The following is a 55460-nucleotide window of genomic DNA, read 5'->3' on the forward strand; positions in this document are numbered from 1 at the left end:
GGAGTATTTGCAAGTTATGAATCATTCTTGCGAGTCGTGGATTCAATGTTAACTCAACATTTCAAATGGATTCGTCAAGCTGCAGACCAAAAATGGCGCCATGATTATCCTTCGCTTAATGTTATTTCGACTTCGACTGTTTTCCAACAAGACCATAACGGTTATACTCACCAAGATCCTGGAATGTTGACTCATTTGGCTGAAAAGAAATCTGATTTTATCAGACAATATTTGCCAGCTGATGGAAATACTTTGCTTGCCGTATTTGACCGTGCTTTTCAAGATAGAAGTAAAATTAATCATATTGTAGCCTCTAAACAACCTCGTCAACAATGGTTTACTAAAGAAGAAGCTGAAAAATTGGCGACTGACGGAATTGCAACAATTGATTGGGCTTCAACGGCTAAAGATGGAGAAGCAGTAGATTTAGTTTTTGCCTCAGCAGGAGCTGAGCCTACAATTGAAACCCTGGCAGCTTTACATCTTATAAACGAAGTTTTCCCACAGGCAAAATTCCGTTATGTGAACGTGGTTGAACTGGGTCGGTTGCAAAAGAAAAAAGGGGCACTCAATCAAGAACGTGAACTCTCAGATGAAGAATTTGAAAAATACTTTGGCCCTTCAGGCACTCCAGTAATTTTTGGATTCCATGGGTATGAAGATTTAATCGAATCCATTTTCTATCAAAGAGGACACGATGGTTTGATTGTTCATGGTTACCGTGAAGATGGTGACATCACGACGACTTATGATATGCGGGTTTACTCTGAGCTTGATCGTTTCCACCAAGCGATTGATGCCATGCAAGTTCTTTATGTCAACCGAAAAGTTAATCAAGGTCTAGCGAAAGCTTTCATTGACCGAATGGAACGGACACTAGTTAAACACTTTGAAGTGACAAGAAATGAAGGAGTTGATATTCCTGAGTTTACTGAATGGGTTTGGTCTGATTTAAAGAAATAGGCTTAAATTTATAAAATAAAAAAAACACGCTGATTTTAATCAATCAAGCGTGTTTTTTTACTGACAGAATGATTAGGTCTGGTCTTGTCAGTAATTAATTTTCTGTCAGTGAATAAGGAAGTTGTTCGTTCGTATATTTAAGTGGATTTGGTACGATTCCTAAATCAAATTTTAGGGTTCCGCCTTTTATCAATTCTTCGTGCTTGATAAAAGTATCATTGACTTTTTTGTCAGTAAATGTGATTTGGTTGACGAAAACTTGTTGCGGAGCATTTGGTTCTGCAAGAATAGTAAGTTGCTGACCAGAGGAAAGGTTGATTCTAGCTTTGTCCCAGAGTGGAATTCCTAATACATATTGATTAGAAGCAGCTGTGACTGGATAGAATCCTAAACTTGAAAAAATATACCAAGCTGCCATTGTTCCATTATCTTCGTCACCAGGATAGCCCTTTGGACTATCATTAAATGTTTCTGTCAGTAAATTTTTGATTAAAGGCGTAGCCATCCAAGGTTTACCAATGTAGCTAAAAAGGTATGGGTAATGGAAACTTGGTTGATTTGAGATAGCCACTTGTCCAAATTCGATAGCAGCCATTTCACTCATTTCGTGAATTTCAAAACCATATCCTTCAACATTGAAATTTGGTCGTTGGTTGCAAAGCTCGATGAGTTTGTTTTCAAAATTTTCTCTTGAGCCATGTAGTTTAATCAATCCAGCAAAATCATGAAGAACTGACCAAGAAGTCTGCCAAGCAGAACCTTCTGCATAATCACGACCCCAACGAATATCTAAAAAGTCAGCTCTGAAATTTCCGTCAGCATCTTTTGCTCGCATAAAACCAGTTTCAGAATCAAAAATATTTTGATAGTTTTTTGCTTGATGGGCATAGAAGTCTGAAATTTCTTTGTCACCGGTTTGTTTCGCCACTTGAGAAATACAATAATCAGAAAATGCGTAATCTAAAGTGTGATTAACTGATTCATGGTGAGTGAGCGGAACATAACCAAGTTTTAGATAATCTTTTGTGCCACGACGGCCGTAATTAGAGTTTTCAGATTGACTTGTGGCTCCTTTTTTCATTGCTTCCAAAAACTCGGGCATCAAATCAGGACGAATGTTTTTGCTTGCAGCATCAGCAATGACAGCGTCTATCAAGGTACCGGGCATTAGACCACGTTCATCAGGAGAAAGCCATTTTGGAAGAAAACCAGTCGCACGATAAGAATTTAGGAAACCTTCGAGCATATCACCGTACTCGTCAACGGCTATTAGACTATAAAGCGGATAAACTGTTCGGAAAGTATCCCAGAAGCCATTGTTTGTATAGAGCGGGCCTTTCTTGACAGTTTTAGAGCTTGTATCGTAATGGATTTTTTGATGCTCTTGGTCAAATTCATAAAAAGTTTGTGGAAAGAGAAATGAGCGATAAAGATTGTGATAGAAAGTGGAAACTTCTTGTTGATTATGATGCTCAATTTCGATACGTGAAAAAAGGTTATTCCAAGCTGATTCAGCATTTTCCAAATATGTTTCTGCTGAATTATCTTGTTCACGCTCCAGATTAAGAGCGGCTTGTTCCTTGGAAATAAAAGAGGTAGCAAAATGTATTTGAACTTGCTTGGCTGCTTTGAAATCTAAGCGAACAGAAGAATCTTCATCAGATAAATTTCCACTTAAAACAAAAGGTTGGTCAGCAGTAAATTTGAGATAAAAAGTAAAATCTTCATCTTCGCAACCCGCAAAATTAATAATTGAAAGCTCTAAGCTGTAATCGTCAAGTTGTTGAAGTTCATAAGAACCGGGGAGATGAAGCATCAAGCCATTATCTTTGAGGCCTAAATTTTGATAATTCATTGATAGAATTCCACCATACATTGATGGAATTAACTGAGATGTAATCTGATAACGTAATTGAGTAATTTTGAGTTGCGTTGGATTAAAAGTTGATTCTTCTGGACGGTATGAACTCACTGTGTGCCATAAGGAAGTTTCAGGCAAAGGACCTGCAACAGGAGTCATTGTCAAATGTGAGAAATCTCCCATCCAAGGACTGGGTTGGTGAGTGATTCGGTAGCCTTCAAAGGTACGGTCTTCTGGATGAAACCACCAAGCTCCACGAGCAGCACCGGTTGAAGGGGCAAAATAATTCATTCCCCAAGGAAAACCAGTGTAAGGAAGGCAATTTCCATGTGAAAAAGTGGATTGGTTAGCAGTACCATGACGGGTATCAATTTTGTTTATCTTCATTTCAACTCCTCAGTTGTTTTTCTTTTAATTAAATTGATTGGAACTTTGACATCTTTGGGGGTTTGACCACTTTTAATCCAGTCTAAAAGCAGTTCGCCAGCGATTCTTCCCATGCCAATAAAATCTTGAGCAATGGTTGTTAATGGCGGATTTGATAGGCTTGCCGCTTGAATATCATCAAAACCAATAATTGATATATCATTTGGAACAGAAAAATGGCTATCTTGCAAAGTCTTCATAGTTTGAAGAGCGACTAAGTCATTTTCACAGATAAGTCCTGTGACTTTTTCATTATGAATAAGTTCCAAAACAGAACTTTCGGTGTAAAGTGAGTCATCAAGAGTAGTGTGAAACTTTATCCCTTGTTCTTTTAGAACTTTGACATATCCTAAGTATCGATTTCTTGTTGTTTGGGGATGGTGGGTATCATTACTAGCCACAAAAGCAATTCGTTTATGCCCTAAATTTAAGAGCGCTTGAGCAGCTTGCTCACCACCATTAAAGTTATCTGAGGAAACACAAGGAAATCCGAGGTCGTAAATTTGTTTATCTAAAAGAACGACAGGAAAGTTTTGTAGTGAAAGTTCTAATAAGATATCTAGATAATCTTCTGTATACATTGGATAGTAAATTAATCCATCAAAATTTTCTTTAATATCATCCGCTGTATTTTCTTTAAGGTAACTTGCGTAAGTGATAAATATGGTTGTGTTTTCAACTTTTAAAGCAGGAACCAAACCTTGTGTGAAATCTCCAAATGACATTCCTTCAAAAGGAATAATAAAGAGCACTCTTTTTAATAGTTTGGTATGGTTTTTATTTAATTCTTGAACAAAAGTTCCTTTTCCTCGTGTTCTACTGACAAGACCAAGCTGTTCTAATTCAGTAAGAGCTCTTTTTGCAGTAATGCGGCTAACTGAATAAGTCTCTGAGAGTTCTTTTTCAGTGGGAAGCTGGTCTCCTGATTTAAATGTTTTAGTGACAATTTTTTGCTTTAAATCATCGGAAATCTGCTGGTAGAGTGGTAAGCTCATAGAAGTATCCCTTTGTATTTTATTTGATATATCATATTTTACTCTTTTTTTATAAAAAAACAAGTCTTTTACAAGTGAAAATGATAAAAATAGGCTTTTTACCTCTATAAAATTCAGAAAAAATAAAAATAGATAACATAATTAATCTTATTTTAATAAAAAAGCGCTTGCAAAATATAGAAATTTATATTAAAATAACCTTAAATGATATATCAAATGAATTTTAAAAGGAGATGCAGTGAAAGCAAATATTCCAAAATCTGTTAAAAAGTTTATGAATGACATAACAATTCTTTGTGGAGAAGAACATAAAGAGTGGGCTGTAAACTTTAATCATTCTTTCTCAAACACACTTGAAACTACTTTAAGAGTGCATGATGACAGGACTACCTTTCTTTTAACAGGTGATATTCCAGCAATGTGGTTACGAGATTCGACAGCTCAAATGAGACCTTATTTGGTACTTGCACGTGAAGATGAAGAAATTCGTGATTTGATTGTTGGTTTAGTAAAAAAACAAATGATATATATTAATCTAGATCCTTATGCTAATGCTTTCAACGAAAGTGAAAACTTTGCTGGGCATCAGACAGACCATACCAACTTTAATGAACACAAAGGCTGGATTTGGGAAAGGAAGTATGAGATTGACTCCCTTTGTTATCCTATTCAACTCGCTTACTTAGTCTATAAAAACACAGGTTATACCAAACATTTTGATGAAGAATTTATCAAAGCTGTCAAAAACACCTTGAATGTTTTTAAAACAGAACAAAATCATGAGGATTCTCCCTACCATTTTGTTCGAGATACTGAGCGACATGAAGATACTTTAATAAGAGATGGAAAAGGAGCCAAGACAGCCTACACTGGAATGACTTGGTCAGGATTTAGACCAAGTGATGATGCTTGTGAGTATGGTTATTTGGTTCCGTCAAATATGTTTGCTGTCGTTATTTTGGATTATATCAAGGAAATTTTTACTGAGCTTCTATCTAATGAAGAAATTGCAAATGAAGCAAAGATTCTTAGAGATGAAATTCAAGAGGGACTTGAGAAATTTGCCAAAACTAAAAATCAACAAGGCGAAGAAGTTTGGGCTTATGATGTTGATGGACTTGGGAACAAAACTTTAATGGATGATAGCAATGTTCCCAATCTGATTGCAGCTCCATATTTGGGATTTTGTCAGGCTGAAGATGAAGTTTATTTGAAAACACGACAAACTTTATTGAGTAAAGAAAATCCTTATTACTATGAAGGAAAATATGCACGAGGAATTGGTTCTAGTCATACACCAGAAAATTATGTCTGGCCAATTGCTTTAGCAATGGAAGGAATGACTACAAATGATAAGAGCGAAAAAGAACGAATCTTAAATCATTTGGTCGAAACAGACGCTGGAACACATTTGATGCATGAAGGATTTGATGTCAATAATCCACAAAATTACACTAGAGAATGGTTTAGCTGGGCTAATATGATGTTTTGTGAGTTAGTCATGGATTATTTTGATATCCGAATTGAAAAATAAGTTAATGAGATTAGTTTTAGAAAGATAGAGCTTTATGAAAAAGAAAACGGTACATATCATCTCTCACAGTCATTGGGATCGAGAATGGTATATGGCTTATGAAGAACATCATATGCGTTTAGTCAATTTAGTGGATGATTTACTTGATTTATTCAAGGAAGATCCTGAGTTTGATAGCTTTCATTTGGATGGACAAACGATTATTTTAGATGACTATTTGCAAGTACGTCCCGATCGTCGTGAGGAAGTACAAGCAGCAATTTCAGCTGGAAAATTGAAAATTGGTCCATTTTATATCTTACAAGATGATTTCCTCATTAGTTCTGAATCAAACGTTCGTAATATGCTTGTTGGGCGTAAAGAATCGGAGCGTTGGGGGGCTCCAGTTGAGTTGGGGTATTTCCCTGATACTTTTGGGAATATGGGCCAAACGCCACAAATGATGAAAGCGGCAGGACTTAGCGCTGCAGCTTTTGGTCGAGGAGTGAAGCCAATCGGGTTTGATAATCAAGTTTTGGAACAATCAGAGGAAGCCTATAGTTCGCAATTTTCAGAAATGTGGTGGGAAGGTCCTGATGGGACAAAAATTCTTGGAATTCTATTTGCCAATTGGTATTCAAATGGAAATGAAATTCCTGCTGAAAAAGCAGCAGCACTTGACTTTTGGAATCAAAAATTAGCAGATGTTGAAAAATTTGCTTCGACATCACATCTCTTAATGATGAATGGCGTGGATCATCAACCAGTTCAGAAAGATTTGAGCAAAGCGATTCGCTTGGCAAATGAACTTTTCCCAGATTATGAGTTTGTTCATTCTAATTGGCCAACTTATTTAGAAGCTGTAAGGTCAGATTTGCCTGAAAACTTATCTACGGTAACAGGGGAACTAACCTCACAGGAAACTGATGGCTGGTACACTTTAGCAAATACGGCTTCGAGTCGAGTTTATCTCAAACAATGGAATACAAAAGTTGAGCGTCAGTTAGAAAATGTTACAGAACCTCTCGCCAGTTTAGCTTATCGGGTGACAGGAGAGTATCCGCACGACAAATTGACTTATGCTTGGAAAACTTTGATGCAAAATCATCCACATGATAGTATCTGTGGTTGCTCTGTTGACGAAGTTCATCGTGAAATGATGACACGTTTTGAAAAAGCGAATGAAGTAGGAAAATATCTTGCTGATGATGCATTATTTGAACTCGCTAAAGTGATCGACTTTGAAGGCCAACATCCTTTTGTAGTTTTTAATACAGCTGGACATTCTAAAACAGGTGAGGCTGAAGTTGAAGTAGTTCTTGAGCGTAAATTATTTAAAGAAGGAATTCCTGAAAAACTTTATGATGAACTAAAGGCACAGCCCAAGGCAACTTATAAAGTAATCAATCGTGAAGGTCAAGAAGTCCCAGCTGAAATCAGTGAAGAAGAAGTCTTATTTGATTATGATTTACCGAAAGATCGTTTCCGAGTTCCTTACATGAAACGATTTGTGAAAGTGAAATTATTTTTAAATGAAATGAGTGCTTTTTCTTGGGAAAGTTTTGATTTGGTACTTACTGACGATGCTGACAGTTCTGTCAATAATAATGAAAGTATGATTTCTGGTCAAACTATTGAAAATGAAAGTTTGAAACTGACAGTTAATCATAATGGAACATTGAGTATTTTTGATAAGTCGCTCAATAAAGTTTTTAAAGATTTGCTTGTCTTTGAAGACACTGGTGATATTGGAAATGAATATATCTATTTCCAACCTAAAAATACCAAACCAATTCTTTCTACTGACAGTCCTGTTGAGTTTTCAATTATTACTGACAGAGCAGAAATTGCGGAAGTTCAGCTTAAACAAGTGCTGATGATTCCTGAATCTGCTGACGAATTATTGGATGAGGAACAAAAAAAGGTTTTGGAATTCCGTTATCGTAATGCTGGTCGTTCTGATAAACTTTTGCCTTTAGAGGTAACAAGCAAAATCACTGTACGTAAAAATTCAAAAAAAGTTGATTTTGAAACAAGCATTGATAACCAAATGAAAGATCACAGACTTCGTGTACTATTCCCAGCGGGATTAACAAGCGAAAATCACGAAGCTGACAGTATTTATGAAGTAGTGACAAGACCTAATGTTATGCCTGAAACTTGGGAAAATCCAACAAATCCACAGCATCAGCAAGCTTTCGTTAATCTTCATAATGAAGAATATGGTTTAACTGTTGGTAATTTTGGCTTAAATGAATACGAAATTACTGACAGTGCAAATATTGCATTAACTTTACTTAGAGGAGTTGGCGAACTTGGTGATTGGGGTTACTTCCCAACACCAGAGGCTCAAACTTTAGGACGTCATACTTTTAACTATAGTTTAGAATTTCATGGACCGGCTTACGAACGTTATGAAACTTATCAACATGCTTATGTTGCACAAGTTCCATTTTCAACGGTAGAACTGACAAATCCGTCAGCAGAAAAAAATTTACCGTCAGCTGGGAAAATATTAGAAATTGATACTGATAAATTTGCTATCACGGCATTGAAACGTCGCGAATCAGATAATGGTCTAGTTTTACGAGGCTACAATATGTCTGGTCAGTCATTAAGTTTAGCGCTCGAAGAAGAAGCGAAATTACTTAATTTACTCGAAGAGGAAATTGAAGCAGACTCACAAACACAAATTGCAGCTCACGAAATCCGGACTTTGTTGATTAAGGAGAAAAATCAATGAAAAAATTTTTTCGGAATATTTGGCGCTATAAAGCACTGATAATTATGGCTCTGCCAGGTGCAATTTGGATGATATTCTTCTTTTATATTCCAGTATTTGCAAATGTGGTGGCTTTTAAAGATTTTCATATTGACCCAGATGGATTTTTGGCCAGTTTGACCAATAGTCCTTGGGTAGGATTTAAAAACTTTGAATTCCTCTTTTCTTCCGGTGCTGCTTTTGATATCACAAGAAATACGGTTCTTTATAATGTTGGGTTTATTACACTGAACTTGATTATTTCTATTGCGTTTGCAATTATCATGAGTGAATTAAGAAATAAAAAGTTGGTAAAAGTGTATCAAACGATGTCACTTCTTCCTTATTTCCTTTCATGGGTTGTTATTTCTTACTTTGTTTATGCCTTCTTGGCACCAGGAAACAAAGGGATTTTCAACCAAATGATTATGCATAATGGTGGGGTGCCAGTCAATTGGTATCAAGAACCAAAATATTGGGTCTTCATCATCCTCTTCATTGGTGTTTGGAAGGGAATTGGTTATAATTCGATTATTTACTTTGCAACAGTAATGGGAATTAACCCAACCTACTATGAAGCAGCAATGGTTGATGGAGCAACAAAATGGCAACAGATTAAAAATATTACCATTCCTCAAGTTGTTCCACTGATGACGATTTTGACAATCTTAGCCGTTGGAAATATTTTCCGTGCTGACTTTGGTCTTTTCTATAATGTTCCACGACAATCAGGTGCTTTGACACCAGTAACGCAGGTCCTTGATACCTATATCTATAATGGATTAGCTAACACTGGTGACTTAGGAATGGCGACGGCAGCAGCGCTTTATCAATCGGTAGTAGGATTCATTCTTCTAATGATTACAAACTTCTTTGCCCGCAGACTTGATAGTGATTCAGCATTATTCTAAGAAAGGAGGAAGCTAGTAGGTCAAGCCTTTTATCAAACTTGAAAGCTAATAATATATGAAAAAGAAAAAAATAGCCTCATTATCTGTTCGAGGATTTAATCGTCCAGTTAACTTTGTTTTTAATATCGTCATTGCACTTTTTGCAATCTCTTGTGTCTTACCTTTCCTCTTTGTCTTAGCCATTTCGCTGACAAAAGAATCGGCTTTGCAACAATTCGGTTATAGCTTTTGGCCACGAGAATGGAGCTTTTATGCTTATACATTCTTATTTGACCAAATGAAAGATAAAATGTTGCAATCATTGTTTGTCACAGTACTTGTTACGGTTCTAGGGACTGCAATTAATTCTACAGCAACTTCACTTTATGCTTATGCGATTTCTAGAAATAACTTTCCTTTCCGTCGATTCTTTACAATCTTTTGTTTGATCACTATGTTGTTCTCACCTGGGATGATTGCGAATTACTTGGTAATGACTAATCTTCTACAATTGAAAGATACAATTTGGGCTTTGATTTTGCCAATGGCTGTCTCGCCATTTAACATCATTGTTATGAGAACTTTCTTTAAACGTTCAGTTCCAGATTCAATTATTGAATCTGCCCGAATTGACGGAGCAAGTGAACTTAGAATTTTCACTCAAATTGTTCTTCCTTTAGCAGTACCTGGGATTGCAACCATTTCCCTCTTTGCGGCCTTAGGATATTGGAATGACTGGTTTAATGCTCTTCTTTATATCTCAAACGATAAATTGATTCCATTGCAATATTTGCTGATGAAAGTTCAAAACAACTTACAATTCTTAACACAAAATGCAGGAGCAGGCTCACAGATTGCCGGAGGTTTAGCGGCTCTCCCTGGTGAATCAGCACGTATGGCAATTGTTATCATTTCAACTTTACCAATTGCGATTAGTTATCCATTCTTCCAACGTTATTTTGTCAAAGGTTTAACCATTGGTGGCGTTAAAGAATAAGAAGACTCTGCTTATTTAGCAGAGTAAATTTAGACGCTTAAAGAAAGCGCAAACATTAATAAAGTTAAAAAAATTGGGGAAACCCTAAAGGAGCATACTCTAATGAAAAATTATCAAAAAGTTGCACTCGGTACCGTATCAGTGCTTGCAGCCTTTACACTTGTGGCTTGTGGTTCATCTGCGAAGTCAAAAAGTAGTTCTGGTAAAACAACTTTACACATGTACCAGATTGGTGATAAGCCAGACAATTACAAAGAATTGATGGCTAACGCTAATAAAATTCTTGAGAAAAAAGCTGGTGTGAAATTGGACATTAGCTATATTGGTTGGGGGGATTACGCTCAAAAAATGAACGTCATCGTTTCATCTGGTGAAGCTTATGACATTGCTTTTGCCCAAGATTATGCAACAAATGCCGCTAAAGGTGCCTTTGCTGATTTAACTGATTTAGCCCCTAAATATGCCAAGACAGCTTATAATGAACTTAATCCTGCTTATATTGAGGGAAATAAAATCAATGGAAAACTTTATGGATATCCTGTAAATGGTAATATTTATGCTCAACAGGTGATTACTTTTAACAAACAATATTTGGATAAATATAATTTATCAATTGACGGCGTTGATTCATTTGCTTCTGCTGAAAAAGTGATTGAAGAATTCCATAAAAAAGATCCTAATGTTGCAGCTTTTGCCATTGGTCAAGGTTTCAAAACACCAGGTAATGTTGACTATGTCCTTGGAAATGGTTTGCCATTTGCTGTAGATACAACAGGGGATGGTAAAAAAATCCAAAATGTTTATGACATTCCTGCCTATATTGATAATTTGAAGAAAATGCATGATTACTATACTAAAGGTTTAATTCCGGCCGATGCAGCTACTTCAAATACTGCATTTGACTTGAATTCAAATAACTGGTTCACTCGTGTCGAAACACAAGGTCCTTACGATTACGGCGATACTATTTTGACTCAAGCAGCAGGACAAACACTTGTATCTAAAGCAGTAACTAATCCATTGATTACAACTGACCAAGCTCGTATGGCTAACTTCGTTGTTTCAAATACCTCTAAACATAAAGAAGAAGCGATTAAAGCACTTGGAATCATCAATAGTGACGCTGAACTTTTAAATGGTTTAGTTTATGGTGTTGAAGGACAACAATGGGAAAAAACTGGTGATAAGAAAATTAAATTACTTCCTTCATACAGTGAAGGGGTAAAACATATGGCTGCTTGGAATACAGGAAATAATGCCATTCTTTATACAACTGATGCGGTTACCAATGAAATGATTACTAAACGTGACCAATCAATTAAAGATGCAAAAGTTTCACCATTGCTTGGCTTTACTTTTGACCAATCAAAAGTGAAATCTGAAATTTCAAACTTATCAAATGTCATGAGTCAATATTTGGATCAATTGAACACAGGATCTGTTGACCCAGTTCAAACTTTACCAAAACTCAAAGCTGAATTGAAAAAAGCAGGTTATGATAAAGTTCAAAAAGAAATGCAAAGTCAATATGATACTTATCTAAAAAATAAATAAGAGGTAAACAAATCCAAGATCTCCTTTCTAAATTCATTTTGAAACTAGTTTGGAGGTCTTATTTTATTGGAATTATTATGGAAAAAGGATTATTAGTCGATATTGGACGAAAATATTGGTCAATAGCAGAGTTAAAAAGATTAGTTCTTTTACTTCAAGAGCATAAGCTGACCCATTTACAACTTCATCTCAATGAAAATGAAGGATTTGCGCTAAATTTTACTGACAGCCCTGTCAGTAAAAAATATTCAGAAAATATGCTCAAAGAATTGAAAGAATTTGCAAAAACACACGAAATCACTTTGATTCCTGATTTTGATAGTCCAGGTCACATGGGCTCCTTGTTAGAGCAAAATCCTGAATTTGCACTACCTGACAGCAATCAACAAGCGGTAGATGTTACTAATCCAGCAGTCATTGATTGGATTATCGGAATAATTGATAAGATAGTCGATATTTTCCCAGATTCAGATACTTTTCATATCGGGGCTGATGAATTTATTGATTTTCGGCAAATTGAAAAATATCCTTATTTAGTGGAGAAAACTCGGGAAAAATATGGAAATAAGGCAAGTGGTTTAGAGTTTTATTATGACTATGTTAATCAATTGACCGAGCATTTGCAGAAAAAAGGAAAACAAGTTCGTATTTGGAATGATGGATTTTTACGAAAAGACCTTCAGTCATTGGTTCCTTTGAATAAAAATGTGGAGATTTGTTATTGGACAAACTGGGACAAAGGGATGGCAGAAGTCAAAGAATGGTTAACTAAGGGTTATACCTTAATAAATTTTTGTGATAATGACCTTTATTATGTTTTAGGTGAAGAAGCAGGCTATTCTTATCCAACGGCTGAAAAACTGGAAAGGGAAGGAAAAATTCAAAAATTTTCTGGTCAGCAATATTTAAATCAAGAAGAGATGAAAGCTGTCAGAGGAACTTACTTTTCGATTTGGGCTGACAATGCTGCAGCTAAGTCTGTCAGTGAAATTTTAGACGATCTTAGCAAGGTACTTCCGGTATTTATGAAAATTTATGGAGGAAATGATGAATAATTGGTGGAAAAAAGCAGTCATTTATCAAATTTATCCCCGGTCATTTAAGGATTCAAATGATGACGGAATTGGTGACATCAATGGAATAATAGAGAAATTAACTTATCTTGAAAAACTAGGAGTGGATGGTATTTGGCTATCTCCGATTTATCAATCCCCGATGGTTGATAATGGTTATGACATTAGTGATTACTATAAAGTTGACCCACTTTTTGGCACAATGGCTGATTTTGAAGCGCTCATAGAAAAAGCAAAGCAACTTAATATTCGTGTCATTATGGACTTGGTTGTCAATCATACTTCTGACCAACATTTGTGGTTTAAAGAATCCAAAAAATCTAAAAATAATCCGAGAAGAGATTTTTATATTTGGCGGGATCAACCGATTGGAGAATTTAAAAATTGGACTTATGACTCAAGCACTCAACAATATTATTTTCATCTTTTTAGTCCACAGCAGCCTGACTTGGATTGGGAAAATGAAGAAGTGCGTAAGGAAATTCATAAGATGATGAATTTTTGGTTGGCTAAGGGAATTTCTGGTTTTAGATTAGATGTCATTGATTTGATTGGAAAAAAACCAGATCAAGAAATCACGGTTAATGGTCCAAAACTGCATGATTATCTAAAAGAGATGAATTTAGCAACTTTTGGTAAAAAGGACTATCTCACTGTTGGTGAAGCTTGGTCAAGTTCACCAGAATTAGCAAAGTTATATAGTGGCCCCACTCGTCATGAACTTTCAATGATTTTTGGTTTCTGGCATCTATTGACATCAGCAGGAAACGGGGACAAATGGAAAAAACTCCCCTTAAATGTTCCAAAGCTAAAAGAAGCAATGACCGCTTGGCAGAAATTGACGCCAAATGAAGCATGGAATTCTCTTTTTCTAGGCAATCACGATTTGCCACGCATTGTCTCTTTTTGGGGAGATGAGAGAACATATAGAGAAAAATCAGCCAAAGCTTTTGCAATTCTCTTTCATTTGATGCGTGGCACTCCTTTTATTTATCAAGGCGAAGAATTAGGAATGACCAATTTTCCTTTTGAAAATCTGTCAGCAATAAATGACGTAGAATCACATGAATATTTTACTGACAGAAAAAAAGAAGGACATTCAGAAGAAGAAATTATCAAAGTTTTGCGAGAAATGAGTCGTGATAATGCTAGGACGCCAATGCAATGGACCAGTGATGAGAAAGCTGGTTTTACAAAAGGGAAACCTTGGCTTTCTATCAATCCTAATACTAAGATAATAAATGCTGACCAAGCTGTCAGTGATTCTAACTCTGTATTTTATACTTATCAAAAGTTAATCAAACTTCGTCACCAAGAAAATTGGCTGATAGAAGCAGATTTTGAATTACTTGAAAGTGCTGACGAAATCTTCGCATACTTGAGAAAAACGACAACAAGAACTTTTCTGGTGGTCGCCAATTTATCAAATTTAGTCCAACGTTTTGAAAGTTCTTTTGTCAAAAAAAATGAAATCATCAGTAATGACAGCTTTCCAGATTTACTGACAGACATAGAAATTCAACCTTGGCAAGCTTTTGCTTTAGAAATAAAAAATCTTGATTAATAAATTTTATTGGAGGATTTTATGAAAAAATCGAAAAAATTTTTTATTAGAATATGCCTTTCTACAGGAATTTTGGCATCTGCAACTTTACTGACAGCTTGTTTTGGAACTTCAGCAAAACATGTGAAAGCTAATTATAAAGTGACAGCAGAAGCAATTCCAGATTACCAAAGTAAGAATGCTCCCATTTCATCTTATTGGATGCCTGATAAATTTCTAGAATGGTCAGCGGAAAATGACAAAGATTTAGTTTACAATCAATCCCGAGTGCCACTTACCAAAAGAATTTCTCCTGATAAACTAAGTCCATCCAATCAAAATCAGAACAAAAAGACAAAAATTGTCGCCTTGTCGATGATGAACTCACAAACTTCTGGAAATCCTTCGCGGGGCACGACAAAATTTGAGAGCTATACTTTTGATTATTGGCAATACATTGACACACTGGTTTATTGGGGTGGCTCATCTGGTGAAGGAATAATTGTAACTCCATCAGCAGATGTTATTGATGAAGCACACAGCAATGGTGTTCCGGTACTTGGAACAATTTTCTTACCGCCTAAAGAATACGGTGGAAAAGTAGATTGGGTCAAAACAATGCTCAAAAAAGATGAGCAAGGACAATATCCATTTGCCAGTCAAATGGTTAAGGTTGCCAAGACTTATGGATTTGAGGGATGGTTTATCAATGAAGAAACCCAAGGGCTAAATGCTGACGATGCAGCTAACATGAAAGCCTTGATTCAACAGGTGAAAAAAGAAGATTCTAGTCTTCAAATCATGTGGTATGATGCCATGACTAAAGATGGAAAAGTGGATTGGCAAAATCAGTTAAATGACCAAAATGCGACATTTGTACAAGATAAAGCAGCAGACGCGATGTTTTTAAATTTCTGGTGGACTCAAAATAATTTGGCCGACCAAAAATTACTTGAAAAATCGAATCTCTATGCTAAAAATCACAATATTGACCCTTATAATACTTATGCCGGAATAGATGTGCAAGCGAAAGACGTCCAAACTCCAGTTAAATGGAACATTTTAGAAAAAGGAAATCAAGCCACTCAAACATCAATTGGACTCTATGCAGCAAGCGCTACCTATACTAACGCAAGTAATTGGGATGATTTTCAAAATCGTGAATCAGCATTCTGGGTCAATCAAAAAGCAGACCCTCGTCAAGTTGATCACTCTGTTAATGAATCATGGACAGGACTTTCCAAATATGTTCTGGAAAAATCAGCAATAAGCGGTAATGAATTTAATACTAATTTTAATTTAGGAAATGGTTATAACTATTTTAAAGCTGGTCAAAAAATCTCAGAAATGGATTGGAACGACCGCAGTTTAGCAGGTATTTTACCATCTTACCGCTGGATTATTGACAACGAAGGAAAAAATAAAATAAGTCCAAGCTTCGACTTTGCAAATGCTTATAACGGTGGAAATTCACTGAAATTTATGGCTGAACATTTAGATGCAGGGAAAAGCTCAAACATCACATTGTTTGCTAGTGATTTGAAAATTGCTAAAGGAGCAAAATTCTCTGTTAGTATGCGCTCAGACCAAGCGCTTAAAGTTTCTGCAATCTTAGAACTAGCAAATGGTCAAAAAGTTAGCATTACAGGAGATAAAAGCCTGACTGAGAATTGGTCAGAAATAAGTTTTGATGTTAAGAAATTTGAAGGTCAAACAATCAAAAAAATCGGTTTAAGCATAAAATCTGATCAAGCAATGGATTTTAAAGGCATTAATCTAGGAGAAATGACTTTGACCAATGGTCAAAAAGTCGCTCCAATCGTACTTTCGGATGCAAAAGTAACTGATGAAGCTTTTGAAGAAGAAGGAACAGTAGGCGGTTTTAGACTTTCTTGGAAATCAGATGCAAATAAAAATAATTTTTCTACTTATGAAATCTATCAGTTGAATGATGATGGAAGTAAAGAATTTTTAGGAGCAAGCAATATCAATGCCTTCTTTGTTAATGCCTTAAAACGCGGCAAAAATATCAATTCAACAAAATTTGAAATTGTCCCAATTAATAATGCTGGAGAATCTGGACATTCAGTTACGACCTCTGTGAAATGGCCAGATAATTCATTAGCTAAAGCGGCATTTGTAGCAGATAAAACCCTAGTTACGATTGGTGAAAAAGTAACTTTAATGAATCAATCTAATCTAGCTTCCGTCAAATATAAATGGGAAATTGATGGTGCAAGTCCCGCTACTTCTACAGAAAAGAATCCTCAAGTAAGTTTTGATAAAGCAGGGAGTTATTCCGTCAAATTAACGGCCATCAATGAAAAAGGACAAGAAGATTCAGTCACTCAAACTGAACTGATTACTGTAATTGATCAACCAGTAGAATTAACAAATTTTGCATTAAATCAATCCGTTCAAGTAGACAGTTTCACTAATGAATCTGAATCAGGACCAAAAGCAGTTGATGGAAAATTAAATACCAAATGGTGTGCCGTTGGCACAGGTAAACACAATATTACAATTGACCTTGGGAAATCAGAAAAAATCAATCAAGTCCTGATTGACCATGCGCAAAAAGGAGGAGAATCGCCTGACATGAATACTTCTGATTACACCATTGAGATTTCAAAGGATAATCAAAATTGGACAGAAGTTGTCAACGTTAAGAAAAATAAATTGGGGGAAACCAAAGACTCTTTCAAACAGACAGAAACGCGTTACGTTAGAATCACAGCCATTAAACCAACACAAGGAGCAGATACCGCTGTTCGTTTATATGAAATACAAGTATTAGGACAAAAAAATAGCTAACAAAGGGCTGTAAAAACTTGCCATAAAAGCAAAGAAAAGGCTATCATGAAAACCCTAACATTTCATTGGAAAAGTGTTATAATGAAGTAATAAAAGTTAGAAAGTTATAGAAAAATGATTGGAAAAGCACTAGAAGAATTCTTTATTCGAATTTGGGTCGTTGTTAAATTGACCTTGATATTTTGGCTCTTAGCGCTCACAGGGCTGTTTGTTTTAGGACTTGGTCCTGCCTTTAAAGTGGTAACAGAGTTGTATTTGGAACATGGTTTTGACTATAAGTCAATCTCAGTGAAACAGGCTTATCAAATTTTCAAGCGAGACTTTTTAAGAGCAAATATCATTTTTTGGCTCTATACGTCTTTGAGTCTTTTACTCGCTTATAATTTATATCTTTCAGTACAAATCCAAGGTTTACTTTTCTTGGTGATTGATTTCATTCTATTCTTTGGTTTAACTTATCTTATGACCGCTTTTGAATATACAATGATTTTTGATAGTCAATTTGAAATTAGTTTTGGAAACTTATTAAAAATGAGCTTTATTTCAAATTTTATTAGTTTTAAAACCTATCTAAAACTTTTATTTGGGATTGTCCTTATCTTTGTTTTGACTTGGCAATTTAAAGGCATGATTCTCTTTGGTTTGATTGGCCTTTTACAAGTTTATTCTTTAAGTGTGACAAAAACTTGGCGTTTGAAAGTCGAAGAACAGTTAGCAGAGTAAAAAAGAAGAGTTACTGAGAGGGGTGGAAAATGGAATTAAAATTCCAAGAAAATTTTTTGTGGGGAGCAGCAACGAGTGGCCCACAAACTGAAGGGCGTTTTAAAAAGCAGCATGACAATGTTTTTGATTATGATTTTGACCATTATCAAGAACGTTTTTGGGGCGGAATTGGACCTGATACAGCCAGTAATTTTTTCAATGACTTTCGAGAAGACATAAAATTAATGAAGGCTGCTGGTCTAAAATCAATAAGGACAAGTATTCAATGGTCGCGTTTGATAGATGATTTAGAAAAGAATACGGTAAATGAAAAAGCGGTTGATTTCTATAACGCTGTAATTAATGAATTTATAGCGCAAGGGATTCGTCCGATGATTAATTTAAATCATTTTGATTTACCAGTTGAACTTTTAAAAACATATGGAGGCTGGGAAAGTCGTCATGTTGTTGATTTATATGCAGGTTTTGCAGCAAAATGTTTTGCTGAATTCAGCGACCGAGTGAGTGATTGGTTTACTTTTAATGAGCCTATGGTTGTCGTTGAGTGTGCTTATCTATTAGGTTTCCATTATCCTGATATTGTTGATGGAAAAAAAGCTGTTCAAGTGGCTTATCATTTGCAACTCGCCTCATCTCTTGCGATTGAACAATACCGAAAAATCAATAAAAATCCTGAAGGACGAATTGGAATCATTTTAAATTTAACTCCGTCCTATCCAGCAACTGAAAAAATAGAAGATTTAAAAGCAGCAGAAATGGCAGACCTTTGGCAAAATCGCCTCTTTTTAGATGCATCAATAAAGGGAGAATTTCCAGAAGAATTAGTCAGCCTTTTACAAGAAGAAAATGTCTTGTGGCAGTCGGAAGCAGAAGATTTGAAACGGATTAAGGAAAACAAAGTGGACCTTTTGGGAGTAAATTACTACCATCCGAGTCGAGTACAAGAACCTGAATATTCTAGTGATAGTTTGGCTCAAGATTGGCGTCCCGACAAATATTACGCATCGTTCAATAAACGTGGGGTGCGGATGAATGCTGACAGAGGTTGGGAGATACATCCACAAACCATTTACGAAATTGCCAAGCGAATTCAAGAAGATTATGGGAATATTCCTTGGTTTATTTCTGAAAATGGGATGGGCGTAGAAAATGAAGAACGTTTCAAAGATGAAGAGGGACAAATCCAAGATGATTATCGAATTATTTTTACAACAGAACATCTTTTTTGGCTCCATAAAGCGATTCAAGAAGGCTCAAATTGTTTTGGTTACCATGTTTGGACACCAATTGATTGCTGGAGTTGGCGTAATTCATACAAAAATCGTTATGGTTTGATTAGTTTGAATATCCATACCCAAGTGAAAACTTTAAAAAAATCAGCTTATTGGTATAAAAATTTAACAGACACATCACTTTTACAAGTTCCAGATTCGATTTTAGAAAAATACAATCAATGATTTCTGTTAAAATATAAGAAAATTTGGAGGAGAAATATGTCATTATTAACAATAGATATTGGTGGAACAAGCATTAAATATGCAAGATTTGCTGACGGAAAATTAGGAGAAGAAGGTGCTTTCGGAACTCCTGATAATCTGGATCAATTTTATCAATCACTGACAGCAGTCGTTGAACAATTTAAGGAAAATTCTGATGTTTGTGGTGTTGCTATTAGTTCCCCAGGAGCAGTAAATAAAGCGACTGGTGTCATTGAAGGAGCAAGTGCTCTCCCTTATATTCATGATTTTGATATTCATGCTGAACTAGAAAAACGATTTGGATTACCTGTTTCTATCGAAAATGATGCCAATTGTGCAGCGCTTGCCGAAGTGAAATTTGGTGCGGCAAAAGGTTTGTCAGATGTTTTGCTTCTTGTGCTTGGAACAGGTGTTGGTGGTTCTGTAGTTATGAATGGGAAAGTTCATCATGGGAAACATCTTTTTGGCGGTGAATTTGGCTTTATGCTCATGGATGATGAACATTCGTTTTCAACATTAGGAACAACGATTAGAATGGCTGAGCGCTATAATAAACGCACAGGAGAAGCTCTTGATGCCATCGAAATCTTTGAAAAAGCCTTTAATGGTGATGAAATAGCTAATGAAGAAAAAGATATTTTTCTATACAATGTCGCAAAAGGAATTTTTAATCTGACTTATTCTTTTGATCCAGAATTAGTGATTATTGGCGGAGGGGTTTCCCAAGCTGAATGGTTAATTCCAGAACTACAAAAACAACTTCAAAAAATTATGGGAATTATTGAAGTAGCGACTTTTATGCCAGAAATTGTAACTTGTGAATTCAGAAATTCTGCCAACTTAATTGGTGCAGCGGTAGATTTTTCACAAACTTACGCAAATAAGACTGACAAATAAGCTAGAAGTTTTCTGTCAGTAATATTTTTTACTGACAGAAAATTCCTTCACTAATACTATACGAAATAGAACATAAAAAGTAACAAATTATAGGAAAAAATTATGACAAATCATTATGGCTCAATCGAAGCAGGCGGAACAAAATTTGTACTTGCGATTGGTGATGAGCAGTTTAATATTTTAAAAACAAATCAAATTCCAACGACAAGTCCCGAAGAAACAATTACTAGAACCATTGAATTTTTTAAGGAGAATCCTGTTAAATCATTGTCAGTTGGTTCTTTTGGACCTATTGACATCAAGCCTGAAAGTGCAACTTATGGCTATATAACAACCACGCCAAAAGCTGGTTGGGCAAATGTTGATTTATTAGGAAAACTCAAAGCCGCACTTGATATTCCGATGGTTTTCACTACCGATGTCAATAGCTCGGCTTACGGTGAAATGATTGTGACTGGCGGAAAATCATTGGTTTATTTCACAATTGGAACAGGAATTGGTGGAGGAGCCGTACAAGATGGGAAATTTATTGGAGGATTTTCTCATGCAGAAATGGGTCATCAATATGTTAAACGCCATCCAGACGATCTTAATTTTGCAGGCGTTTGTCCATTTCATGGTGATTGTCTAGAAGGAGTGGCAGCCGGCCCTTCCCTTGAAGCCCGCTTAGGAATTCGTGGAGAAGATATTCCAGCTGACAGCAAAGTTTGGGATATTCAAGCTTTCTACATTGCACAAATCGCCGTTAATACAACCTTAGCACTTGCACCTGAGAAAATTGTTTTTGGTGGTGGCGTTATGACCCAAACGCACATGATTGAGCGCGTGCGCAAAGAATTCACAAAATTACTGGCAGGTTATGTCCACGTTCCCTATTTACTGACAGATTATATTATGACTCCGTCAGTCGCAAATAATGGTTCGGCAACGATTGGAAATTTTGCTTTGGCAAAAGATTTAGATGAAAAAAATTACTGACAGCTTTGTCAGTAGTTTTTCATTTTCGTCAGTAAAAATAAATGTAATCACTATCATACGATTTTTCTAAAATTTATTTTATTTATTCACAAATATCTCTGCAAAAAACAATAAATTATGATAGAATAAATCTAATAAAATAATTGAACAAAAGTTCGAACTTTCCAACAGGAATTCGGACTTTTGCACCTTATTAGAGGAGGGTCCCTTGTCCGACACTACACTTGAAAAAATCATTGTACTCGACTATGGTTCACAATACAATCAACTTATTGCGCGTCGTATCCGAGAAATCGGTGTTTTCTCAGAACTCATGAGTCACAAAGTTACAGCCAAAGAAATTCGTGAGATTAATCCAATCGGTATTATTCTTTCAGGCGGTCCAAATTCAGTTTATGATGAAGGTTCATTCGATATTGATCCTGAAATCTTTGAACTTGGTTTGCCAGTTCTTGGTATTTGCTACGGAATGCAATTGATGAGCTACAAGCTCGGCGGTATGGTAGAAGCAGCAGGCGAACGCGAATACGGTGTTGCCCCACTTCAACTCACTGAAAAATCAGCATTGTTTGCAGGAACTCCCGAAGTTCAAGATGTTTTGATGAGCCACGGTGACCGTGTAACAGCTATTCCTGAAGGTTTCCACGTTGTCGGAACTTCACCAAACAGTCCATTTGCTGCTGTTGAAAATACAGAACGCAACTTGTACGGTATCCAATTCCACCCAGAAGTTCGTCATTCAGTTCATGGGACAGAGATGCTCAGAAACTTTGCGCTTAACATTTGTGGAGCAAAAGGGAACTGGTCAATGGAAAACTTCATTGATATGCAAATCAAAGATATTCGTGAAAAAGTTGGCGATAAAAAAGTTCTTCTTGGACTTTCAGGTGGTGTTGATTCATCAGTTGTAGGTGTACTTTTACAACGTGCCATCGGTGACCAATTGACATCAATCTTTGTTGACCACGGTTTCCTTCGTAAAGGCGAAGCTGACCAAGTCATGGAAACATTAGGCGGGAAATTCGGTCTTAATATTATCAAAGTAGATGCTCAAAAACGTTTCATGGACAAGCTTGTTGGCCTTTCAGACCCAGAAACAAAACGTAAAATTATCGGTAACGAATTTGTTTATGTTTTTGATGATGAAGCAAACAAATTAGAAGGTGTTGACTTCCTTGCCCAAGGAACACTCTACACCGACGTCATTGAATCAGGAACAGATACAGCTCAAACAATCAAATCACACCATAACGTTGGTGGACTTCCTGAAGATATGCAATTCCAATTGATTGAACCATTGAACACACTATTTAAAGATGAAGTTCGTGCGCTTGGAACACAACTTGGAATGCCTGATGAAATCGTTTGGCGTCAACCTTTCCCTGGACCAGGACTTGCCATTCGTGTCCTTGGTGATTTAACAGAAGAAAAACTAGAAACTGTTCGTGAATCAGATGCAATTCTTCGTGAAGAAATTGCTGCTGCAGGCCTTGAACGTGATGTTTGGCAATATTTCACAGTAAATACAGACGTGAAATCAGTCGGTGTCATGGGAGACCAACGAACATATGACTATACACTAGCTATTCGTGCCATCACTTCAATCGATGGAATGACAGCTGACTTTGCCCAACTTCCTTGGGATCTTCTCCAAAAAATCTCAAAACGTATCGTTAATGAAGTGGACCACGTCAACCGTATCGTCTACGATATTACGAGCAAACCACCAGCAACTGTTGAGTGGCAATAGAATAAAAAACTGATAACAGTATCTGTTATCAGTTTTTTTATTTTAATAATAAATTTTAAAACTAGCACTCATTGTTCAATAGCATTATTTCCTAAAAGATTACGTAATATTAATCAATTTCATCGCTTTGAAAGCGTTATACTTGATTTGCTTGAAATTAATTAGGTGTAACTATGTTTTGCAATATTTAAGAGTAAAAAGTCTTTAATTTGCAACCTAATATACTTGTAACTTTTTACTTCAAGAAATATATTTAAATTTGGAGAAAGTTATGGTTGGCAATGAAAAAATAAATTTTTTTAGGGAATTTTTTAGTTTCAAAACAAACAAAGCAGAAGGAATAATTGGGTTTCATCGAGCTTTAGGAATTGGTTCATGGGATATGTTTAATGGAGGAACTGGTGGCCTTATTGGTTCGTGGCTCTTATATTTTCTGACCTCTTTTGGTGGGGTTAATCCTGGATTAGCTGCACTTTTAATTTCAGCTCGACTCGTTATAGATATGTTCTGGGCTCCTGCTGTTGCTGTTATTTCAGATAATTTTTATCACTTTGCACTCGTCCGAAAATATGGGCGTAGACGATTCTTTTTGATTTTTGCAATTCCAACTTCGATTGCTTTTGCAGCGATGTGGATTCCAATGGCAGGTGGCCTTTCTTGGCTTTATTATCTTGTGTCATTTATACTTTTTGATTTTTGTTTGGATTTAGTTCTCATTCCTTGGGAAGCTATCCCTGCAGAAATTACCTCTACCTATACACAACGTAATAAAATGGGGTCAATCAGAATGTGGGCTTCAGGTTTAGCCCAACCCTTAATAGCTTTTGTCCCGACTCTCTTTATGAAACTTTTACCTGCTGAACATGGAATGCAAACTTCCGCCTGGGCCTTATTTGCAACAGCTTGTGTTTGGGGTGTGATTGGAATTATATTTACACTCTTTGTTTACTTTTCTTCTTGGGACCCTATTCTGATTTCTAAAGAAAAGACAGAACTTATGTTGCGGCATTTAGATTAAGAAAGAAAACGAGCTAAAACTCCTGCTAGGTTATTCTTGGAAAATATTGCTAATTTACTTTTAACCTTAAGGATTAAAACTTTTCGTAAACATCTAGTTCTTTATTTCTCTACTTTTGGGATTATTGATTCTTTTACAGCTATTTTTGTTATCTTTGCGACGATTTCGTTTTTGCCAACTCTAACACTTGATCCAGCGCAAGCAGCTCTTATTTTAGCGACACCCTTATTGATTATGACAATTGCATATACACCATTTGGAGCATGGCTTTTTAATCACCCCAAAATTGGACCACGCCTGCTTTACCTAATTGGTTTTGGCATTGGTATTTTATCATGTATCACTTATGGTATTGTTTATTTCACAAGAGGAAGTTTATCAGAAGCTCAGATTACGGGACTCATCATTTTTACAACTTGTGTTTTCACTGTGGGTCGTAACATCATTGGGGGCCTTCCTTGGGTCGTCTTTCCTTTAATTCCTGATATTGATATGATCATTCATAAAGAACAGCGGGCAGGAGTTTTTGCTGGAGCTATGACTTTTGTACGTAAATTCACTAATATTGTCTTTAATGTTGTCATTGGAGCGGTTATGGGAGCTGCTGGATATAACCAACATGTTTCTAATGTGGCAGACAAAATGTCAAATTATGTACAAGTGCACCATGTGACGACCAGACAAGCTTTTCACCATTTGGTAACAAGTTCTACTTTAGAACATCAGATTCAAAGTGCGGGCTTTGGAATTGCTATGCTGATGACGTTTTTAGTTGGAGGCTTGATGCTGATTGCTTTATGGAATGCTTTTACTTTTAAACTTAATTCAAAAACACATGCTATTTTGGTTGAAGAAATTTCACGTCTACAAAAGGCTGATTCGATTGGGGGAGAAGTGGCAGTAAAAAATGCTAAAGAGTCAGCTGACCTCAAAACAAAACAAATAATTGAAGCTTTATCAGGATTAAATTATGATAAATACGTCTGGACTGGAAAATAATATATAAAAAACGAGGCCATAAATTTCCTCGTTTTTAATATATTATTCAGCAACGGCTAATTCAGTTTGATTTTCCATAAGTTTACCATTGTTTAATTTTAATAAATAAGGGATAAGCATGATGAGGCCTGCTACAAAGGCAATTCCTTCTGTTAGGGTCATTGACCAGATGAGGCCAGTTAATCCGTAAAAATGATGTAAGATAATGACGATTGGGATATAAAGAATCCCTTGGATAGTAGACATTACCCCAGTTTGTGCACCTAGACCAGAAGCTTCAAAAATTCCAGTAAATAATCCCGAAAAACCATTGAAGACAGATGAAACCAGTTGTGCGGCTAGTACGATTAAGCCCACTTTGATTACTGCACTATCATCAGTAAAGAGTTGCATGACAGGAACTCTAAAAAGATAGACAATTAAAGCAAAGAGAATAGAAATTCCGCCAATCCAAAGAGTTAACTCTTTAAGTGCTTCTTTTAATCGTTGAGTATTATTTGAAGCAAAACTATAGGCAAAGAGTGGAATGGCCCCCAAAAAGAGTCCCATGGTCAAAAATTCAGGCAGTTGAGTGATTCTAAGGGCAATCCCAAAGCTAGCAAGAACATTATCACCATATTGAACAGAAAAGTGATTTAACAAAAGTGTTGTGACAATCATAAATGCTGATTTGAAAACTTCTGCAATCCCAATTTTATAGATTTCAAATTGGTCTTTTAAACTGATTTTAAAATGTTTTAAAAATCCTTTAAGCGATTCACTTTTATTTTCTAAAAACCAGACATAATAAGCTGTAGAAGCTAGATTTGCAATCACCATTGAAAGTCCAGCCCCAATAACATGAAGATTTAAAACTAGGATAAAGAGGGCATCTAAGACAATACTAGTCGCAACCCCAACGAACATGCCATACATTGATTCTTTTGAGGCACCTTCTGCACGAACTAATTGTTCCAGTCCATAGTTTAAAATCATACTAAAACCACCACCTAATAAAACTCCAGCATATTCTTTAGTATAAGTAATAGTTGCGGCGTCTGCTCCTAAAATATGAGCGATTGGACTTAAAAAGAAAAGAGAAACAAGCCCAATAAGTAAACCAATGATTAAACTCATATAGAAAGAATAACCAGCGATTTTCTTTCCTTTTTCTTTATCGCCAGAACCTAGCAGGCGAGTGATAAAGGTTCCACCTCCGACACCAAAAAGGTTTCCGATGGCCATAAAAACAATGGTTATTGTTAAACCTAGAGTGATTGTTGACATCATATTTGTGTCATGGACAAGGCCGATAAAGTAGGCATTGATTAAGTTATAGATTGTTGTTGCGGAAATTCCAATCATCATGGGAATTGATAAGTGAGCAATTGCTTTTCTGATGGGCGCTTCCTTAAGATAATAAGAGTTGGATTTTTTACTCATTTTTATTGTTCTTCTTTCTGAATCGAAATGATAGATATTCTAATAGTTAGATATCTAACTATTAGAATATCATAATACTTATTTTTTATTTTGTCAACCCAAAACTATCGTTTAGAAAAATAATCTTTTTTGACGAAGAAGAGAGTCAGTAAAACTGACAAGAGAAGGGCAAGTAAACAAATGATTTCCCAAGATATTTTTGGGAGATTAGTCAAGGGCAGAGGAACATTCATACCATAAAAACTAAAAATGATGGTAGGAATAGTCAGAATAATTGAATAAGAGGTCAAAAATTTCATGACACTATTTGTATTATTGTTAATGATTGAATCATAAGAATCAGTCATCTCATTCAAAATCCTATTTGAAATATTAGACATATCAAAAGCTTGGTCAACTTCAATCATTAAATCATCAAGAAGTTCCTTTTCATCATCATAAAGTTTTAAATATTTACCACTTTTAATTTTAGAAATGACTAAAGAATTTGATTTCAAGGACATAATGAAATAAATTAAACTTCGCTCAATTTTCATCAAATTAATCAAGTCTTCATTTTTCGGTGCCTTACCCAAAGTTTGTTCGATTAATATTCTTTTACGATTGAGAATTCTAATTTTATCGACATAAATTTTGGCAATAGCTAGCATGAAATGAAGGACAAAAGAAGTCTTATGTTTTGGATTTAACTGATGAAGCAGTTTTGAATTTTTCAAGATTGTTGCCATCTTTTTATCCGCTACATTTGTGATGATGACCTCTTTTGTTACAATAAAACTCATAGGTCCCGATGAATAATAAGCCACATCTGTTTGATCTTCAAATGGCATATCAAAAATAATGAGTAGACTTTTAGTTTCATCGTCAATCTCTATTCGAGCACTCTCGTCCTTATCTGTTGCATAAGATAAGAACTCTTCCGGAATGTGATATGTTTTTGAGAGATAACTTTTATCAAACAGTTTTTGGTCTGAGAAATTAATCCATTCTCTTGTTAAATTTTCAGACATTTGATTCTCCTTTTTTAAAAAATAGTTAGAGTTCTAACTAACAAGAATTATCATAAATCAAATAAATGAAAATGTCAAGAACTAACTGTTAGATATCTAATTGTTATAAATTGACAAATGAATAAAAGACCATTATACTAAGAAATAAGAAACAGCAAATCAAATAAGAGGAGTCCTCCAAATGGCTAATACAATCTATTCAAATTTATTTCGTTCTATTTCACAAAAATCAATGATGACCTCTAGTCAAATGATGAAAGATTTAGAAGTGAATCATCAACAAGCTAGAGTAATCGCATATATTGCAGAAAATCAAGATAAAGGTCTCATCCAAAAAGATTTAGCAGAAGTATTTAATAGACGAGGAGCAAGTATAACAAGTATGCTCCAAGGTTTGGAAAAAAAAGGATATATCGAAAGACGAATTCCTAAAGAGAATGAACGTCAAAAAAATATCTATATTTTGCCCAAAGGGCTAAAAATTATTAATCAGATTAATCAAATATTTGAAGCATCTGAAAAGAAATTGATTGAACCCTTGACCGAGAAAGAACAAGCTGAATTCTTGAGACTCTTAGAAAAAATAGATGACAATTTATAAGATAATAGGAAAAAGACTAATAATTACGTTAGTCTTTTTTTATTTCAGTCCAATGCATTTCTCAAAATAATATTATAGACTTTCTTTAAAAAAGATGACAGATTTCTTGACAAGTAAAATATAAAAAAGTATAATTTCTTTATCGTTTACAAACGTAAACGTTAATGTTATATTACCTTATTAAACTTAAATAATATTAAATTTTACTCGCAGCTTTATAATCTAAATAGAACTAGGAAGAAAAAATTATGACAGTATTAGACAAAGTAAATGACCCCAAAGACATCAAGGCTCTTACAGCGCTAGAACTAGAAGAGCTCGCTACAAATGTACGCGATGCAATTCTTAATCGTGTCAGTCAATATCCAGGGGACCATCTCGGACCAAATCTTGGTGTGGTAGAAATGACTGTTGCTTTACATAAAGTCTTTAACTCACCTGTTGATAAATTAATTTGGGACGTTAGTCATCAAAGCTATCCGCATAAAGTTTTAACAGGACGTAAAGAATTTTTTACTGACAAAGACAAATTTTCTGGAACAACAGGCTATACAGACCCTGAAGAAAATGAACATGACTTTATACGAGTCGGTCATACATCTACATCTATTGCAACAGCTATGGGATATGCCTTGGCTCGAGATATGCAAGGAAAAAAAGAAAATATTGTAGCCATCATTGGTGATGGCGCGCTCTCAGGAGGACTTGCATTTGAGGGACTTGATGGCGCAGGTACACTTAACGGGAATCTTATTATTATTGTAAATGATAATGAAATGGCCATCACCGAAAATCATGGAGGAATCTATCAACATCTTGCAGATCTGCGAGCAAGTAAAGGAACCTCAGCAAATAATCTTTTTAAATCATTTGGGCTTGATTACCGTTACCTTGAGGAGGGAAATGATATCCAAAGTTTGATTGCCCTTTTTGAATCAGTAAAAGATATCAATCGGCCAATTGTTCTTCATATCCACACAGAGAAAGGACATGGCTATAAACCAGCAGTTGAAAATAAAGAAGGAATGCACCAAGTCTTTGCACCCTTTGATATTGCTACAGGTCAACCAGTCAATAGCTCAACCAATATCGTTCGTAGCTATAATAATGTATTTCTTGACTTTATGGAAGAAAAGTTAGCCAAAGGTGACAATCTTATCGCCATTAATACCGCAATTCCAATGTTCTTTGGCCTGTCACAATTTGCTAAGAATCATCCAAAAAATTATGTTGATGGAGGAATTGCTGAACAATATACAGTGACACTTGGTGGAGCAATCGCAGCAGCAGGAACTCGAGCTATTATTTTCCAAAATGCAACTTTCTTACAACGTGCCTATGACCAACTTAACCATGATTTGGCACTGAATAAAGAACCAGCAATTGTTATTATCAGTAACAGCCAAATTGGCGGAACAAACGATACTCACCAAGGAAGTTTTGTTTATAGTCAAACATCAAATATTCCCAATGTAATTGACCTTGCAGCAACAAGTGAAGAAGACCTTTTTGCAATGCTTAATTGGGCATATAATCAACATGAACGTCCAGTATTTATACACTTGCCAGAGCATACTTTGGAAAATCGCCCAACAAAAATTACTGATTTTAGTAAACCTCAGTATGAAGTTGTTAAGTCTGGCGAAAAAGTTGCAATCTTAGGACTTGGTGCAATGCTTGAGAAAGCTGAAAATGTCGCAGAAGAACTTGAAAAATCAGGATTTAATCCAACGGTTGTAAATCCATTCTTTGCAAATCTTTTGGATGTAGCTGCTTTAGACAAATTATCTGAAACTCATGGACTCTTTGTTACGATTGAAGATGGCACTAAAGATGGGGGATTTGGTCAAAAAGTGGCGACCTATTTGGCAAGTAAAGGGATAAAAACACTTGTATATGGTGCAGATACTGAGTTTATTGATGCTGTTCCAAAAGAAGAACTTTACAATCGTTATCACATAAGACCAGAACTTATGGCAACTGATATTATTGAAGCAACCAAAGAATCTAAAGGACCTAATTTTTTTAAGAAAATATTTTCTAAATAAAAGTTTTTGGAGGCAGAGCTTATCTCCTAGATAAAATATGAAATAAATAGCTAAAAAGATACTAGCGATTAACTAGTATCTTTTTAGCTAAGATATTAAATATTAAGCATTTTGATTGGTTGCAGCAATATCAATTTCTCTGATGTTGACCGTTTGAGGCATATCATAAATGAATTTCACGGTTTGCGCCACTCTTTCAGGAGCAAGTGTTGTACCACCCATTGATTCTTTCCAAAGATTATAATCATTTAGGGCACTTTCGTCAGTAACATGTGTCAATAATTCTGTTTCGGCAGCACCAGGTGCAACAAGTGAAATTCGAACATTTTTACCAGAAACTTCCTCTCTGACAGTCTCACTTAAACCATGGACACCAAATTTTGAAGCGACATAAGCGGCGTGGTTGGTAAAAGTTTTTTTACCAGCAAGAGAAGACATGTTAATTACTGTTCCTCATTGGCGTTCAACCATTTGTGGAAGAACAATTTGCATTCCATTAAGGACACCCAAAACATTAGTATCCATCATTTGTTTCCATTCTGCTGGATTTTGATTAAGAACATTTCCTAATAACATGACACCTGCATTATTGACTAGAAGATCAGTTTTGCCATATTTTTCTTCAGCTTTAGTAATTGCATTTTCAAATGATGTTTTGTCTGTGACATCTACAGATTCCACAAGGACATTCGTAAAATCAATGGGCAAGGCTTTGATTTTATCTGTACGACGACCTAAAAGCAACATTGGGAATCCATCAGCATTAAATAATTTTGCAATTTCAGCACCAAATCCTGAACTTGCTCCTGTTATAACAATAAGTGGTTTAGACATTTTATTTCTCCTTAAGAGTATTTTTTTGATATACTGATTATACAACATGGAGTTAACTCCATGTCAAGGAGAAAGAATGACAAAATATACAATTGGCGATATTTCACGTAAATTAAACGTTTCTAACGATGCTGTACGTTATTATGATAAGGAAGGTTTGCTCCCTTTTGCTAAAAGAAATAAAGCTGGTCGAAGAGAATTTACAGATGACGATCTTGGCTATATTGAAGTCATTGATTGTTTAAAAAAATCAGGCATACCCATAAAAGATATTGCTCAATTTATTGATTGGTGTATGGAGGGCGATTCAACACTTGATGAACGTTTAGATTTTATGAAAACACACGAAGAGCAATTAGAAGAAAAAATTAAAGTTTTAGAAATGAATTTGGCCTTTTTAAGATGGAAAATTTGGTACTATCAAACAGCATCAGAAGCAGGCACTGAAAGTATCCACTTTATTCCTGGAACAACACAAGTTAAACCAGAGATAAGAGATATTTTCAAATAATATAAAAAAAACAAAACGTATTTTTTACGTTTTGTTTTTTTATTTTTTCTTAGTTGGAAAATTTATGAGAAATAGCGACAGAAAGACGACAAAAATACCTAACTGTTGGAATCCTAAAAATGAAACGCCTAGGAATAAAGTAGAAATTAAAATAGCGGTGACAGGTTCAAGCATTCCAAGCATACCAACAATATGAGGTTCTGTATATTTTAGACTATTGATATAAAGAGAGTAAGCTAAGAGCGTTCCAACAACAACGATGAGGCTGACCAAAAGTAAATCAGTCTGATCAAAATTTTTAGGTAAATTTGTGACTGGATGTAAGAAATTAGAAATGACACCACCAATTAATAAGGCCCAAGCAACAAGGCTTAAAGGAGAGTGTTCTTTGATAAGTGGACATGGAATAAGAGTGTAAGCACAAACACCAAGGGCGGATAAAAGCCCCCAAACAAGAGCAGAAGCTGAAAAACTAAGTTCTCCAATATTTCCATTGGTCACAAGCAGAAAAACACCAATTAAAGAAAGAAAAATGGCAATAATATCAAGACGACGTGGAATTGCTTTACTTTTGATAGCTAAAATAATAATAATGATGGAGGGACCTAGGGATTGTAAAATAGTTGCAATAGCTGCATTTCCGTAATAAACAGATAATAGAAAAGAAGATTGTGCAAAAAGTACTCCGAAAATTCCAAAAGCTACAATTCTTAGACTTGATTTTACAGAAGACCAGACACTAAAGATGTTGTGTTTAGTAATTGCTAACCAAGCAAGTAACAACAAGCCTGAAAAGAGCATGCGCGTGGTAACTAGCCAACCTGGCTCAATAGAACAACGATTAAAGAGGAGTCCAGCAATAATACTACTAATCCCAAAAAACGCGGCTCCCAAAGAAGCGTAAATAATTCCTTTAAATTTAGTCATATATGTACCATGTGTTGAGTTTTTTTGTTTTTGACATTTTTATCCTCAATTTCTAAATATATTATCTTCCTATAATCATTATATATAAATTACAGGGCATAGTAAAATATTCACTGGAAATGGTATAAAAGAATAAAAAAAGCACTAATTAATTGGATTAGTACATTTTAATCTTCAACTCCATAAATTTCAACTTTGTAACCAGTAATATTAAGACCACTAGCTTTTCGAGCGGCCTCCATTAGGGGACGAAAATCAAAATTATCTACATTCATAATCTCACCTGTCGTTTTATTGACAACATGATAATGAGGCTCTCCGTAGTAGTCATATCTTCTTTTACTACCGTCATTTATAGCAATCACTAACTCACTATCAACCAATTTATCAAGGGTATTATAGACCGTTGCTAAGCTAATATTTTCCAAATCTTCGTGAATTTGCTCTGCCGTTGGGTGAGTTTGATGTTTTATCAGGTATTCTAAGACAATGAGACGCTGTGGTGTGGCTTTTAAACCATGTGATTGTAATAGTTCTTTTAAGTCTTGTTCCAAAATCAGCACTCCTATCTTTATTATTTATTTTATTATATCATCAACAGAAAATCATTTCAATGACTTGACATTTGTTTAGAATCATTCTAAAATATAGTTTAGAATGATTCTAAAAGGGTGAGATAATGAAAGAAAAAAATAACTTAATTCAAAGGAATAATATTGTCAGGGCAAGTATTATGGGAGCAAATGACGGGATTATTTCGATTGCAGGGATTGTCATTGGCGTCTCTGGCGCAACCTCTCATATTGGGACAATTTTGCTGGCAGGTTTTGCCGGAACTTTAGCAGGTACAGTCAGTATGGCAATGGGAGAATATGTTTCGGTCAGTTCGCAACGTGATGCTCAGGAAAAAATTATCCAAGAACAAAAAGTAGCACTTGCTACTAATTATCAAAATGAATTTGATTTTGTTTATCAAAAATATAGAGCAGATGGGATTTCTAATGAACTAGCTCATAAAGCAACGGATGAGATGATGAAAAAGGATGCTTTAGCAACAACGGTTCGTGAAAGACACGGTTTTACAATTGGACAAGAATTGAGTGCTAAAGGAGCGGCAATTGCCTCAATGCTCTCATTTCCAACTGGAGCGCTTTTGCCTATGCTAGCCATTTCTTTAATTCCTAAAAGTTGGAGTGCTTTGGCAACATTTATTTCCGTACTAATCGCTCTAGGATTTACAGGTTATGCCGCCGCTTATTTAAATGGTGCTGATAAAAAACATGCAACTTTTAGAAATATTATTGCTGGGATTCTAACGATGCTTGTTACTTATGTAGTGGGTTTGCTCTTTAAACAAGGAGGTTTGTGATGAAAAAACAAACAATGACAATAGATGAAAAATTAAATAGTGTCCGTGCGGGAGTCTTGGGTTCAAATGATGGAATTCTTACAGTTGTTGGTGTGCTCTTTTCGGTTTCCGCAGCTTCTGGAAGTAGCTTTGCTTTACTAATTGCTAGTTTGGCAAATTTGATTTCTGGTGCTTTTTCAATGGCTTCTGGTGAGTATGCAAGTGTCAGTTCTCAATCTGATAGTGAGAAAGTTGTGGTTCAAGAAGAAAAAATATTACTGAAAAAAGATTTTAAAAATCAAAAAGTAGCAGTGAAAGATTTTTATATTGAAAAAGGAATCAGTCCGGAAACTTCAGCAGAAATTGCTAATGAATTACTTGCTCGAAAACCTTTGGAAACTGTTCTGTCAGTAAAATATGATATTGCTTTAGGACATTATATGAATCCTTGGCAAGCAGCAGGTTCATCATTAATTTCATTTACGATTGGTGGACTTTTTCCTTTACTAACCATGATTTTAGTTAAGGGTGCTTGGCAATTTCCAGCAACAATTTTTGCAACAATGCTTGCAATGGCCTTAACTGGAATGATTAGTGCTAAGCTTTCTGATGGCTTGGTAATTAAAGCAATTCTTAGAAATATTATTATTGGTTTACTAACAATTTTTATTCATTATTTTATTGGTCGGATTTTAGGTTAATGAATTTAGGCTTAGTTAAAAGCTTTTGTTATAATTATAGATAGGACTGATAATTATTGAGAAAGAGGCTGACAAATGGATGATAATACTAAAGAATTAGAACAATATTGGGATGAGTTTTCTCAAGAATATGAAGAAATTCAAAATGAAAGCTTGGTTGATATTGGTCAGCAATTAAAGGAATTTTTGGTGGCTGAAAAACTTTTACCAACAAGTCAATTTTTAGATTTAGCTGGTGGGACAGGCAAATATATTCCACACTTTTCAAATTTTACTGACAGCTATCATCTTGTTGATCTGTCAGCAAAAATGTTAGAATTTGCCAAGAATAAGTCAGCTGATTCAAATAAAATCACTTTTACGCATCAAGAACAAAATAAATTTTTAAAGAATACAAAAGAAAATACTTATGATTTTGTATTTTCAGCCATGAATCCTGCATTGGAGTCAAAAGAAGCCTTAGTAGAATTAAATCGGATTGCCAATGGAAATGTTGGAATTTTACGTTTGATTTTTGATGAGGATAATCTCTTTAGTCAGGTCGAACAATTGTATTTGCCTAATCAAGAACAGAATAAAGAAGCGCAGATGTTGCTTTATAAGGTATGGTTAGAGGAATTAGGCTGGGAATTTAAAAGTAAGAAATTTAGATTCTTTTTATCAGAAAAAGTAAGTTCACAGTTTTTCTCTGATTATTTCTCTGATGAGCTTTCAAATACAGAATTAGCGGCTTTGACGCAATTATTTTTTAGTGAAACAGAAATTCGAGAAATGGAAAGATTAGTGATATTTGAGTTGTTATATTGGGAAAAATGCTAGGCTGAATCCTAGTTTTTTTATTTCTCAATTCTTTTAGTTGTAATTTATTTATTTTAATACTATAATTGACTAATCAATGATTGACCAATCAATTAAGAAAGGAGAAATAAATTATGAAGCTTGAAAAAGTCAGCCAGTTACTCTATCAGCTCAAAATTGTAAATCAAGAAATGACGGCAAAATTTGAGAAGTCAACGGGTTATAGTATTACTCGTTATCAACTGATGATGATTTTAAAATGTAAAGGTCGTTGCTCTCAAAGTCAATTACAAAATGAATTAAAAATTGATAGTGCTGCTGTAACAAGACATTTAAAATTACTTGAAGAAAAAAATCTTGTCAAAAGAGAGCGCAATAAAGAAAATAATCGAGAAGTATTTGTCGAAATTACCGATAAAGCTAAAAATGATTTAGCACTTTGTGCAAAAAAACATGATGATTCTCTAGATGCAAGTCAACAAATATTAAATATTGGGCTCAGTGCTTTAGAAGAAGAACAACTTTTAGAACTACTCACAAAATTAACACAATGAAAGAAGAAAAAATGAATAAGAACTTTAAAAATAACGATTTCTCAGATATTACTTTTGGTAGAAAATCTGTCAGACTTTATGATGAAAACTACAAAATTTCTCACGAAGAAATGCTTGAAATGATTCAAGAAGCAACAGCTGCACCTTCATCAGTAAATATGCAACCTTGGCGTTTTATCATTGCTGAAACCGAAGAATCAAAAGCAAAATTGAAACCTTTAATTCGCTTTAACACCCGGCAAAATGATACTTCATCAGCCATGATTTTAATTTTTGGTGACATGCTTAATTATGAATTAGGTGAAGAAATCTATGACCAAGCAGTTGCTGAAGGAAAAATGCCTCAGGAAGTCAGAGATCAACAAATTGGAGCAATTATTCCTTATTACAAGAGTTTTTCTAAACAAGAAATGAATGATGTTGTCAAAATTGACTCAAGTTTGGCAGCAATGCAATTGATGTTGGTGGCAAGAGCTCATGGTTACGAAACAAATCCAATTGGTGGTTTTGAAAAAGATCAATTAGCAGAAGCTTTCGATTTAGACAAAGAACGTTTTGTCCCAGTTATGATTTTGTCAATTGGTAAAGCCGTTGAAGAAGGTTATGAATCTGTCCGCATGAATGCTGATAAAATCACTACTTTTAAATAAAAAGGAGAAGTAATTTGACCATTTTAACAATTATTCTGTCGCTTTTGGTTGCTTTGGAATTTTTCTACATTATGTATTTAGAGACCTTTGCTACAAGCTCAAAAACAACCAGTCGTGTGTTTAATATGGGAAAAGAGGAGCTAGAACGTTCTTCAGTTCAAACGCTTTTTAAAAATCAAGGGATTTATAACGGTTTGATTGGTTTAGGATTAATTTATGCAATATTCTTTTCGTCAGCGCCACTTGAAATTGTTAGATTACTGCTTATTTATATTATTTTAGTGGCTTTGTATGGCTCTTTGACCAGTAATAAAAAGATTATTTTGACCCAAGGTGGTTTAGCCATTTTAGCTCTAATTTCTTCATTTTTTTAAAAAAATATTTTTAAATCCTTGACAAGTCTCATAAAAAGTTTTACAATTATTTTCAACATCAGAAAAGTAACTCTATATCAGAATTTTTTCAGGAAGTCTGCGGTTGTGCGAGCAGATAAATTCATCAGAGCGAATGGGCTGATTTGAAAGTCGAGAACGATTTGTTTTTCGCAATTTGATTTGAAACAATAAAAATCACGGATGCTCCCGATACCAAGCAACTTGTTGTTAGACGAGGAAAAGAAGAGTTTTTCTAGTATTTTTGTAATATTTTTAGGGACTCTTAAATTACGGTGGCACCGCGTGACATACGCCCGTAGAGTATTTGATACTCTACGGGCTTTTTTGTATTTTTTTGAAAGGATTTCTAAAATGAACCAACGATGGCGAAGCTTAAATTTTAACTAATCAGTATCAATGGAAAAGACTTCCTCAAACCTATAGATAGAGAGAAAACATGAGAAAAATTAAAGAGATTTCAGCAGACACCATGACCCCAATTTCGGTTTATCTTCGCCTGAAAGGGAAGAATAAAGTAATTTTAGAATCCATTCCCAGAGAAAATGACCAATCACGTTTTTCAATTATTGCGTTAAATCCTGTGAACCACATCAAATTTACTGACGGAATTTTAAGCGTAAATGACGAAATCATTAGCGATGAAAATCCAATGGAATTTCTGGAAAAATTAGTTTGTCAGCCAGAAAGTACTGACGAAAATTTAGACTTGCCTTTTACAAGTGGAGCGATTGGATATGCTGGATTTGATACCTATGGTATTTTTGAAGGCATTCAACCTGAACTGAAAGATTCGATTGGAACGCCAGATATGTATTTTATGTTATACGAATCAGCCCTAATTTTTGACCACAAACGAGAAAAACTGATTTTTATTGAAGACAATACTTACAGTCAGCGTTCAGAAAAAGAGTTACAAAACGCGCTGTCAGCAAATATTGAGTCATTATCTTTACTGACAGAAGCAGAAAATGAACTGACAGAATTAAGTAAACTGAATTTCGTCAGCAATATGTCTCAAGAACTTTTTGAAGAAAAAGTTACTAAAGCAAAGGAACTTATCAGAAATGGTGACATGTTCCAAGTTGTTTTATCACAACGTTTAACAGCCGATTTTACTGACAACCCCTTTAATTATTACAGAAAGCTTCGGGTTGAAAATCCTTCATCGTATATGTACTTTATGGAATTCGATAATTTTCATGTCATTGGCAGCTCACCAGAGCGTTTGGTTGCTGTTCATGGAAATCAAGTTTCAACCAATCCAATTGCCGGAACAAGAAAACGCGGGCAAACTGAATTTGAAGACCAAGCTCTTATTGAAGATTTAGAAAGTGATCCCAAAGAAGTCGCTGAACACAAAATGCTTGTTGATTTAGGACGAAATGATATTGGTAAAATTTCCAAATATGGTTCAATCGAAGTTCCTGTTTTCATGAAAGTTGAGAAATATCGCTACGTCATGCATATTACAAGTGAAGTGACCGGCGAGCTTCGTCCTGAATTTACAGCTATGGATGCCTTACGCGCCACATTGCCAGCGGGGACGCTATCAGGATCACCGAAGCATCGAGCCTACCAAAGAATTTATGAATTTGAAACGCAAAAACGAGGAATTTATGGAGGAGCTATCGGTTATCTAACGAAAAATGGAAATTGCGATTTTGCAATTGCCATTCGGACAATGGTCTTGAAAGACAAGAAAGCACATGTTCAAGCAGGAGCCGGAATTGTTTACGATTCAGTATCCGAACATGAATATCAAGAAACCTTAAACAAAGCCCAAGGATTATTGAAAGTTGGTCAATAAATAGACCCAAAAAGATGTAGAGATAAAAAATTTAACATCATCAGATAATTTTGTCAGTAATTTTTTACTGACAGAAAATAAAAAATTACTGACAGGCCTTGTCGTTAAAAATAGGAGACAAAATTGATTTTAATAATAGATAATTACGATAGTTTCACTTACAACTTAGTGCAGTATGTAGGTGCTTTGACTGATGTAGCAGTTGTGAAAAATGACGATGATTCTTTGGAAAATATGGCAGAAAAAGCAGATGCCTTAATATTCTCACCAGGTCCTGGTTGGCCTGCGGATGCTGGAAAAATGGAAACACTTATTCAGCAATTTGCAGGTCAAAAACCAATTTTAGGAATATGTCTAGGTTTTCAAGCTATCGTTGAAGTTTTTGGTGGCAAACTTCGATTGGCACATCAAGTCATGCATGGCAAGAATTCACAAGTCCGTCAGACCTCAGGAAATTTACTTTTCAATCATCTTCCCTCAAAATTTCTAGTTATGCGCTATCATTCAATTGTCATGGATGAGGCAGTCGCTTTACCAGATTTTGCAATCACAGCAGTCGCGACAGATGATGGTGAAATTATGGCTATTGAAAATGAAAAAGAACAGATTTATGGATTACAATTTCACCCAGAATCCATTGGCACATTGGATGGTATGACCATGATTGAAAATTTTGTCAACCAAGTAAATGAAAACAAGGAGTCATCAAATGAAAAATGAACTTGAAAAAGTGATGTCAGGTCGTGACATGACCGAAAATGAAATGAATATGCTTGCTAATTCAATTATCCAAGGTGAATTAAGCGAGGTCCAACTTGCCAGCTTTTTAGTAGCATTAAAAATGAAAGGTGAAGCAGCAAGCGAATTGACTGGTTTGGCTCGAGCTTTACAAAAAGCAGCGATTCCCATTCCAACAAATTTGACAAATGCGATGGACAATTGTGGAACAGGAGGCGACCGCTCATTCAGTTTTAATATTTCAACCACAGCCGCTTTTGTTTTAGCAGCTGGTGGAGTCAATATGGCAAAACACGGAAATCGCTCCATTACCAGTAAATCTGGCTCGGCAGACGTTCTTGAGACCTTAGGAATCAATCTTTATTTACCAGCAGAAAAGTTAGCTCAAGTTTTTGACAAAGTTGGTTTAGTTTTCCTTTTTGCTCAAAATCTCCACCCAGCGATGAAATACTTCACGCCAGTCCGCAGACAACTCGAAATTCCAACAATTATGAACTTGACTGGGCCACTAATCAATCCAATTTCACTTGAAACACAGTTGCTCGGGACTTCACGTCCTGATTTGCTTGAATTAACAGCAAATGTTTTGAAAGGCTTGGGCCGTAAGCGAGCATTAGTCATCACAGGTGAAGGCGGAATGGACGAAGCAACTCCCTTTGGACTTAATCATTACGCACTTTTAGAAAATGACAAAGTGACTTTGCATGAATTTAGAGCCTCAGACGTTGGTATTTCAGAAGTTCAACTCAATGATATTCGTGGAGGTGAAGCCCCAGAAAATGCTGAAATTTTAAAAAATGTCCTTGAAAATCAACCGTCAGCCTTTTTAGAAACGACCGTTTTAAATGCCGGACTTGGATTTTATGCCAATGGAAAAGTTGATTCCATTAAATCCGGAGTTGACCTTGCAAGAGAAGTAATTAGTACAGGAGCAGCTCTTACCAAGTTGCATGAATTACAAGCAGAACAAATTGGTTAAAAATCTTGATGGCAAATTTTGAAATAGCAGAAAATGAGAGAAAAATATGAACATAAAAAAAGGAAAATTTCTAGAAACAATCCTAGCAGAAAAACGACTTGAAATTGCTAAAATGCCAGAAGAACAAGTAGGAAAAGTTCGTCAAACATACAATTTTTATGATTACTTAAAAGAACATTCCGACCAGCTTCAAGTGATTGCCGAAGTCAAAAAAGCTTCGCCCAGTCTAGGTGATATTAACTTAGAAGTGGATATCGTTGACCAAGCCAAAAATTACGAACAAGCCGGTGCCGCTATGATTTCCGTCTTAACTGACCCTGTATTTTTTAAAGGAAATATTGAATATCTCCGTGAAATTTCAGAAAATGTCCAAATCCCCACCTTGAACAAGGATTTTATCATCGATAAAAAACAAATCAATCGGGCAGTTAATGCGGGAGCAACAGTTATTTTACTCATTGTCGCAGTTTTTGAAAATCAATACCCCAAACTCCAAAACCTCTACAACTACGCAATTTCACTAGGACTTGAAGTTCTTGTTGAAACACATAATAAAGCAGAACTTGAGATTGCTCATCAGCTTGGAACTAAAATTATTGGAGTTAATAATCGTAATTTAAAAACCTTTGAAGTGAGCTTACAAAATTCAGTAGATTTGACACCCTACTTTAAAGAAGACAGTATCTACATTTCCGAATCAGGCATTTTTAGCGCAAACGAAGCCCAAAAAGTTTCCGATACTTTCAATGGAATATTGGTTGGAACAGCACTCATGCAATCAGAAAATCTAGAAAAATCTTTGAAAGATTTAAAAGTCAAGAGGAAAACGAATGAAAATTAAAATCTGTGGCTTATCTACAAAAGAAGCTGTTGATACAGCTGTAGAATCTGGTGTCACACATCTCGGTTTTATTCTTAGTCCCTCAAAACGCCAAGTTGCACCAGAAAAAATTCTTCAAATCACAAACGATGTCCCAAAAACAGTCAAAAAAGTAGGAGTTTTTGTTGATGAACCTATTGATTTTGTAAAAAAAGCCATTCAAGTTGCTCAACTCGATCTGGTTCAGCTTCACGGAAATGAAGATATGAATTACATTAATCAACTAGATATTTCGGTTATTAAAGCAATAAGACCAGACCAAGAATTTAAAGAATACGAAGATGTAATTTTATTATTTGATAGTCCACAAGCTGGAAGTGGTCAAGCATTTGATTGGGACTCTTTGGTGACCAGCGGTCTGAAAAATAAATTTTTCATCGCTGGTGGACTTAATCCAGAAAATGTAGCAGCTGCTATTCAACATTTTCCAAATGCCTACGGTGTGGATGTTTCTTCTGGAGTAGAAACTGACGGAATTAAAAACCTTACAAAAATAAAAAACTTTGTTCAAAATGCAAGCCTTTCCTCATCAAAGCAATTATTTATAGAATTTTTAAGAATCACAAAATAGCTAAATGAAAATAAGATTATCCCTTATTTAATGGGAAGTTTAGCAGTTGAGCAAATAATCAATTTTCCAACAAATCCTGATGACATTGATATTCAACTCAAAAAGCCTGATTTTGAAAATTTTGAGCAATTAACAAGTTTAATGGAAGAATTAGGTTATCAGCTCATTGACTTACATGAGCATAAATTTGAAAAAGCTAGCATTCATGTTGGCTTTGCAAGTGTGGAGACCCTTAAAAACTATGCCGGGGTTGACTATTTGACCATTCAACAAGAAAGAATGGAAAATGGCGAAAAATATTATCTTCCAAATGTTGAACAATCCCTTAAAAGCTATCAGGCAGCAAAACGAGATGAGTGGCGAGGAGGGAAGCAAAAAGATTCCTTTATTTTAGATAAGTTAATAAAGGAACAGAAGAGGAATGACAATGAATGATAATCTTATTGAAGAGGGTGTAGAGATTCGAAATGGTCTCATTATTAAGTCAATTCAAAAAGAAGATATATTAGAGCTTTGGCAAATTAGTTATGGACCTAAATCTGATTTACATTGGATGTCTTTCAACGCTCCCTATTTTGAGGAGCCAATCCTGAGTTGGGAAGAATTTTCAAGAAAAATATCTCTTAAAATAAATCAACCAAATGTTGCACTTATTATCTTTCAAAATCGAATCATTGGAATGCTGTCAGCTTATTGGGAAGACGGTAAATTACAAAAATGGCTTGAGTTTGGTATAGTGATTTATGATAGTAAATTGTGGGGACGTGGAATTGGACAGGATGCCTTATCTTTTTGGTTGAAGCACCTTTTTGAAACTTATCCGAAGATTCAGCACATAGGATTTACAACTTGGTCAGGAAATCAAGGAATGATGAGACTAGGAGAAAAAAGTGGTCTAAAACTTGAAGGGCAAATCAGAAAAGTTAGATATTGGCAAGAAACTTGGTATGATTCAATAAAATATGGAATTTTAAGAGAAGAACTAAAAAAATAAATAAAAAAAATCAAAGGAGCAACAACATGACCTACAACCAACCTAACAACAAAGGATTTTACGGCCAATTCGGGGGCCAATTCGTACCTGAGACACTAATGACAGCAGTAAAACAATTAGAAGAAGCCTATGAAGATAGTAAAAAAGACCCTCTCTTTCAAGCAGAACTTAAAGAATTACTTAAAGACTATGTTGGACGAGAAAACCCACTCTATTATGCAAAACGCTTAACAGAATATGCGGGCGGAGCAAAAATTTATCTTAAAAGAGAAGACCTAAACCATACAGGAGCACACAAAATTAACAATGCCCTCGGACAAGTCCTCCTTGCCAAAAAAATGGGAAAAAATAAAGTCATTGCTGAAACAGGGGCAGGCCAACACGGTGTCGCAACCGCAACCGCTGCTGCCCTCTTTGGCATGGAATGTACGATTTATATGGGTGAAGAAGACGTTAAAAGACAATCTCTCAATGTCTTTCGCATGGAATTACTCGGGGCAAAAGTTCATTCAGTAACTGATGGTTCACGCGTACTTAAAGATGCGGTTAATGCAGCACTTAGAGCATGGGTTGCTCAAGTTGAAGATACGCATTATGTAATGGGCTCAGTTCTTGGACCACATCCATTTCCACAAATTGTGCGTGATTATCAAGCTGTTATTGGACAAGAAGCGCGTGCCCAATTTTTAGAAAAAGAAAATAAACTTCCAGATGCTTTAGTAGCTTGTGTCGGTGGAGGTTCAAATTCGATGGGACTTTTTTATCCCTTCGTTAATGATGAATCAGTTGCCATGTATGGTGTCGAAGCTGCTGGTCTTGGTATTGATACGCCACATCATGCGGCAACAATTACTAAAGGCCGCCCCGGTGTTCTTCACGGAACGCTCATGGATGTCCTTCAAGATGAAAATGGTCAAATCTTAGAAGCCTTTAGTATTTCAGCCGGTTTAGACTATCCAGGAATCGGACCAGAACACTCTTATTTCAATGCTGTTGGACGAGCAAAATATGTTGATATTACAGATGAAGAAGCACTTGAAGGTTTTAAAATCTTATCTCGAACTGAAGGAATTATTCCAGCACTAGAAAGCTCTCATGCTATCGCCTATGCAGTCAAACTAGCAAAAGAATTAGGAGCAGATAAATCAATGATTGTTTGTCTTTCAGGACGTGGGGATAAGGATGTGGTTCAAGTTAAAGAACGACTTGAAGCAGAAAAAGAGGTGAAAAAATGAAAACTTTACAAATGACTTTAAGCAATAAAAAAAATAATTTTATTCCTTATATCATGGCTGGCGACCATGAAAAAGGCTTAGAAGGTCTTAAAGAAACCATTCAACTTCTTGAACAAGCCGGGAGCTCCGCTATTGAAATTGGCGTTCCATTTTCAGATCCGGTTGCTGATGGTCCAGTCATCGAACAAGCAGGTTTGCGTGCTTTAGCAAGAAATGTATCACTTTTAAGTATTCTTGAAACCTTAAAAACAATTGATACAAAAGTTCCTCTAGTAATTATGACCTATTTCAATCCCGTTTATCAGTTTGGAATTGAAAAGTTTGTTGCAGCTCTTGAAGAAACACCAGTTAAAGGCCTTATCATTCCAGATTTACCTAAAGAGCATGAGGACTATATCAAACCATTTATCAATGATAAAGATATCTGTTTAGTTCCTCTGGTCTCATTAACCACGCCACTTTCTCGGCAAAAAGAACTTGTAGCCGATGCTGAAGGATTTATCTATGCCGTTGCAATAAATGGAGTAACTGGGAAAGAAAATGCTTATAGTAACCAGCTTGACCAACATTTAAAAGCGTTGTCTTCATTAACGGATGTTCCTGTTTTGACAGGATTTGGAATTTTTACATTATCTGATGTGGACCGTTTTAATAAAGTGTCCTCAGGAGTTATTGTTGGTTCAAAAATTGTTCGTGATTTACATGAAGGTAAAGAAAACGAAGTTATTAAATTTATTGAAAACGCAATCAATTTTTAAGATAATTGAAAAATTAATAAAACCATATATCCTTGACAGTCCACTTTACAAATGGTATACTTTTATTAAATAAAACGGTTACAAAAATTGGATAGTGATTATTAAGTTAAGCTAGACCTTATCAAACCTATAATCATAGGGGGATAAGGTCTATTTTTGTGAAATGGAGAAGAATGTGAAAATCAAAAAAGTTCTGAACAATAATGTAGTCATTGCTCAAAATGATAATGAAGAAACCATTCTTATGGGTTTAGGCTTAGGATTTGGGAAAAAAGCAGGTGAAGTTGTTGAAGACAAAAAAATTGAAAAAATTTTTGCATTGAAAGTAACTTCTGAGCAACAGAATTTTTCAGAATTACTTTCGGAAATTCCAAGTGGAATCGTAGAACTTTCGATTTTAACTTTAGCAAAAGCAAAAACAAAATTTGATAAAACAATTTCTGATACCGTATTGGTTGCTTTCGCTGACCATTTAAATGCAGCAATTATTCGTGAAAAAGACAATATAACTATTAAAAATTTTCTTTTGTGGGATATTAAGAGATTTTTTCCAGAAGAATTTGCACTTTGTCTTGAAACACTTCAAAAAGTTCAAGAAAAACTTAATATCTCACTTCCAGAAGATGAAGCAGGTTTTCTGGCCATGCACATTGTTAATGGAACCCTGGGAAGTGGTCATGAATATGCAACGGAATTAACAAAATTAATGGAAGAAATATTAACAACTCTAAAGTATACTTTACAAGTAAACTTTAATGAGCAAGATATTTATTTTCAAAGGTTTATTACTCACCTTAAATTTTTCACTGAAAGAATACTTTCTAATACAAAAAGTGATGAAAGCACCGATGAAGACTTATTCCTTCTAATAACCAGAAAATACCCAAGAGCATACATAGGAACAAAAAAAGTCAGTGAGTTTCTTAAACAGACAAGGTCGTACGAAGTTTCTCAAAATGAACAAATATATATGACCGTTCATCTAGCACGTATTTTAGAAAAAATACAAGATTAATTTTTAAGATGACTTTAGTCATCATCAACTATGGTAACAATTGGATCGTGACATTAAGTTGGCGAAACCTCTAAAAAATATATTATTTTGGAGGTTTGTAATGGGCAAATATGAAGCTCTTGCAAAAGACATTGTAGCAAATGTAGGTGGCAAAGAAAATGTCATCTCAGTGATTAACTGTATTACACGGTTACGTTTTAAACTCAGAGATGAGAAAAAAGCAAATACCGATGTCCTGAAAAATATGGATGGTGTAGTTACAGTAATGCAATCTGGCGGCCAATACCAAGTCGTTATTGGGAATCATGTACCAGAAGTGCGTGCAGATGTAGATGCTGTCCTTGGGGTACTTGATACCTCACCAGCAGACTCTGCACAAAAAGGAAACCTTTTCGATCAATTTGTGGAATTGATCTCAGGAATTTTCCAACCAATATTAGCTCCATTAGCAGCAGCGGGTATGATTAAAGGGGTTAATGCAATTTTATCCTTTGCCTTGGGACAAAGTTTTCAAGCGTCTGCAACCTATGCTGTTTTTAATGCAATGGGTGATGGTCTATTTCTCTTCCTACCAATTTTCATTGGATATACTTCAATGAAAAAATTTAATGGTTCACCATTTGTTGGAATGATGATTGCCGCAGCACTTGTTTACCCAGGTTTCGTAGACGGAACAGTTGCAAAAACATTTGCAGAAAGTGGTGGATTAAGCCTCTTTGGAATTCCTTTTTCAGTACCAACTGCTGGCTATGGGTCTTCTGTAATGCCAATTATTGCCATTACAGCATTTGCAGCATTTTTAGAACACCAGTTAAAGAAAATTATTCCTGATGTAGTAAAGCTTTTCTTGACACCATTCTTTACGGCAATCATCTCAATTCCTCTAGGCTTCCTAGTTATTGGACCAGTAATGAATCTTGCTTCAGATGCTTTAGGCAAAGGTTTACTAGCGTTACAAGGATTTAATCCTATTATATTTGGTTTAGTGCTAGGATTTGCTTGGCAAGTCTTAGTCATGTTTGGACTACATTGGGCAATTGTTCCATTTGCCATTATCGCATTAGCAAAAGGAGAACCAACCGCGCTTTTAATTGCCGCAAGTGTTGCATCGTTTGCGCAAACTGGAGCTGTTGGAGCAGTGATGCTAAAAACAAAAGATAAACGACTTCGTGAATTAGCAATACCAGCCTTTATTTCTGGTTGGTTTGGTGTTACAGAACCAGCAATTTACGGAATTACCCTCCCTAAGAAACGTCCATTTTGGGTTTCATGTATCGTAAGTGGAATTTTATCAGCTGTTGCCATGGCCTTGGGAATTAAAGCCTATACAATGGGAGCTTTGGGAATCTTCAGTTTTACATCTAATATTACCCTTACAGGTGAAGTTTCAGGCGCGATTAAAATGATGATTGTTTCAGCTGTAGCAGTTATAGCTGGCTTCGTAGTAACTTATCTTGTGGGATTTGAAGATGATGTTATTGAAAATCCAAGCCCTGACAAAAAATTTAATAAACAAAAAACGAATAAAGAAACAATTGGAAGCCCTCTTGAAGGAAAAGTTATTCCACTATCACAAGTTAAAGATGCAGCCTTTTCTGCAGGTGTAATGGGCAAAGGAGCAGCGATTGAACCAACACTAGGTGAGGTTCGTGCTCCATTTGATGGAATGGTTATGATTTTGTTCCCAACTAAACATGCAGTAGGTTTAATTTCAAATGAGGGAACTGAACTTCTCATTCATATCGGAATAGATACTGTCCAACTTGAAGGGAAATACTTTGAAACTTTTGTAAAACAAGGACAGAGTGTAAAAAAAGGTGACTTACTCCTCAAGTTTGATATTGAGCGTATTCAAAATGCGGGATACAGTACTCAAGTTCCAATCATTGTAACAAATACTCAAGATTATATGGACATTCTAGTTACAAATCAATCGACGATTCATCAAAATGAAGTGTTACTAACTGCAGTTAATGCACAATCAACTGAATTAGTGGCAAATCCAGTTTAAAATAGCATTGATGAAAAACTTTAAAAATTAGATAGGAAAATTATAAAATGACATTTAAAACAGACTTTTTATGGGGTGGAGCAACGGCAGCAAATCAATTAGAAGGTGCTTATGATATAGATGGTAAAGGGCTCTCAGTAGCAGATGCAATGCCAGGAGGTAAAGAAAGATTGGCAATTCTTGCAAGTCCGGAATTTGATTGGACGATTGACACTGAACATTTCACTTATCCAAATCATGATGGAATTGATCATTATCATCAGTTTAAAGAAGACATTGCATTATTTGCAGAAATGGGATTTAAAGCTTACCGTTTTTCGGTAGCTTGGTCAAGAATTTTTCCAATGGGAGATGAAACAACTCCAAATGAAAAAGGTTTGCTTTTTTATGATCAACTAATTGATGAGTGTTTGAAATATGGAATTGAACCAGTGGTTACAATTTCCCACTATGAAATGCCACTTAATTTAGCTAAAACATATGGAGGATGGAAAAATCGCGAACTAATCGAATTTTATGTCCGTTTTGCAAAAGTTTTGTTAGAACGTTATCAAGACAAAGTGAAATATTGGATGACTTTTAATGAAATCAATTCAGCAACATTCTTTTCAGGTTTAAGTCAAGGACTTGTTCCATCTAATGGTGGAGTTGACAAAACTAATGTTTTCAAAGCTTGGCATAATCAATTTGTTGCAAGTGCTCAAGCTGTAAAATTTGGGCATGACTTGAATAAGAGTTTACAAATTGGTTGTATGAGTATTTATTCAACAACTTATTCGTTCGATGCAAACCCAGTAAATCAATTAGCAACACAAGAAAGTATTCAAGAGTTTAATTATTTCTGTAATGATGTACAAGTTCGAGGAGCCTATCCCGCATTTACGAATCGACTTCACCGTAAACACGGAGTAAATGTAGATGCACTTGAAATTTCCGAAGAAGATCTAAAGATAATAAAAGAAGGAACAGTTGATTATATAGGATTTAGTTATTATATGTCGACTGTAGAATCAAAAACAGGGGAAGGCGTTCAAGCTTCAGGAAATATGGTTCTTGGAGGAGTTAAAAATCCCTTTTTAAAAGAAAGCGAATGGGGTTGGGCAGTTGACCCTGACGGACTTCGTTACGCCCTTAATGATTTATACGGTCGCTATCAAGTCCCGCTCTTCATTGTCGAAAATGGCTTAGGTGCAATTGATAAAGTAGAAGAAGACGGAACGATACAAGATGATTATCGTATTGATTATCTCAAAAAACACATTCAATCAATGAATGAAGCAGTTGAAGATGGTGTCGACCTAATGGGTTACACACCTTGGGGCTGTATTGATTTAGTTTCAGCATCTACAGGAGAAATGAGTAAGCGTTATGGATTCATCTACGTTGACTTAGATGACGAAGGAAATGGAACAAAAAAACGTTCTAAGAAAAAATCATTTGATTGGTATAAAGAAGTAATTGCTTCAAACGGTACTAACATGTAAAAGATAGAAACCTCATCAATATGATGAGGTTTTTTTAATTGTTAACTCAAAAGATAATTAAATGAAAGGTAAAATCAAAATGTATTCTACGAAATACTATGTTTATTTAAAATAAAAACAAAAAAATCTAAAAGAAATATATTGAAATAAAAGAAAGAAAGTTGTATAATTTATCAAAAGGAATCTGTACATATTCCTGATAAGGTTTTCATTCTTTCATAAAGGCTGAAAATACATCATTTTACATTTATTCATGGAAATAATCATTGAACTAAGTCAAAAGAAAAGAGGCGTGAAGATGAGAATAAGTAATGTTACCATTAGGGCTTCCCTGTTTATTGAAAGAAGTCACAATGACTTTTAGTAGTTTTAGTTGAAACTTATCATATGTTAAATTATTGGAATATTCACTAGTCATAATAAAAATATTTACTCTAAAAAATATTATGACGGACAAAGGAGAACTGATGAAAAACAATCAATTCAAAATTCCTGAAAATGCCCAAGTTCATGAAAATTTTAGAACTTGGAAATCAGGAAAACAATGGCTCTATGCCTCGTCTATCCTTGCTTTAGTAGTTTCAGGTGGAGCAATTGCTTCCTCTTCCCATGGCGTTTTTGCTGACCAAGTTCTTTCAACTTCAACAGGTAAAACAACTGGAGCAGAAAACACTGCAACTGGTGGACTTGGATCAAATGCTACAGCTGGGGCTGATAATGCTTCTGTAGCAAATTCAGCTAATACAGTGGCAAAATCTTCAGCAAATCCGAGTAGTTATACTGATGCACAAGTAAATTCTTCAAGTGCTGTACTTAAGCAAGATAATAATTCTGGAAATCCAATTGGCGCACCAGAAACGAGTAACTCACAAAACACAAACGGTACTGGCGGAGCAACAACAATTGGTATCAATAGTTCATCTACTGCTTCAAGTGGAGGAACGATTAATACAACCTCTTCGACAAACTTGAATTCAAATGGAGCAGTAACAGCTGGTTCTGGAGCAGCTTCACAAACAACAGTTGATATTAAAGCAACTCAGTCAATTTCAAATTCAGGTTCTACGCTTTCTGATGGTTCTTATTCATGGACTGTTTCGCCATCGACTGACCAAACACAAGCAGGTTATTCTGTAGCTGCTGTAACAATTACAACTCCTGGTACGGATTCTGGTCAGTCCTCTGCAGGAGGAGCGACAGCTCAACTTGCTGGTGGGACATACACAAAACTTACAAGCGGTCAGCCATCTTCCGGAAGTTTTACAGCAACTTCAACAGCAAATACAATTACAGCTTCTTCAGTAGCGGCAAATAATTCAATGATTGATGCACTTCGTAAATCAAATGCTTCTATCGAATCTGCATATTACTCAGAAACAGCAGTATTAATTTCTGATGGTGCCACTACAGTATTATCTTCTTTAGCTAGTAATGTTTCATCAGCTTTTGCGCTGGTTTCAGCTGTAGCGACATCTGATAATTTATTAACCTACAGCTCTGCTTATTCTCTACTGAGTGCAACCCTGACATCTATCCAAGCCAGCTATACAGCAAGTTCACTGCTTGCACTACAAAATATGTCATCTGCAGGTTCTTATGCGATAGCTGCATCAAATGCTACAACAACGATTTCTTCTGCAAGTTCAGTAGTTTCATCAGCAACCTCAACAGCATCAGTAGCTTCTTCAAATGCCATTTCGAATTCATCTGAAATGAATAAACAATCTGCTTTTTCAGTAGCAGCAATTGGGGCTAACTCTGCTGGCTTATCAAGCTATACTTCATCAGCTACTAGCACTTTTACTTCTCAAGTAGCCGCAGGTCAATCGGCAGCAAATCTTGCAACAACGAGTAATTATATTTGGGAAAGTTTGGCTTCAAGCTATACATCAAGCGTAGCTTCATCATACGCCCAAAGTGCCTATGATTCTGCTTATAAAGCAGCAGGGGGGACCATTGTTGCTGGTGTATATCTTCCTCCGATTACAGACATCGGTGGAGCAAAAACCTCTACAGCTGCCCAATCAGCTGCTGATTCTGATCCAAACAATATTTCATATGCCTCACTTGCAAGTTCTTATGGTTTGATAGCTAATTCATATAGTACAGCCGCGGTTAATGCCTCTGGAGCCTATGTACAAGCTTCAAATGCATATTCTTCAGCTAATGTCACAATGACAACCATGAGTTCTATAGTTTCATCTGCAACTTCAGTAGCAACTTCGGCAAGTTCACTATTGAATTCAGCTTCGGCAGCACAATCGGCTTTTAATAGTATTGCTAACTCTTATATTACTGTTATTCATTCAGAGTCAGTTTTACTTGATGGAGCACAGTCTGCTTATATCTCAATCGCTACTTCAATTACAGATTCCATTGCAACTAATAATTCAGGTACAGCAATTGCGTCATCTGTAGCGGCATATAATGATTTACAAAAATCACAAGCAGATGATTTTGCTAACGCTTCTACATTTGCATCTAATGCGTCTACTGCAAATACTACTTTTGATGAACAGAGTGAGATACTTTCCTCAGCTTCGGTTGTAGCAGCTTCTGCAAGTGCTGGAATTGCAATGCAAAATTCTTTAGCAACTTCTTATTCAATAATTGCATCCTCATATCAAACACAATCGAATACAAGCTTAGCTTCATCATATGCTAATATTGCTAACTCTTATAGTACAATTGCTTCAAGTTTGGCTACAGTTCAACAAACTGCGCAATCTTTATATGATATGGCATCAACAGCGGCAGCTACCGCGTCAACTGCAGTTTTCACTAATAACACGAATTTAACAAGTCTTTCAGCTTTAATTACTGCTCAAACAGGGTCAACCCTTGAATTTCTTGAATTAGGGAATATTCTTGCGCTATCCTCAGCTGTAGTTGTAAACAATCAAACAATTGCTTCGCTTGGTTCTAACAATGCTTTGACAACAACTTATGGAAATTATCAAACGACTCAAGATTCGCAAGCCTTAGTTTCTGTTCAGTTTACAGGTAATTCATCAGCAACATCACTTGTGAATACAGCCTTTAGTTCAGGAGTTGCTTCTTATGCTGCCGCAGCAGTAGCAGTTGACTCTTTAGCGACGGCAACGAATTCGACATTACTTAGCCTTGCATTACAGCTTTATACAGCTCAACAAGCAGAAAATAACATGCTTAAAATGGTCGGAGCATCAAATCTATTAATTGATACAACCAATACTCAACAACTTATAACTCAATTGAGCGCTTCCCAAGCAAATAAATTGATGAATTCCGCAGCAGTTGTTGCAGCATCTCAAGCAACCACAGCTTTGATTGGAACGCCAACATATTCACTATTAGGAGCAGTAAATAATGCAACCACTTTAATATCGATATTAATGGAAATGTAACGCCAGTAGCTGGAGGAACAGGAACGACTCAAGTTACTGTTTATAATAATGGTGCATTATATAATATCTATTCAGAAGATTTGCAAACCTATCAACTTAATGCTTTGATGGATTATGTTGTGAACGTTGGAATCCGAATTACAGGTCCTACTTTTGGCTCTTTTAAAATTTCCGATATCCTAGGACTAAATAACTATCAAGATATTACTCAAGCGACAACAGCAGTGCTTGGAAATTCGATAGCTCAAGCAGCAACTCAAGCACAGCAACCCTTATCTGCTTTAATTAACGCATTACTTTCTTATCAACAAACAGTAAATGCAGCACAAACGACTTTGGATGGTTTAGCAACAAATGCTAAAGCTGTAGTTAAGGGAACAAATGGTATTTATACACAATCTATTTTGGCACCTGTAACAATGAATACTGATGGTACATTAACGATCAATGCCGATGGGATTTCATATACAACAGCGGTTAGTCAAAATATTTCAAATATCATGGCTAACTTAATTAGTCAGGCGACATTGGCAGCCAATACCGTATCTACACTTCCTATTGCTGTTTCTACAGCACAAGCAAGCCAAGCTTCAACAAAAGTTTCCGCAGCAGCCTTATCTTCATCCAATATTGCTGGATTAATGCCAATTAATCTTTCTGCAGCAGTTTCTAATGCAATTGCAGCAGGTGATTTGCAATCTAACCTTGGAGTAAATCTTGCCTATGCAAAATATCTTGCATTATCAGGCGCCCTCGCAATTTACGGTTTATCAACGAATACTAATACAGCTTCTGTTGCAGGTAGTTATATTGCAACGGCTCAAGGAAATATTAACACGATTTTCCAAAATATGTTGAATACTGCAAATAATGCAACAGGTTCAGTAGCAGCTGACACTTCCGCCATGAATGTAGTTACTCAATCTAATGGCATTCTATCAGGAGCTTCTAGTGCAATGTCTGTTGCTATGTCTTCAGCTATTCAACAAATTTTAACAAGTTCAGGTTATTCAGCAACTGGACTTGCGACAGTTGCAGTTGGTTTGACATTTAACGATCCAACAGAACAAATTTTAGAGAATTTAAAAACAGCTAATTATTATTATGAAGGTCAATCTGCAGCTATAACTGATAGACAATTAGATAATACTTTTGTTCCAGAAACAACAGTAATTACTGCAAACGCTTTAGGAGCAGTTCAAGGGGTATCAGCACCACCAGGCCAAACCCAATATACTTCAGTTGTTTATCAAGTAAATACAGATGATATTCAAGGGGTCATCAATGCTGTAACCTCTGATGGTACATCAATCGGTTCATATACCTATGACAAGTATGCTGGAGAAACAGTTTCAGCACCTACAATTTCAGGATATGCACTTGTAGCTGGAACTGCAAGTTCGGCAACAGTTGATACAGCTGGAAGCCCAATCACATTTACCTACGAATCAACTGATCCATCTACTGGTCAAGAGTTCACAGGTTCTTATGGATATACACTTGCCTACGAACAAGGAGAAAATCTTCCAGCAAGCACAAATCAAACAGTTTATGCTGTTCTTGATGTTTGGAATGCGGATATGCCAAGTTCTACTCAAGATGGAACTGCTACTTTGTACGCAGATGGTAAAGCAATTGCCACTATCAATGTGTCTATCAAAGTTGGAGCTGATGGCGTATCTAAAGAAAATATCTTTAAATTCTCTGGACTTGATTTGAGTCAATATGCAAATGCATTCTTGACTTCTGACTTTTCTGTTGGGGATCCTTTGACTGGTAATTCAGGAAATGGTCTTTATGTCTCACCTCTTTGGGATGAAACACAAAGTACAGCTTCATCTGCAGTAAGTATTGCATCTGAAGCTTCAAATGAAGCCTCATCTGGATCCTCAACAGCAAGTTCTCTTGCAAGTCAATATCCAGATGATACTAATGTCCAAAGCTTTGCCTCAGATGCCTCAACATCAGCAAGCACAGCAAGCTCATTAGCGAGTCAAGCAAGCGATCATGCAAGTCAAGCGCAATCACTTGTTGATAAAGCAAGCTCAGAAGCAAATCAAGCTGGATCTGCAGCTATTAGTAGTGATCCTGACTTTGATTCTTATCGGTCAGAAGTTATGGCAGACTCAATAGCAGCATCAAGTCTTGCTTCACAAGCATTAAGTGAAGCTGAAGCCGCATCATATGCTGCAAGTCAAGCTGAATCAGATGCTTCAGCAGCTTCAAGCTATGTTGCTTCTTCAAATGCTAATTCGGATAGTTCAGGCGGAACAACAAACCCAACATCAAGTACAGATGGTAGCTCAAGTTCAGGCGGAACAACCAATCCAACATCAAGCACAGATGGCGGCTCAAGTTCAGGCGGAACAACCAATCCAACATCAAGTACAGATGGTGGCTCAAGTTCAGGCGGAACAACAAACCCAACATCAAGCACAGATAGCGGCTCAAGTTCAGGCGGAACAACCAATCCAACATCAAGCACAGATGGTGGCTCAAGTTCAGGCGGAACAACCAATCCAACATCAAGCACAGATGGCGGCTCAAGTTCAGGCGGAACAACCAATCCA

Annotated in this window: 43 protein-coding genes and 2 pseudogenes (1 of these 45 running past the window's edge); 38 read left to right on the top strand and 7 right to left on the bottom strand. The window is 35.7% G+C overall.

What is annotated here, in order from left to right; all coding sequences use genetic code 11:
* Positions 1 to 963, top strand: the final stretch of a protein-coding gene (locus HFD15_RS02970; RefSeq protein ID WP_058208508.1) for a phosphoketolase. It extends 1506 nt beyond the left edge of the window; 963 of the gene's 2469 nt are visible here — the last part of the coding sequence; the start codon falls outside the window, past its left edge; its stop codon occupies positions 961 to 963.
* A gap of 94 nt (positions 964 to 1057) precedes the next feature.
* Here the strand turns inward: HFD15_RS02970 and HFD15_RS02975 are convergent, their stop codons facing one another.
* Both HFD15_RS02975 and HFD15_RS02980 read right to left on the bottom strand, forming a co-directional pair.
* On the bottom strand, positions 1058 to 3211 hold the full coding sequence (locus tag HFD15_RS02975) for a GH92 family glycosyl hydrolase (protein ID WP_058208509.1): 2154 nt from the start codon (positions 3209 to 3211) through the stop codon (positions 1058 to 1060).
* Entirely contained in the window at positions 3208 to 4245 is a 1038-nt protein-coding gene (locus HFD15_RS02980; protein ID WP_058208510.1) for a LacI family DNA-binding transcriptional regulator, read from the bottom strand. The genes HFD15_RS02975 and HFD15_RS02980 overlap by 4 nt, the downstream gene beginning before the upstream one ends.
* Positions 4246 to 4519: 274 nt before the next feature.
* Here HFD15_RS02980 and HFD15_RS02985 point away from each other — a divergent pair, with 274 nt between their 5' ends.
* From HFD15_RS02985 to HFD15_RS14255, 15 genes are all read left to right on the top strand, one after another.
* A complete protein-coding gene (locus tag HFD15_RS02985; RefSeq protein ID WP_043994803.1) occupies positions 4520 to 5779 on the top strand; it encodes a glycoside hydrolase family 125 protein in 1260 nt (419 codons plus the stop codon).
* Positions 5780 to 5813: 34 nt separating this feature from the next.
* Positions 5814 to 8501: an alpha-mannosidase gene (locus tag HFD15_RS02990; RefSeq protein ID WP_058208846.1), complete on the top strand. Its 2688-nt coding sequence runs from the start codon at positions 5814 to 5816 to the stop codon at positions 8499 to 8501.
* Complete coding sequence (locus HFD15_RS02995) at positions 8498 to 9430, top strand: sugar ABC transporter permease (RefSeq protein ID WP_058208845.1); 933 nt, start codon at positions 8498 to 8500, stop codon at positions 9428 to 9430. The genes HFD15_RS02990 and HFD15_RS02995 overlap by 4 nt, the downstream gene beginning before the upstream one ends.
* Positions 9431 to 9485: 55 nt before the next feature.
* On the top strand, positions 9486 to 10406 hold the full coding sequence (locus HFD15_RS03000) for a carbohydrate ABC transporter permease (protein WP_003130090.1): 921 nt from the start codon (positions 9486 to 9488) through the stop codon (positions 10404 to 10406).
* Between the two features lie 102 nt (positions 10407 to 10508).
* Positions 10509 to 11960, top strand: a complete 1452-nt coding sequence (locus HFD15_RS03005; protein ID WP_058208844.1) for an ABC transporter substrate-binding protein — start codon at positions 10509 to 10511, stop codon at positions 11958 to 11960.
* A 77-nt stretch (positions 11961 to 12037) separates the two neighbouring features.
* Positions 12038 to 13015, top strand: a complete 978-nt coding sequence (locus HFD15_RS03010; protein WP_021723032.1) for a family 20 glycosylhydrolase — start codon at positions 12038 to 12040, stop codon at positions 13013 to 13015.
* A complete protein-coding gene (locus HFD15_RS03015) occupies positions 13008 to 14597 on the top strand; it encodes an alpha-glucosidase (protein WP_081042692.1) in 1590 nt (529 codons plus the stop codon). The genes HFD15_RS03010 and HFD15_RS03015 overlap by 8 nt, the downstream gene beginning before the upstream one ends.
* 21 nt (positions 14598 to 14618) lie before the next feature.
* The gene (locus tag HFD15_RS03020; protein WP_167593182.1) at positions 14619 to 17390 is read left to right on the top strand and encodes a discoidin domain-containing protein; all 2772 of its coding nucleotides are present in this window, start codon (positions 14619 to 14621) and stop codon (positions 17388 to 17390) included.
* A gap of 114 nt (positions 17391 to 17504) precedes the next feature.
* Positions 17505 to 18113 carry a YesL family protein gene (locus tag HFD15_RS03025; RefSeq protein ID WP_012898106.1) on the top strand — a complete coding sequence of 203 codons (609 nt, stop codon included), beginning with the start codon at positions 17505 to 17507 and terminating at the stop codon, positions 18111 to 18113.
* 29 nt (positions 18114 to 18142) lie between these two features.
* Positions 18143 to 19570 carry a glycoside hydrolase family 1 protein gene (locus HFD15_RS03030; RefSeq protein WP_167593181.1) on the top strand — a complete coding sequence of 476 codons (1428 nt, stop codon included), beginning with the start codon at positions 18143 to 18145 and terminating at the stop codon, positions 19568 to 19570.
* 36 nt (positions 19571 to 19606) lie between these two features.
* Positions 19607 to 20488: an ROK family protein gene (locus tag HFD15_RS03035; RefSeq protein ID WP_012898104.1), complete on the top strand. Its 882-nt coding sequence runs from the start codon at positions 19607 to 19609 to the stop codon at positions 20486 to 20488.
* Between the two features lie 102 nt (positions 20489 to 20590).
* The gene (gene scrK, locus HFD15_RS03040; protein ID WP_012898103.1) at positions 20591 to 21466 is read left to right on the top strand and encodes a fructokinase ScrK; all 876 of its coding nucleotides are present in this window, start codon (positions 20591 to 20593) and stop codon (positions 21464 to 21466) included.
* 208 nt (positions 21467 to 21674) lie between these two features.
* On the top strand, positions 21675 to 23216 hold the full coding sequence (gene guaA, locus HFD15_RS03045) for a glutamine-hydrolyzing GMP synthase (RefSeq protein ID WP_017864699.1): 1542 nt from the start codon (positions 21675 to 21677) through the stop codon (positions 23214 to 23216).
* Positions 23217 to 23487: 271 nt separating this feature from the next.
* Positions 23488 to 24234 (top strand): MFS transporter, encoded by a 747-nt coding sequence (locus HFD15_RS14250; RefSeq protein WP_238785273.1) that lies wholly within the window; start codon positions 23488 to 23490, stop codon positions 24232 to 24234.
* Positions 24235 to 24270: 36 nt separating this feature from the next.
* The gene (locus HFD15_RS14255; protein ID WP_238785275.1) at positions 24271 to 25233 is read left to right on the top strand and encodes an MFS transporter; all 963 of its coding nucleotides are present in this window, start codon (positions 24271 to 24273) and stop codon (positions 25231 to 25233) included.
* 42 nt (positions 25234 to 25275) lie between these two features.
* Here the strand turns inward: HFD15_RS14255 and HFD15_RS03055 are convergent, their stop codons facing one another.
* Positions 25276 to 26655, bottom strand: coding sequence for an MATE family efflux transporter (locus tag HFD15_RS03055; RefSeq protein WP_058208838.1), 1380 nt, complete (start codon positions 26653 to 26655; stop codon positions 25276 to 25278).
* A gap of 104 nt (positions 26656 to 26759) precedes the next feature.
* The gene (locus HFD15_RS03060; protein WP_058202996.1) at positions 26760 to 27665 is read right to left on the bottom strand and encodes a magnesium transporter CorA family protein; all 906 of its coding nucleotides are present in this window, start codon (positions 27663 to 27665) and stop codon (positions 26760 to 26762) included.
* Between the two features lie 181 nt (positions 27666 to 27846).
* On the opposite strand from HFD15_RS03060, the gene HFD15_RS03065 reads away from it, so the two are divergent.
* Positions 27847 to 28266, top strand: a complete 420-nt coding sequence (locus tag HFD15_RS03065; RefSeq protein WP_003130113.1) for a MarR family winged helix-turn-helix transcriptional regulator — start codon at positions 27847 to 27849, stop codon at positions 28264 to 28266.
* A gap of 248 nt (positions 28267 to 28514) precedes the next feature.
* Entirely contained in the window at positions 28515 to 30314 is a 1800-nt protein-coding gene (locus tag HFD15_RS03070) for a 1-deoxy-D-xylulose-5-phosphate synthase (RefSeq protein WP_167593180.1), read from the top strand.
* Between the two features lie 102 nt (positions 30315 to 30416).
* Here HFD15_RS03070 and HFD15_RS03075 read toward each other — a convergent pair.
* Positions 30417 to 31148, bottom strand: a pseudogene (locus HFD15_RS03075) (SDR family oxidoreductase).
* 76 nt (positions 31149 to 31224) lie between these two features.
* Between HFD15_RS03075 and HFD15_RS03080 the strand changes: the two are divergent.
* Positions 31225 to 31659, top strand: a complete 435-nt coding sequence (locus tag HFD15_RS03080) for a MerR family transcriptional regulator (protein WP_012898088.1) — start codon at positions 31225 to 31227, stop codon at positions 31657 to 31659.
* 39 nt (positions 31660 to 31698) lie between these two features.
* On the opposite strand, the gene HFD15_RS03085 is transcribed toward HFD15_RS03080, so the two are convergent.
* Together HFD15_RS03085 and HFD15_RS03090 are read right to left on the bottom strand one after the other, a co-directional pair.
* Complete coding sequence (locus tag HFD15_RS03085; protein WP_021722737.1) at positions 31699 to 32586, bottom strand: DMT family transporter; 888 nt, start codon at positions 32584 to 32586, stop codon at positions 31699 to 31701.
* Between the two features lie 167 nt (positions 32587 to 32753).
* The gene (locus tag HFD15_RS03090) at positions 32754 to 33140 is read right to left on the bottom strand and encodes a Fur family transcriptional regulator (protein ID WP_010905993.1); all 387 of its coding nucleotides are present in this window, start codon (positions 33138 to 33140) and stop codon (positions 32754 to 32756) included.
* 125 nt (positions 33141 to 33265) lie between these two features.
* Here HFD15_RS03090 and HFD15_RS03095 point away from each other — a divergent pair, with 125 nt between their 5' ends.
* The 19 genes and pseudogenes from HFD15_RS03095 to HFD15_RS03190 form a co-directional block, all read left to right on the top strand.
* Positions 33266 to 33955, top strand: a complete 690-nt coding sequence (locus tag HFD15_RS03095) for a VIT family protein (RefSeq protein WP_003130417.1) — start codon at positions 33266 to 33268, stop codon at positions 33953 to 33955.
* Complete coding sequence (locus tag HFD15_RS03100; RefSeq protein ID WP_023188789.1) at positions 33955 to 34635, top strand: VIT family protein; 681 nt, start codon at positions 33955 to 33957, stop codon at positions 34633 to 34635. Before HFD15_RS03095 ends, HFD15_RS03100 begins: the two co-directional genes overlap by 1 nt.
* 75 nt (positions 34636 to 34710) lie before the next feature.
* Positions 34711 to 35454: a class I SAM-dependent methyltransferase gene (locus HFD15_RS03105; RefSeq protein WP_017864692.1), complete on the top strand. Its 744-nt coding sequence runs from the start codon at positions 34711 to 34713 to the stop codon at positions 35452 to 35454.
* Positions 35455 to 35567: 113 nt separating this feature from the next.
* Complete coding sequence (locus HFD15_RS03110) at positions 35568 to 35987, top strand: MarR family winged helix-turn-helix transcriptional regulator (RefSeq protein ID WP_017864691.1); 420 nt, start codon at positions 35568 to 35570, stop codon at positions 35985 to 35987.
* A gap of 11 nt (positions 35988 to 35998) precedes the next feature.
* Positions 35999 to 36637 carry a nitroreductase family protein gene (locus tag HFD15_RS03115; protein ID WP_025016710.1) on the top strand — a complete coding sequence of 213 codons (639 nt, stop codon included), beginning with the start codon at positions 35999 to 36001 and terminating at the stop codon, positions 36635 to 36637.
* Between the two features lie 14 nt (positions 36638 to 36651).
* Positions 36652 to 37011 carry a DUF1304 domain-containing protein gene (locus HFD15_RS03120; RefSeq protein WP_012898082.1) on the top strand — a complete coding sequence of 120 codons (360 nt, stop codon included), beginning with the start codon at positions 36652 to 36654 and terminating at the stop codon, positions 37009 to 37011.
* Positions 37012 to 37468: 457 nt separating this feature from the next.
* The gene (gene trpE, locus HFD15_RS03125) at positions 37469 to 38839 is read left to right on the top strand and encodes an anthranilate synthase component I (RefSeq protein ID WP_167593179.1); all 1371 of its coding nucleotides are present in this window, start codon (positions 37469 to 37471) and stop codon (positions 38837 to 38839) included.
* 123 nt (positions 38840 to 38962) lie between these two features.
* Positions 38963 to 39559, top strand: a complete 597-nt coding sequence (locus HFD15_RS03130; protein ID WP_012898079.1) for an aminodeoxychorismate/anthranilate synthase component II — start codon at positions 38963 to 38965, stop codon at positions 39557 to 39559.
* Positions 39549 to 40556, top strand: coding sequence for an anthranilate phosphoribosyltransferase (gene trpD / locus HFD15_RS03135; protein WP_181952281.1), 1008 nt, complete (start codon positions 39549 to 39551; stop codon positions 40554 to 40556). Before HFD15_RS03130 ends, trpD begins: the two co-directional genes overlap by 11 nt.
* A gap of 46 nt (positions 40557 to 40602) precedes the next feature.
* Entirely contained in the window at positions 40603 to 41397 is a 795-nt protein-coding gene (gene trpC, locus HFD15_RS03140; protein WP_167593178.1) for an indole-3-glycerol phosphate synthase TrpC, read from the top strand.
* Positions 41387 to 42442: pseudogene (locus tag HFD15_RS14580) on the top strand (phosphoribosylanthranilate isomerase). The gene trpC and the pseudogene HFD15_RS14580 overlap by 11 nt, the downstream one beginning before the upstream one ends.
* A complete protein-coding gene (locus HFD15_RS03155; protein WP_017864685.1) occupies positions 42435 to 43001 on the top strand; it encodes a GNAT family N-acetyltransferase in 567 nt (188 codons plus the stop codon). Before HFD15_RS14580 ends, HFD15_RS03155 begins: the two are co-directional and overlap by 8 nt.
* Positions 43002 to 43027: 26 nt before the next feature.
* A complete protein-coding gene (gene trpB, locus HFD15_RS03160) occupies positions 43028 to 44236 on the top strand; it encodes a tryptophan synthase subunit beta (protein WP_012898074.1) in 1209 nt (402 codons plus the stop codon).
* Positions 44233 to 44994 (top strand): tryptophan synthase subunit alpha, encoded by a 762-nt coding sequence (gene trpA, locus HFD15_RS03165; protein ID WP_058208834.1) that lies wholly within the window; start codon positions 44233 to 44235, stop codon positions 44992 to 44994. The genes trpB and trpA overlap by 4 nt, the downstream gene beginning before the upstream one ends.
* 175 nt (positions 44995 to 45169) lie before the next feature.
* The gene (gene licT, locus HFD15_RS03170; protein ID WP_021722748.1) at positions 45170 to 46009 is read left to right on the top strand and encodes a BglG family transcription antiterminator LicT; all 840 of its coding nucleotides are present in this window, start codon (positions 45170 to 45172) and stop codon (positions 46007 to 46009) included.
* Positions 46010 to 46109: 100 nt separating this feature from the next.
* Entirely contained in the window at positions 46110 to 48020 is a 1911-nt protein-coding gene (locus tag HFD15_RS03175; protein ID WP_058208832.1) for a beta-glucoside-specific PTS transporter subunit IIABC, read from the top strand.
* A gap of 47 nt (positions 48021 to 48067) precedes the next feature.
* On the top strand, positions 48068 to 49504 hold the full coding sequence (locus HFD15_RS03180; protein ID WP_167593175.1) for a glycoside hydrolase family 1 protein: 1437 nt from the start codon (positions 48068 to 48070) through the stop codon (positions 49502 to 49504).
* 467 nt (positions 49505 to 49971) lie between these two features.
* Positions 49972 to 52890 carry a KxYKxGKxW signal peptide domain-containing protein gene (locus HFD15_RS03185; RefSeq protein ID WP_058208830.1) on the top strand — a complete coding sequence of 973 codons (2919 nt, stop codon included), beginning with the start codon at positions 49972 to 49974 and terminating at the stop codon, positions 52888 to 52890.
* An 80-nt stretch (positions 52891 to 52970) separates the two neighbouring features.
* A partial coding sequence (locus HFD15_RS03190; protein ID WP_185155844.1) for a hypothetical protein occupies positions 52971 to 55460 on the top strand: 2490 nt, incomplete at its 3' end.

This window comes from Lactococcus sp. EKM203L, assembly GCF_011800585.1.
GTDB lineage: Bacteria > Bacillota > Bacilli > Lactobacillales > Streptococcaceae > Lactococcus > Lactococcus lactis.

Excerpts from the sequence above, each read along its gene's own strand:
- HFD15_RS02975 (WP_058208509.1), bottom strand. The coding sequence starts at position 3,211 with ATGAAGATAAACAAAATTGATACCCGTCATGGTACTGCTAACCAATCC.
- HFD15_RS02980 (WP_058208510.1), bottom strand. The coding sequence starts at position 4,245 with ATGAGCTTACCACTCTACCAGCAGATTTCCGATGATTTAAAGCAAAAA.
- HFD15_RS02985 (WP_043994803.1), top strand. The coding sequence starts at position 4,520 with ATGAATGACATAACAATTCTTTGTGGAGAAGAACATAAAGAGTGGGCT.
- HFD15_RS02990 (WP_058208846.1), top strand. The coding sequence starts at position 5,814 with ATGAAAAAGAAAACGGTACATATCATCTCTCACAGTCATTGGGATCGA.
- HFD15_RS02995 (WP_058208845.1), top strand. The coding sequence starts at position 8,498 with ATGAAAAAATTTTTTCGGAATATTTGGCGCTATAAAGCACTGATAATT.
- HFD15_RS03000 (WP_003130090.1), top strand. The coding sequence starts at position 9,486 with ATGAAAAAGAAAAAAATAGCCTCATTATCTGTTCGAGGATTTAATCGT.
- HFD15_RS03005 (WP_058208844.1), top strand. The coding sequence starts at position 10,509 with ATGAAAAATTATCAAAAAGTTGCACTCGGTACCGTATCAGTGCTTGCA.
- HFD15_RS03010 (WP_021723032.1), top strand. The coding sequence starts at position 12,038 with ATGGAAAAAGGATTATTAGTCGATATTGGACGAAAATATTGGTCAATA.
- HFD15_RS03015 (WP_081042692.1), top strand. The coding sequence starts at position 13,008 with ATGAATAATTGGTGGAAAAAAGCAGTCATTTATCAAATTTATCCCCGG.
- HFD15_RS03020 (WP_167593182.1), top strand. The coding sequence starts at position 14,619 with ATGAAAAAATCGAAAAAATTTTTTATTAGAATATGCCTTTCTACAGGA.
- HFD15_RS03025 (WP_012898106.1), top strand. The coding sequence starts at position 17,505 with ATGATTGGAAAAGCACTAGAAGAATTCTTTATTCGAATTTGGGTCGTT.
- HFD15_RS03030 (WP_167593181.1), top strand. The coding sequence starts at position 18,143 with ATGGAATTAAAATTCCAAGAAAATTTTTTGTGGGGAGCAGCAACGAGT.
- HFD15_RS03035 (WP_012898104.1), top strand. The coding sequence starts at position 19,607 with ATGTCATTATTAACAATAGATATTGGTGGAACAAGCATTAAATATGCA.
- scrK (WP_012898103.1), top strand. The coding sequence starts at position 20,591 with ATGACAAATCATTATGGCTCAATCGAAGCAGGCGGAACAAAATTTGTA.
- HFD15_RS14250 (WP_238785273.1), top strand. The coding sequence starts at position 23,488 with ATGGTTGGCAATGAAAAAATAAATTTTTTTAGGGAATTTTTTAGTTTC.
- HFD15_RS03055 (WP_058208838.1), bottom strand. The coding sequence starts at position 26,655 with ATGAGTAAAAAATCCAACTCTTATTATCTTAAGGAAGCGCCCATCAGA.
- HFD15_RS03060 (WP_058202996.1), bottom strand. The coding sequence starts at position 27,665 with ATGTCTGAAAATTTAACAAGAGAATGGATTAATTTCTCAGACCAAAAA.
- HFD15_RS03065 (WP_003130113.1), top strand. The coding sequence starts at position 27,847 with ATGGCTAATACAATCTATTCAAATTTATTTCGTTCTATTTCACAAAAA.
- HFD15_RS03070 (WP_167593180.1), top strand. The coding sequence starts at position 28,515 with ATGACAGTATTAGACAAAGTAAATGACCCCAAAGACATCAAGGCTCTT.
- HFD15_RS03080 (WP_012898088.1), top strand. The coding sequence starts at position 31,225 with ATGACAAAATATACAATTGGCGATATTTCACGTAAATTAAACGTTTCT.
- HFD15_RS03085 (WP_021722737.1), bottom strand. The coding sequence starts at position 32,586 with ATGACTAAATTTAAAGGAATTATTTACGCTTCTTTGGGAGCCGCGTTT.
- HFD15_RS03095 (WP_003130417.1), top strand. The coding sequence starts at position 33,266 with ATGAAAGAAAAAAATAACTTAATTCAAAGGAATAATATTGTCAGGGCA.
- HFD15_RS03100 (WP_023188789.1), top strand. The coding sequence starts at position 33,955 with ATGAAAAAACAAACAATGACAATAGATGAAAAATTAAATAGTGTCCGT.
- HFD15_RS03105 (WP_017864692.1), top strand. The coding sequence starts at position 34,711 with ATGGATGATAATACTAAAGAATTAGAACAATATTGGGATGAGTTTTCT.
- HFD15_RS03110 (WP_017864691.1), top strand. The coding sequence starts at position 35,568 with ATGAAGCTTGAAAAAGTCAGCCAGTTACTCTATCAGCTCAAAATTGTA.
- HFD15_RS03115 (WP_025016710.1), top strand. The coding sequence starts at position 35,999 with ATGAATAAGAACTTTAAAAATAACGATTTCTCAGATATTACTTTTGGT.
- trpE (WP_167593179.1), top strand. The coding sequence starts at position 37,469 with ATGAGAAAAATTAAAGAGATTTCAGCAGACACCATGACCCCAATTTCG.
- trpD (WP_181952281.1), top strand. The coding sequence starts at position 39,549 with ATGAAAAATGAACTTGAAAAAGTGATGTCAGGTCGTGACATGACCGAA.
- trpC (WP_167593178.1), top strand. The coding sequence starts at position 40,603 with ATGAACATAAAAAAAGGAAAATTTCTAGAAACAATCCTAGCAGAAAAA.
- HFD15_RS03155 (WP_017864685.1), top strand. The coding sequence starts at position 42,435 with ATGAATGATAATCTTATTGAAGAGGGTGTAGAGATTCGAAATGGTCTC.
- trpB (WP_012898074.1), top strand. The coding sequence starts at position 43,028 with ATGACCTACAACCAACCTAACAACAAAGGATTTTACGGCCAATTCGGG.
- trpA (WP_058208834.1), top strand. The coding sequence starts at position 44,233 with ATGAAAACTTTACAAATGACTTTAAGCAATAAAAAAAATAATTTTATT.
- HFD15_RS03175 (WP_058208832.1), top strand. The coding sequence starts at position 46,110 with ATGGGCAAATATGAAGCTCTTGCAAAAGACATTGTAGCAAATGTAGGT.
- HFD15_RS03180 (WP_167593175.1), top strand. The coding sequence starts at position 48,068 with ATGACATTTAAAACAGACTTTTTATGGGGTGGAGCAACGGCAGCAAAT.
- HFD15_RS03185 (WP_058208830.1), top strand. The coding sequence starts at position 49,972 with ATGAAAAACAATCAATTCAAAATTCCTGAAAATGCCCAAGTTCATGAA.